This is a genomic window from Pseudonocardia sp. Ae717_Ps2, from assembly GCF_001932475.1.
In the GTDB taxonomy this organism is placed as follows: domain Bacteria; phylum Actinomycetota; class Actinomycetes; order Mycobacteriales; family Pseudonocardiaceae; genus Pseudonocardia.
Window position 1 is genome coordinate 4,592,260 of record NZ_MCIS01000001.1, and the last position, 57,671, is coordinate 4,649,930.

Consider the following 57,671-nt stretch of genomic DNA (forward strand, 5'->3'; position numbering starts at 1 on the left):
GCCCGGCCGGTTCAGCTCCAGGTCGACCCGGTACTCGAACCGGCCGCCGAGCAGCCGGACGGGATCACCGAGCTTCGTCTCGTGCTCGCGGGCGGCCAACGGGGCCTGACCGCCGCGGTTGCTGGTCGCGGCGCCCGCCGCACCCTCGGCGCGCGCGTCACCGCGGCTGCTGCCGACGTCACGGCCCTCGCCGATGACCGAGCCGACGACGTCACCGGAGTGGCTCTGCGACGAGGCGGTCTGGTTCCCGATGTGGAGGTTGGACTCGGCGCCGAGGGTCAGCGCAGCGGACACCCCGTCGGTGTGCAGGGACGACGGGGTCACCGAGATCCGCGGGGTCAGCGTCACCCCCACCTGCGTGGGGTGCACGACCGGCGGGAACGTCGCCGGGCCCTTCAGCATCGACGGGATCCAGGAGTCCAGGTGCTCGGGCGAGAACAGCACGTCGAGCTGGTGGCGGCCCGGTTCGCCGGGCCGGCGGAACGCGTCCGGCACGTCCACCGTCGCGAGGTGGTCCTGCACAGCGCGGCTGATCGCGACGCCGTCAGTGCGGACGGTGCCCATCGTCGTGTCCGGGTCGATCCGCGGCGCGTCACCGCCGGGGGCGGCGGGGCGGGTCTGGTCCGGCGGCGGCTGCGGAAGGTCCGGCAGCGAGGACAGGAAGGCCGCGGGTACGCGGTGCCGGAGCGTGAACGGCGCCGACGTCGGCCCGGGGATGGTCTCGCCGTCGCGGGCGACGGTCAGCGCGAGGCGACCGGTCTGCCCGATGATCGCGGTGGGCCCGTCGTAGCCGAGGAAGCGCCACCCGCGGACGGTGTCGGCCGTGGTGTCGGTGTGCGTGTCGGTCCGCGACGAGGACGCACCCAGCCCACCGGAGCCGCCGCCGTAGTACGGGTCCTCGCCCCCGCTGCCGCCGCGGCCGCCGAGTGCGCCGCCGACCTGCGCGACCGGTCCGGAGGTGTGCGCCGACGTCGACGACACCTGGTCGGCGAGGTACTGCTCGACCTTGGGCGCGTGTCCGTCGTGGACGACCTGCTCGACGCGGGTGGCGCCCGGCGCGGTGTCCGGCACGAACGACAGGTGCGCGGACAGGTCGTGGTGGACGAAGAAGCCCCGCCGGGAGGCGGCGAGCGGCACCCCGTCCCCGCCGAGGCTGCTGTGCAGCCCCTTCAGGTCGGCTGCGGAGACACCCCGCTGCGGATCGGTGAGGCGCTCGGCGATCAGCGCGACGTCCTCGGCGTCGAGCCGGCCCGCGAAGTGCCTCCGGAGCTGCCGCTCGATGTCCCCCAGGGGGGCACGCAGCCCGTCGTCGGTCGGCCAGCCCAGCCCGCCGACGGGGTCGTCACCGCGCAGCGTCGGCGGCACCTGCAGGTCCACCGGGGCCTGGTGCGGGCGGTTCTCCTCCGCCGGGAGCAGCCCCCACGCCCGCATCTGTTCCTCTCCGACGGAGAGGAACACGTGGTCGGGCAGGTCGACGTAGCGGGTCGCCGTCCGGCGGGTGGGGGTGTGCACGGTGTCGAGGAGCTGGTTGCTCTCCCAGGACGTCGCCCGATGGGTGACCACGCCACGGGCCTTCACGACGAACGACCTGCCGCCGGACCCGTCGTTGAACGTCTCCCGCGCGCCGAGGGTCGCCCGGGCCTCGGTCTCGCGGGCGCCGACCTGGTAGCCGCCGTAGATCCCGCCCGACCCCGTCGGGTACCGCGAGGACCGTTCCAGCTCCTGGGCGGTCAGCGACGAGTCGTTCACCTCGAATCCCCCGCGGGCCTGGGCGCCCCGGGCGTTCGAGGAGGAGCCGGAGGCCAGGTAGCCGCCGTAGACGACCTCGCTGCGGGCCCGCTCGGTGGACGGCGAGTGCCGCACGTCGACGACCCTCAGGTCGTAGAGGCCCAGCGTGGACACGACGGTGCCCCTCCGGTCCCGCCAGCGCCGCTTGTGCACCTGCTCGGGCGTGGCGATTCCGCGTTCGGTGACCCCGCGGTCGTTGGACACCCGCTGCGGGGCCAGGACGGCTTCCAGCGCGCGGCCGTCCTCCGTCCCGCGGCGGCCCAGCACCGCGTCGCCCCCGGCGGCGGCGGCCAGCGCGGCCTCGGCGGCGGTGCGGCGTTCCTTGACCCCGCCGATCCAGGTGAACGTGCTGTCGGCCAGCAGGGTCTGCGCGAAGTCCCGTTGCCGGGGGCCGACGGGACTGTCCATGGTGATCCGCGGGCGGCTCCGGATGCGCTGGGCCTCGGGCGGTGTGCCCGGCGTGAGCATCTCGTCGACCGGCACGTCCAGCGCGAAGGGCTCCCGGATCGGCGCGGCGTTGTCGGGCAGCGCCACCGGTGTCCTGGGGCTCACGTGCCGACCGGGTGCCCCGATGCCGGTGAGCCGCCCGAGCGCGTTGGTCTCGCTGAACCGCTCCGCGGTGATCGTGTAGACGTTCTGGCCGGTGACCCGGTGCGAGGGGCCGGCAGGACCGGCGACCGCGCGACGACCGGTGATGGTGCCGCCGGCACCGCTGTCGCTGTGGCCGAGGGCGGCCGAGGCCCGTCCTCCCAGGCCCGGGTAGGCCACGCCGGCCTCGAACCCCAGTCCGGCCCGCAGGCCCAGCGAGCCCTCGATCCCGGTTCCGGCGCCGCTGACGGACTCGGTGCGGTTGCCGGCGCTGGTCTTGACGCTGATCCCGGACAGCGGGCCCTCGTCGCCGACGTCGCGCATCTCGGCGCTGATCCTCAGGTGCAGGTACTCGGTGCGGCGGAAGCGGTCGCGCGCGAGCACGAGGTCGACGCCGCCGTCGTAGAGGGAGTCGGCGCTGCTTCCCAGCACTGTCTGGGTGGTGTTGTGGTCGAGCATCCGCCAGGTCTCACCGAGGTCGCGGACCGTCGAGCTGCTCGTCGACACACGGTGGCTGCCGTCGCCGTCGGCGAGGTCGGCGAACGGGCCGCCCACCGAGGCGATGATCTGGTCGATCCGCTCCCGCAGCCGGGTCGGTGCGTCGCCGAGGGAGTGCACGTGTGCCCGGCCGATGCCCAGGCCCGCGGCCAGGTAGGGCGGGAGGGTGTCGGTCCGGCGGTCGGTGTTGCGGGCGTCGCGGACGGCGTCGGTGACGGGCAGGCCGGCGTCGCGGGCGTTGTGCGGGGAGTCGGCGAGCACCAGCTCCACCGGTGTCCGGGCCGGTGGCGCGACGGCGCTGGTGGACCCCCACCGCACCCTGGTCTCGCGGACGAACTCGACGTCGTAGGCGCCCAGGGAGCTCTGGTCGACGTTGCGCCGGGAGGCTCCGATGTGGGTGGCCGCCCACCCACGGCTGCGCTGCCACCCCACCCCGAGGTACGGGCCCAGGTGCAGGAAGGCCAGCTTCGGGATGAACCGCCAGCCCCCGCGCAGCTCCCCGGACACGCCGAGCCGCGAGCTGCTGCTGCCTTCGACACCCCAGTCGATGCGCTGCTGCTTGGTGGTCTTGCCGTCGAGCTCGGCCAGCCACGACCCCTTCTTCGGCACCAGCCGGGACTCGACGTAGACCGGTGGTCCACCGGGGTTGCGCAGCTCGTCCGAGCGCACCCAGCCCGTGGTGAAGCGCTCGTAGTGGTGGGCCAGGTTGTTGTCGGAGAGGAAGTGCACCAGCCGGTTGCGGCCCGGCGAGTCGGGGCGCAGCAACCCGGGCGGGAGCTGGTCGGCCAATGCAGCGAGGACCGCGTCGGGGCCGGCCCCGCGGACGTCGAGGACGGCCGCGTTGGACAGCGCCGGGCCGGCGGCGGGACCGAGCTCGACGGCGGGGCGGGCGCCGGGGTTCGGTTTCGGTTCGTCGAACCACCCGGTGGCGGTGCCGTCCAGGGCACGCGGCCCGGGCCCGACGACGGCGCCGGACTCGTCGCGCACGGTGACCGTGAAGCGGACCGGGACGTCGGCGGCCGGGGTGTGCTTGGCGTCGTAGCCGACATCGTTGTTGACCGTCTTGCGGGTCCGGTGGCCGACGGTGTCGCCCCCGGACGCGGTGATCGCGGCGCCGCCGTACCCGGCGAGCGACCCACCGGAACCGGCGATCGGGACGGCCCGGCTGCTGTCGTCGTAGCGGCCCTCGACGAGGTTGTCGGTGCCGCGCCGGATCTGCTCGGTGCCGTCGGTCTTCGGCGCGGCGGGATCGGGCCCCTCGGCCCGCCGTCCGGGGACGTGGTCGATGGCGACGACGGCCTCGTAGCGGCGGCCGCCGATCTCGACGTCGAAGGGCAGCCCCTGGTGCAGCGCCGACGGCCGGTGGGTGAGCAGTGCGTCGAGCTGCGCGGACGTCGCCGTCCCCGACCGGCGTGCCGATGCACCCGGGACCATCGACGCGATGAGGTCCGCCACGGCCTGCCGCTGCTGTGGGCCCACCGACTGCACCCGCAGCATCGAGCGGGAGGCGGCGGCCGGGGCGGGCACGTCACGGCCGGTCCACGGCGACAGGACGTGGTCGTCGACCCGGAACCGGCCGGCGCCGAGGTCGGTGCGCAGGTCGGCCTCGGTGCCGCGGTCGGCCCGCGCCGTCAGGTCCACCGGGCGCCCGTCGAGGTGCTCCTGCAGGCGGCCGGTGAGGAACCCGTCCTCGCCGAGCCGGTCGGAGTTGAGCAGGGTCTGCAGCAACGCCGAGCCCGGAGGCGCGACGAACAGTCCGGTGCCGGGCCCCGCAAGGCCGTCGACATGGCCGGTGAGCAGCGGGAACAGCGGTTCCCCGTCGGTGACGCCGGCGGGCATGCGCGGCATCGTCGCCGGGAGCGGAGCGGGTGGGCCGTCGCCGGTGGCGCGCACGGCCGGGTCGGCCCAGATCCCACCCTCGGAGTGGATGACCGACAGCGCGACGTCCGTGCCGACACCGGTGAAGGACCCGGTGCGCACCCGGTGGTGGAGGATCCGGTCGGTGGCACGGGTGCCGGACGGGAGGTCGGTGGAGATGTCACGGACCGTGACCCCGAGCTCGGTCAGGCGGCGCCGGGCCATGTCCGAGAGGCCACCGGGACGACCGGGGGCGTCGGCCCACACATGTACTGCGGAGGGGTCGCCGGTCCTGGCGATCCACAGGTCCAGCGCGCGGCGGACGTCGGCGGTGAACCGGCCGCCCAGCAACGGGACGTGCACCCGGCGGGGCACGTCCTGCAGGTGACGGCCCTGCGGGTCGCCCATGACGGTGCGCGGCACCGGCGCGTCGACGTGCGCCTGCACGCCGCGGCTCGGCCGGGGCACGACACCGTCCGGTGCGTCGACCGCGGCGCGATGCACGATCCGCACCCCGGGGACATCGGCGAGCTGCCCGCGCAGGAACACGGCCGCGGCCAGTGCCCGCGCCCGGCCCGTCGCCAGCCGCTGGGCCACGTCGTTGCGGGGACGCCCGGCCCGGTCGGTGTCGGCCCGACCGACGAGGGACTCCGCACCGCCGCGGAGGCGGTCGGCGCGGTGGCCCATCCCGTCGCCGACCAGCTCCACCCGCGGCGGGGGCTCCCCGGCCTCGGCGGCCAGGCGGGCGCGTTCGCGGACCTCGCCGGCCAAGGTCGTGAGGTCACGGCGGGCATCGTCGCCGAGGCGGGTGACGTGGGAGTCGAAGGCGACGTCGTGCACCGAGTCGGTGCGGGTGACGTCGTCGGCGCGCTGCTCGATGACGGCGACGCGGCGCTGCTCGGCGGGCGCGTCCGGGGTGGGCGGGAGCGCGCTGCCGGCGGACACGATGCGGAAGTCCTCGCGGGTGAGACCACCGGGCCGGTCGGTGCGCAGCCGCTCGGCCAGGCGCTGCTCGACGACGTCGTGCACCGAGCGGGCCCGGTCACGGCCGGTGACCTCGGCGCCGGTGCGGTCGGCCCACGGCCGCACGACCTCACGTGACCCGTTGCCGTGCCCGGTGACCACCAGCGCGGGCGTCGGGCCCCCTGCCCTGCGGGCGGCGACGACGTCGGCGATCCACGCATCGGTGGCACGGTCGACCGCCGCGCGGTGGCTGTGGGCGATCCGGTGGGAGCCCTCGGCGAACGGGATGTGGACGGGCGCGGCGGCGAGGGCGGCGTCGCTCAGGGCGGCATCGCTCAGGTCACTGTCGCTCCGCCCGCTGTCGCTCCGCCCACTGTCGCTCCCGTCGCCGTCGCGGGCGCTGTCCCGTTCGACGTCACGGAGCCCGTCACGAAGCCCGTCACGGTCGCGCGGGGGCGCGAGGTCCTCGCCGGGATCGCGGCGTCCGAGCGTCTCGGGCCGGCGCGCCGCGTCCTGCTCGACGACGGCCCGCACCGTCCGCGACGGCTCCGGGACCGAGCCGTCCGGGGTGTCGACGGCGGCCCGGGTCGCGATGTGGACGCGGTCGGCCTGCGGGCCGAGCAGCTCGCGGAGCCGCTCGGCGACGTTGCCGGCCCGCTCCCGGCCGGCGACACGCCGTTGCTCCAGGAGCGCCTCGGGCCCGGGCGACGGCGGCCGGACCACCCACCGGCTGGGGGGACGGGGGTCGTCGGCGGGGTGGCTGACCAGGTCGCGGGCCCACTTCTCGGCACTGCCGAGCCGGGTCTTGGCCACCCGGCCGGACGACTCGATCAGTGCCCCGCCGTGGTGCGCCAGCCGCTGCGCCGGACGGCCGGTGCCGTCACCGATGATCTCCGCCCGGACCGAGCCGCCGCCGCGGAGGCGTTCGCGGATCTGTCCCGCGAGCGCGACGATGTCGGCGTCGGCCCCCGGATCGGGGCGGTGCTGGCCGGAGCCGAACGTCACCGTGCTCTCCGACCGGGTGCCGGCGACGTCGTCGGTGGTGTAGTCGATGATCGCGACCCGGTTCGTGTCGCGCAGCGCCCCGGACGTGAGCGGCGTCGCGTCCGCTCGTACCAGGACGCGGAACTCGGAGGGCTCCCGGCCGCCCAGGCCACCCTCCCTCGCGAGCTCGTCGAGCCGCTCCAGGACGACCGCCCGCACGGCCTCGGCGCGGGCCCGTCCGGTGGAGGTGCCGTCGACCGACCAGGGCATGCGGCGCATCGACCCGTTGCCGTGGCCGGTGATCGTCATGGCACGGGCCGGGCGGTCCGGGGGTGTGGTCAGGACGTCGCGGACGAACGCGTCGGTGGCGTCACGGATCGGGCCGCGGGCGTCCTCACCGACCGCGCTGCTGAACTCACGGAAGCCGACCGGCGTGACCGGCGCGCCGTGCTCCGGGCGTAGCGATGCGGACCGTCCCCCGTCGTCGCCGCTGCGTGGGGCGGGCGGACCGACGTCGGCGGGATGGGGGGCCGGCACCGGCAGGACGACCGCGGAGTCCTCCTCGTCGCGGGTGCGCGTGCGGCCGGCCGACGTCGCCGGGCGCGACTCGGTGCCGCGGGACTCCCCGTCCGGGGTACGGGAGGTGGTCGTGCGGTGCTCGCCGGACGAGGGATCTCCCGTCCGCGCCGTGGTGTCCGTGCCGGTGCGTACCGCGGCCGGCGGGGCGCCGTCGGTGCGGGTCGCGGTGGACGTCGTGGCCGGACCGGCCGTCGTGGCCGGGGTGGCCGAGGACGCTGCAGACACCGGTGCGGGCGGGGCCGGTGTCGCCCCGGACGGGACCGGGGTGGGGACCCGAGGGGGCGTGCTGCTCGTCGGGGGGACGCTGCTCGTCGCCGGCGGCGTGCTGCCGGCCGCGGCCGGCGTGCTGGTCGTCGGGGGTGTGCCGCTGGTCGGCGTGTGCGACACGGTCGCCGGCAGGACCGGGGACTCACCGCGCTCGACGAGCGGGGACACGTCGTCGGTGGCGAAGGGGGATCCCGAGGTCTCCCACGTGGCCCGGTCCCCGTCGACCGGGCCGACCGGGGACACCTCGTCCCGGGGGCCGTCCCCGGCACGGGACCCGTCGGCGGTGACGGGATCGCCGCCGCGGCCGCCACTCGTCGGTGTGGGGGCGGTGGACCCGCCCCCGACGGTGCGCCCGTCCCCGGCCGCGGTCTCGACCGACAGCCCCGGACGACCGGAACGGGAGGTGCCCGCCCCGGACCCGGTGCCGGTCGCAGTGGTGTCGGTGCGTCCCCCGCCGGACGACGACGCGGTGTCCCTCCCGCCACCGGACGACGTCGTGGCGTCCCGGCCGCCACCGGACGGCGCGACGGCGTCGCGGCCGCCGCCCGACGTCGTGGGCTGCGGCGTCACCGCCGTGACGGACGTCGGCGCGGACAGGACGGAGCCGTCCACCGCACGGCCCCCGCTGTCGTCGGCGCTCCGGGGCGGAGACGCCTCGGGGCCGCTCGGGGCCGCGGTGCCTCCGGAGTCCCCCCTCGTGGTCTGCGCACCAGGGACCGGCTCCCGGGACACACCACCGGGGGAGTCGGTCGTCGTGTCGCGGGTGGCCGGCGTGGGCTCGGTCGGGCGGGTCGTGTCGACGTCCCGGGCGATGCCGGGGGTGGGCGGACCGTCGCCGGTGGAGACCGCGCCCGGCGTGGCACCACCATCCGGCCGCACCGTTCCGACGGCGCCGGGCGTCTCGGCACCGCGGCCGGAACCCTCACCCTCGACGACGGCGTCCCGGGGGGAGGTGCTCTCCCCACGGCCCTCGCTGACCGACGCGGGGGTCGGGGTCTCCGCGGAACCTCCGACCGCCGTTTCAGGGGTCGTCCCGTGGGCGTTCGAGCTGCTCCCGGGCGGGGTGTTGCCCGCCGCCCCGCCGCCCGTGGAGCTCCCGTTCGCCGTGGTGGCGCCGGGCGTGGCGGAGCCCGCCGCGCTTCCGCCGGGCGTGGCAGAACCCGCCGCGCTCCCGCCGGACGCGGCAGAGCTCGCTGTGGTGCCGCCGGGCGTGGCGACACCCGCCACGATCCCGCCGGGCGTGGCGGAGCCCGCCACACTGCCGCCGGGGGTGGCGGAGCCCGCCACACTGCCGCCGGGGGTGGCGGAGCTCGCCACACTGCCGCCGGGCGTGGCGGAGCTCGCCGCATCTCCGCCGGAGGTACTGCCGAACTCCGCGTTGCCGCCGGGGGTGCTGCCGAGCTCCGTGGTGGAGCCGTGCGCACCGCCGAGCCCGGTGTCGCCGAGACCGGGCTCGGCGCCGAGCACGCCGCCACCGGCCGCGTCGCCTCCGGACGTCCCGCCGGCCGTCACGTCGGCCCGGGGAATCGCCCCGCCCGTCGTGTCGCTGCCGCGGGTGCCGTTCCCGGCTGCCGCGTCGGTACCCGTGTCGGGGCCACTCGTGGAGGCGCCGCCCGTCCGATCGCCACCCGTCGGGTTCCCGGCCGCTGCGCTGCCCGCAGCGGTGCCACCGGCCGAGTCGATCCCCGCGGCACCACGGCCCGCCGGATCGCCGCCGGCCGCGCTGCCCGTCGCGTTCCCGGCGGCATCGTTCCCGGCGGCGCTGTTCCCCGCGGCGCTGTTCCCCGCGGCGCTGTTCTCAGCCGCAGTGCTGCCCGCGGCGCTGCTCCCCGCCGCGCTGCTCCCGGCCGCACTGCTCCCGGCCGGGGACGACGCGTCGGGGTCGACCACGGACGACGCAGAGGACGGCGCAGGGGACGGCGGAGCGGACGAGAACACCGGTTCCGGTCGGGCACCCGCGGCCGAGCTCCACGGCTGGGAGGACGCCGCGGACGATCCGGTGACGGCCCCCGGGGACGAGGACTCCGGCACCGCGGAGAGGGGGGTCCCCACCGTCGGCGCCGACGGGATCACCAGCGGCGGACGGTCCCCCACCCCCTGCTCCGGGGACCGCGTCGACGGCGAGGAGTCCCCGTCGTCGCCGCGGGTCGTCGTCCCGTCGTCGGCGAGCTGGGGCCCGGTCGGCGGCCCCCCTCCGTCGAACGTCGTGGGGGTGGTGACGCCGGCTCCCGGGCCACCGGAGGCCATCCAGGGCGGCGGGGTCGCGGAGGGCCCCAGCCCCTCCTTCTTCATGTGGTCCAGCAGCGAGGTCGGGCTCAGTGCGGGGAACTTGCTCGCGGCGATCCCGAAGTCGCCACCGGGCCGGCTGCGCATTCCGCCGAGCGCGCCGATGGCGCCGAAGAACGGGTTGGAGTCCTCCCCGAACACCGCGTTGATGACCGCACCGGACGCAGGCGCCGTCATGATCTGTGCGCCGGCGTAGCCGAGGATGCCGAACGCGCGGACGTGGCGGGCGAGCTGCAGGGGCGGGGTTTCCGGCCGGCGCGCCCGGTTGAGGTTGCGCATCGCGCTGTTGCTCCAGCTGCGGACGCCGCCGGCCGCCGCGCGCGCGAGCCCGGCGCCGGCCCCGCCGATCGCACCACCGATCGCGCTGTGCCCGATGGAGTCGAGGTCGTAGCCCTCGCGGCCACCCGCGCTGTTCTGCCCGACCTGGATGAGACCGTCGAGGCCGGCCATGAGCCCGGCGCCGCCCGCCCCGTAGAGCGCCGCCCGCTTGGTCGCCTCGGCGAGCGCCTTCGAGATCCCCCGCAGCAACGTCTGGGCGGACGCCTTGTTCAACCCCAGCCGCGCGACCGCCTGGATCATCTGCTTGACCATCTGCCGCAGCAGCGCCCACAAAGTGACCCGGGCCGCGGCGAGGACGGCCGGGACGAAGATCGCCCCGAACAGCGACACGAGCAGTTCGATGACGGCCGCGAGGGTCATCGCGGCCATCACGACCAGCATGATCTTGCCCTTTTGGATGTCCGCGGCGGCGTTCTTCGTCGCCTTCCGGAACTCGTCGGCGCCGTTGGCCAGCTCGGTGAGGCTGGCGGCGTAGTCCTCGCCGATGAGCTTCGCGTTCGCGGCGCCGGTGTCACCGCGCAGGACGTCGTCGAGCGCGTCACCGGACCGCCGCGCATCGAGCGCGGCCCGCTCGAGCGCGGCCGCGAGGTCGGCCCATGCTGCGCTCAGCTCTCGGAGGTTGCCCTCGTTGCCCTCCGGCCACTCCATCCCGAGGGTGACCTTGAAGAACTTCTGGAGGGAGTCGGGCAGCTCGGTCGATCCGCCTTGTCCTGCCATCGCAGGGATCCCTCCTTCCTCGTTCCGGGTGGTGCGATGCCCCGGCGCTGCCGCCGGGCGGGGTCGGGTCGGGCCGCCTCCGGGCCGGCGGACGGGTCCGCTGCGGGCTCCTCGGCGCCGGTGGGCACTACGCGGGCGTCCACGCCCCACCCGCAGGTGCGGGCCCGCACGGGTCGGTGCGGGTGGTCATCTCGCGTCGGGCATCGGCGGGACGTGCGAGCCGTTGTCCTCGTCGAGCCGCGTCAGGTTCTCCGCCGAGATCTCGAGGTTGTCGGCGTAGAGGTCGAGCCCCTCGGTCGTCTCGCCGACGCCGGCGCGGGCCTCGGTCGAGTCCGGCGAGTACTTCTCCCCGAAGGCCTTGCCGATGTCGTCGCTGCCCCAGCAGCCCTCGTACTGCGCGCTGAGTGCGTTCAGACGCTCCAACGGGCCCGCCAGGTCGCTGCGGATGCGACGCACCCCGTCGGCGTTGCGCCGGACGCCGGGGAGGTCGACGTAGGTCTCATCGGCCACGACGCTCACCCCGGGTCGGGTCCTCGACGCCCATCTCGGCGAACATCGAACCCATCAGGGACTCGATCATCTCGGCGGGGTCGACCTTGCCGGTCGCGAGTCCGACCAGGTCCAGCCCGTCCGCGCCGCCGCCCTCCTGGACGATCGCCGCGGTGCGCTCCAGGGCCTGCAACCGCCCGGACTGCAGCGTCGCGACGATCAGGTGCGCGAGCTCGGTGGGTGCCAGCGAGCGGTACCGGGTGCCGTGGAAGCTGAGGTCGGTGAGGTCACCACGGCCGTCGAAGGTCATGGTGAACGACCGGTCCTTGGCGACGACCGTCGTCTGCTCCTCCTTCCACACCCGGCTGACCTCGCCGACCCGCGCACGTTCCTGCTCGAGCTGGTCGAAGGACTCGTCGAGCCGCCTGGCGTAGTAGGCCTCGTGGTCGGTGGCGTCGCTCATGGGTGTCTCCTCCTCGTGTGGTCGGGCGGGTGCGGGACTCAGGTTCGGCCCAGCACGCCCGGTACGCCGTCGTCGCGCCAGTTGCTGGGATCAGCGGTCAGCGAGGTCTCGCGGGTGCGGTCGTCGTTCTGGTTCATCCCGCCGGCCATCCCGGCACCCATCGGCATGAACGGGGCCCCCGTCGGCCCGGCGCCGGGCGTTCCCACGTCGGCGCCGGCCGGGCCGAGGGGGAGGCGACCGCCGCTGCGGGGGTCCGGGGTGGGGGTGGTGACCGGCAGCGTCGCGATGGCCGCCGTGTCGCCGGTGACCGGAAGGGTCGGCATCCGGGTCGCCGCTCCCCCGGACGACGCGGGAAGCGAGGACGACGGAGCCGGCGCCGACGGCACCGGGCCCAGGTCCGGACGGACCCGCTCCGGGGTCGTGGAGGAGGCGGACACCCCCGCGGTCCGCGGTGCCTCGAGCTGCGGCACCGCCACGGCATCGACCGTCTCCGCGCCGGTCGCGCGCTCCGACCCGCGACGGGTCGCGTCGGTCCGCTCCACCGCCGGGGACGGAGCCGTCCCGGCCGGGGTCCGGCCTTCGGTCCCGCCGCGTCCGAGCACCCCGCCGGTGGCCATCCCGACGACGCCGCCCGGCATCGCGGCGTCGCTCTGGGCGGACGAGCCCGGGACGACGGCCCCGAGCGACCGCACGGGCGCGACGGGCTCCTGCGTGGCCGGAGCCGTCCGGGTGCCGTCCGGCACGGTGACCGTCGCCGGCGTGACCGCCCGGCCGGTCTCGGTCGGGCGTCCCAGCACCCCCGACGGGGCCACGGTCGGGGCCCGCGCGGCGAGCACCGGAGCGGACTGCAGCGTGCCGCTGGGAACCGCCGCGGCCGGAGCGGCGGCCGGGGCACCGAGCGCCTGACCACCGAGTGCGAACGCCGCCGGAGCGAACGCCACCTCGCCCGGCGCCGCGGGCGTGCCCTCCGGTACCGCGCCGACGGTCGCCGGGGTCGGGGTCGCCTGAACCGAGGCCGCACGGACGCCGGCCGCCTCCGGGCCGGGTGCGGTCAGCCCCGGGATCCCGGCCGTGGGGGCCGGCGAGGTCTGCTGCATCGCGGTGACCACCGTCGGCTGTGGCGGTGCGGTGGCCGACGTCGGCGTCGCCGTGGTGCCGCCGGCGGGCACCGATCCCGGCACCGCCGCGATCGGCTGCTGTGTGCCGCCGGCGGCGCCGAGCACGGTCTCCACGCGGGCCAGCTCGGCCCGGGCCGCCGCGGCGAAGGTCTCCTCGACCTCGGCTGCCTGCGGGTGCCCGGCCCAGGCGGCGCGCTGTTCACGCAACGACTGCGCCGCGCTGCGGGCACGGGCGAGCTCGTCGGCCGCGCGGCGCAGCGCGGGCGACCAGCTCCGGACGGCGTCCAGTGACCGTTCCATCGCGGCCGCCTTCGCCGCGGACTCGGCGACGAACCCGTCGGCGGTCGCGCCGAGCATCACCTCCTGGACGCGGTGGGTCTCGCGGCGCAGGCCGTCGCGGGCCGTCTCCAGCTCGGCGACGACCGCGTCGACCGCGGCCGCCCGCCGATACAGCACGTCCGGGTCGGCCGCGAGCAGCTGGGCGACGACCGCGTCGAAACCGGCGTCCACCGGTGGGACGGGGGCGGTCACGGTCAGGTCCGTCCGATCACACCGGGCGCGAGGTGGTCGGTGTCCTCGTCCCAGATCCCGCCCTCGGCCTGCAGCCAGGTGTGCGGCTCGCGCTCGCGCTCCTGTCCCATGCCCTGCGGCGACATCCCGGCGCCACCCATGGGCATGCCACCCATCGGCATGCCGCCACCCATCGGACCGGCGGCACCGCCGTTGGCGGCGGGCAGGACCTGCCCGTTCGGGATCCCACCGGGTGGGGTGCTGAAGCCACGTTCGGACGCGACGTCGGTGTCGAACTGTGCGTGGCTCGGGTCGAGGGAACCCGGGCCGCCACCTGCACCACCGCCGAGACCACCCCCGGCACCACCGGCGCCGTCGCCCGAGCCGCCGCCCGCGCCACCGCCGGTACCGTCCTCGCCCATCAGCTCCGACGCCGACGGCAGATCCGGCGGCGTCACCGAGCTGCCACTGCCGGAGCCGCCTCCCGGGCCACTCCCGGCACCGTCGCCGGAACCGTCGCCCGCACCACCGCCGCTGCCGTCCTCGCCCATCAGCTCCGACGCCGACGGCAGATCCGGCGGCGTCACCGAGCTGCCACTGCCGGAGCCGCCGCCCTCGCTCGCCGTGCTGCCCCCGGCGTCGCCGCCGAGGCCGGTCTTGTCGGCCGCGTCCTGACCGAGCGCCTCGAACGCCTTGTCCATCGCGTCCGAGGTCCGGCCGTGCGGATCGTCGCCCAGGGCGTCGGTCGCCGTGTCCTTCAGCTCGTCCAGGACGGCCTGGCGGTGCGGGTCGCCGGTGGGGTTGCCCAGGTCGTCGATCGCCTTCTCGACGGCCGCCCGCCGCTCCTCCGGCGTGGCGTCCGCTCCCAGCTCGGCGAGTGCCTTGTTGGCCGCCCCGTGTGCCTGGTCGAGCAGGCCGCGGTCGCCGGGGTTCAGCGCCGTGTCGCCCTCGCGGCCCATGTCGTCGATGGCCTTGTTCGCGGCCTCCTTGGCCTGGTCGAGTGCCTCGTTGCGGGCCGGGTCGTCGGTACGCAGCTCGTCGATCGCCTTCTGGGCGGCCGACTTCGCGTCCTCCATCGCCTGGTCGCGCGTGGGATCGCTGCTCGCCCCGCCGGAACCGCTCCCCGTGTCGGAGCCGCTCCCCGTGTCAGAACCGCTCCCCGTGTCCGAGCCGCTCCCGTCGCCGGAGCCGCCCTCGGACACCGGATTCTGCAGATCGTCGATGGCCTCGTTCGCGGCCTTCTTCGCGTCCTCCAGGGCCTGGTCGCGCTTGGCTGCCTCCGCCCCGGACCCGCTGCCGCCGCCCGACGACGGTGACTTCGCCCCGCCGCCCGTCCCCGATCCGGGCGTGCCACCACCCGATCCCGGCAGGCCACCGCCCGATCCCGGCAGGCCACCGCCGGACGAACCGTCGCCGGGGCCACCGGCGCCGCCCGCCAGGTCGTCGATCGCACGGTTCGCGGCGTTCTTCGCGTCCTCGAGAGCCGAGTCCCGGGTCGGGTCGGAGCCCCCGCCGCGGAGGTCGTCGATCGCCTCTCCGGCTGCCTTCTTCGCCTGGTCGAGCGCGGCCTGACGCTGCGGGTCCGTGCCACCGCCGCCGGTCCCGCCGCCGGTCCCGCCCCCGGTGCCGTCCGCGGCGCCGCCGCCCGGCGACTCGGTGGACAGATCCGGGATCTCGGGGGCCGGGACGCCTCCGCCGGAGCCGCCCTTCTCCCCGGAGCCGGAACCGGGGCCCCCACCGGTACCACTGCCCGGCCCCCCCCGCCGGTGGCGCCACCACCGGCCAGATCGTCGATCGCCTTGCCGGCCGCGTTCTTGGCGTCGTTCAGGGCCTTGTCGCGGGCGGAGTCGCCGCCTCCGCTCCCACCGCCGGAGCCCGTGCCACCGCCCGTGCCCCCGCCGGTACCGGAGCCCTCACCAGAGCCAGAGCCAGAGCCGTCGCCGAGGTCGTCGCCCAAGCCACCGGTGCCCTCGCCGCCGGACTCCAGTTTCTCGACCCGCTCCTCCAGCTCGTCGACGCGTTCCTCCAGCTCCTCGACGGCCGGAGACTTCTCCCCGTCCGTGCCGCCGTCCTTGCCCTCGTCGTCCTCGTCCTTGTACTTGTCGTCGTGCCTGTCCCTTTCGACCTCATCGTCGTCCTTGTCCTTGTCCTTGTCGCCGTCCTTCTTGTCGTCGTCCTTGTCGAGCTTGGCGACGGCCGACTTCGACCCCTGCGCCTTCTCGCCACGCACGATGTCCAGCGAAGCCATGTCCTTGGCCGCCGTCGAGTAGTCGTCCGCCAGCCCGCCCAGCTGCTTCTGGAGCTCCTTGACGAGCTTGTCCTCGTACTCGTTCTCGATGCGGCGGACCACGTTCTTGTACGTCTGCACGACATCGGCGATCAGGGACGTGTCCCCCACCGCCGCGGCGAGCGTCACGGCCGAGATGGCCTTCGCCCGCACCTTGTCCTGGGCCGCGCGACGGTCCTTCCAACTCTGCTGGACCGTCTCCCACCACTTGTCGCGGAACGCGGCGATGTCGGTGCCGATGCCGCGGACGGTGTCGGCGTACTTCTTGTCCGCCAGGACCGCGGCGAAGGCCTTGCTCTCCTTCAGCACGCCGTTCGCGTAGTCCTGGAAGGCCGATCCGGCCTGCCCCTCCAGCGCCTCGTCGACCTGCTTGACCAGCTTCGCGACGTCGTCGTTGATCGACTGGAGACGCTCGGTGGCGGTCTGGAACTGGTCGCCGAACTTCTTCCACGCCGCCGGGGCGGGCGACTGACCCTCCTGGGGCGCGATGCCCTCGACCTGGAACTGCAACGTCGTCCAGGTCTTGAAGTCCGCGGCGTCGAACGCCGGCGGGGGTGCGGTGTCCTGTCCGGCGAGACCGAACGCGTCCGGGTCGTCGGCGTCAGGCATCGACGACCTCGTCACCGGGCAGGTCGGTCACCCGCGTACCGGAGACGACGTCGGTCTCGACCAGGTTGCGGGCGGTGTCGGCGAGGGCGCCGCCGAACTCCCCGAGCTCGGTGCGGAGAGCGGTGACGTGGTCGAGCAGCTCCCGGGTGCGCGCATCGGTCACCGCGTCGAGCTGCTGCGCCGCCGCGAACGGCCCCGAGGGCGACCAGTCCGCGCCGAGCCGGTCCCGGGAGGCCGAGCTCGGGGGCAGCAGAGCACCGACCGCGTCGGCAGATGCGGTGACGGCGCCGACGTCGACGCGTGTCTGATCGACCATGGTCCTGGGTGTCCTCTCGGGAATGCGGTGACAGCGCGGCGGAGACCGGGATCAGGAGCCGGGTTTGTCCTTCTTGTACTCGTCCAGGAACTCCTCATCAGTGGTGTCCTGGTCGGTGTCCTCGGTCTGGCTCGGGGCGTTGAGCACCTCGTCCTTCGGGACGCTGCCCACGCCCTCCTCGCCCTTGGGCACACCGGTGATGATCTGGCCCTGGGTGTCGTCGTAGCCGTCGCCGTCGGAGGTGTTGCTCGCCTCCGACTCGTCGCCGGTGGTGAAGTTGTGCTGCTCGTGCTCGATCTCGTTGGCGCGGTCGACGATCTGCTTGTCCGCGTCGGCGCGAAGCTGGTCGATGCGCTTGCCGACCGCGGCGGCGCTGTCGGAGTCGACCTCCGTGAGCAGCTTCGACACGTCCTTCAGCGAGGGCTCCATCGCGTCCAGGATCGTCTTCAGCCGCTTCGCGTGGTCGATCACGGCGTTGCGCCGGTCGTCGACCCGCCGCTCGACGTACTGGGCCACGGAGAACTTGCCCGCGTCCGGCCAGTGCGGGTCGAGATCGGTGAACGCCTTCATGTCGTCCATCAGCTTGCCGAGCTTGCCCGCGGCATCCTCGATGGCCGTCCGGTCGACCTTCGTGTCCTCAGCCATCTCTGCTCCGTTCCTCGCAGCGGAGACCGGCCGGTGTCACCCCGGTCCGGGGTGACACCGGCCGAGTCGTCAGAACCTGCCCGCGCCCGCACGGTCCTGGAGCTGCACGTCCTCGGCGCCCTGCTGGACCATCCGGTGGAGCTCGTTCAGGTGCTCGATCTTGGCCTGCAGCTGCCGCGAGAGCTCCACGGCCTTGCCGTCGTAGGCGGAGGCCGACTGACCGGTGTAGTCGTCCGGGGCCCCGACGAGCTGGTTCACCTCGCGCTTGAGCGACTCGGTCTCCTCCAGCATCGCCCCAGCGGTCCGCTTCATCTCGGACACCGCCTCGCTGATGTTCTCGTACTCGTACTTGATGTGGTCCACGACGGATCTCCTTCGACGGTGACGACGAACGGTGACGTGCTCAGATCAGTTGGTGCCCTGCGGAATGCCCTGGGCGCCGGCCTCGTCCTGAGCGATGTTCTCGCGGGCGGTCTCCCGCATACCGGTGGCGAGATGCTGCAGCTCCTGCTGGTTGCGCTGGGCGAAGGTCACCAGGTCGTCCCACGCCTGGTTCGTCGCCACACCGAGCGCGCTGTTCTTGGTACCTAGCAGACCCTCAACGGTGCCGGCCGAGCGACTGACGAGACTCATGAGCGTCGAGCCGGTCTGCTCGTGCCGGGCCGCGACCTGCTCGATGACTGCCGCATTGGCCTTCGTGTTCTGCTGGGCCATTTCCGTCCTCCGGATTCCCGGCCCACCGCATCGGGGCGTGGGCGATGGTCCTTACACATGTCGATGGTCGGACGTTCTCCGATGCTGCAGATGCTGGTGGCCCCGCGTGAACACTCCGTTATCACCACCCCGGACGGGTGGATATCAGGGGATATCCCCCGCGGGTCGCTCGCGCAGGGTCATCGCCCTGCCCGGGACTGCGGTGACCTGGTCTGCAGCGCCGGTTCCCGGTCGAGCACCGGACCGGTGGGGAGCAGCTCCAGCAGCTGCTCGGGCACCGCGACCGCGCTGCTGCCCTGCATGCCCAGCGCGGACAGGGCGTCGTCGTCGGCGACCGGGAACCGCACCCCGATGTCGGTGACGAGGAACGCCGCTCCGGGCGCGGCCCCGGGCGCGGACGCCACCCGCGCGAGCACTCCGGACGCGGCGGGGATCCCGATCCGGTCGGCCTGCACCCCCGGCGTGTGCGTCCCGGCCGGGACGGTGGCCGCCGCGACCGCGGTGGCCGGCAGGGTCCCGATCCGCACCGGGGCGGCTGCGTCGGCGACGTCGACCCGGACACAGGGGACGTCCTCCTGGTGGGTCACCACCAACCGGGGCGGCACCGGGGGCAGGTCATGACCGAGCTCCACACCGGCCGCCCGTGGCACCGTCGCGATGTCCGCGGGGCCCACCCGGACCGTGCTCCCGCCGCTCGACATCGCCAGTGCGGCCATCGTCCGGGTGAGCGGGACGACGCCGTCGGCGCGCACCAGGTAGAGATCGTCCGAGGCGAGCGCGGGGTTGCTGACCTGGTACACCTGCCCGACCCGGCTGGGCCGCCCGGCGATGGTGGGCCCCGGGGCGCCGGGGGTGCTCACCGCCGGCGCGACGAGGTCCGGACCGGCCGGCACCGCCGACAGCCAGCCGGGTTGCACCGGTGCCGGGGCGACGTCGTCGTAGCCCAGCGCGGCGGCCACACGGGGTCCACCGATCCGGTGCCGACGGCCCTGCCAGACCAGGCTCTCCTGGCCGTCGGGGGTGGCGACGAGCAGTCCCTCGTCGTCCGCCGGCTCGGGACCGGCGGGGGCGCCGAGCAGCAGCGACAGGGTGGGCGGCCCGACGCTGCCCGCGGTGGGCGGGCTCGCACACACCGTCCAGGGGGCCCGGTTCAGCGAGGTGGCGCTGGGGAGGGAGTCCGGCGCGTCCGGGATGCCGATCGGTGCCCCCACCGGGGTGCCGGCCAGCGACGCGGCCGACACCGACGTCGGCGCCGCGGCCGAGCCGCTCGCCAGCCGGGCCGAGGCGAGGTTGAGCACCGGGTGCAGCGTCCCGTTCAGGTACACGAACCGGGCCCCGGAGGTCTTCTCGGTGACGAGCGCGCCCGCCGTGCGCCACGAGGTGTTCCCACCCGGCTGGAACAACCCGTACACGCCGAACCCCGCGCAGAGGACCGCCGCGATCAGCACGCCGATGGCGAGCCCGGTGCTGAGCCGGCGCCCCGGCGGACGGACGACGTCCGGCCGGCCGTGGGTGACCGCGGAGGTCATCCGCCCGACGACGTAGAAGTAGGCCTGGACCTGGTCCCGACGCGACTGCACCTGCTCAGCCCGCCAGTCCGCGCATCCAGGCGAACACGCCCAGCACCTGCAACAGCAGCGGCAGCACCGCGACCGCCGTGAGCGACTCGACGATCTCGACGGCCCGTCCCCAGTACGGCCGCAGCCGCTGGCCGGGCAGCCGCTCGGCCGCCACGGCGAGCATCGCGCCCGCCGCGAGCACCGGCAGCCACAGCCCCAGCACCCGGGCGGTCGGCGACAGCACCGGGGCGACCCCGACCGCGCACGCCACGAGCGCGGTGAGCACCGGCGCGAGCGCCGCCCACCGGGCCACCACCGAGTCCAGGTGCCGGGCACGCAGCGCCATCAGCGCCGCCACGACGAGCACGAACACCACCGCCCAGACGGTGCCCTCGACGAGCACCACGGGCAGCAGCACGAGCTGTGCCGCCCCGAGCCCGACGTGCAGGGCCGCGGTGTACCCGACCGTCGCCGTCCCCCGCTCCACGACGAGCGCGTAGGGCACCGGCTCGACGTCGTCGGAGAGCTGCTCGGGCTCCCCCGGCAGCAGCGGGAGCTGCAGGCCGGACAGCCGGAAGGCCATGGAGGGAACGAAGACCCCGGCCACCAGCGACAGCACCACCGCGATCGCCGCGGCCCTCGGCGCCGACACCCCGCCCAGCGCTCCGGCCAGGCCGGCGGCGGCCGTGACCAGGCCCGCCGTCGCGGCCCCGACGAACAGCAGCGCGCCGTCGGCGACCAGCGCGGTCCCGACGGCGAGTGCCATCAGGCCCAGGGCCGCGGCGCAGGCGACCACCGTCATCACCGGGGCGGCCGGCTCGATGAGCCGGATCAGCAGCGCACCACCGGTGGTGGCGTAGCAGACGGCGACACCGGCCAGCCCGGCCGCGGGCACCGTCCCGGCGCCGCTGCGCGCGACCAGCCCCGCCGCTCCCAGAAGGACCACCGCCGTGGCCCCGGCCAGCGCGAGCGCCAGCGCCGGCACGGTGACCTGGAGGACCAGCGGGACACCGGTCAGCAGCGCGAGCGCCGCCAGGAGTCGCAGCATGGCCCGGGTCCGGCCGTCGGTCCACGACCAGGGATGGTTGCGGACCTGCTCCCCCACACCGTCCACGACGTCGTCGTAGTCGATCGGGGCCAGCCCGTCGGCCCGTGGCCGGACGTGCACCACCTCGCCGTCGCGCAGGCCCAGCTCGCCGGTCGTGCGTTCCTCGTCGAACGGCGGGTCGCCCAGCCGTTGCAGCACCCAGCCCTCGTGCTCGGCACCCTGCTCGATCACGTCCCCGCCGAAGTGCGGCAGCACCGCCGGCAGCAGGTCGGCGAGCGGCACCTCGGCCGGCACGGTGATGTCCGCGGACTTCTCACCGAGGACGAAACGTAGCCGGGCCGAGCTGCGTGTGCGATGCTGGATCTGCTCTTGCGTCACGGTTCCTCGGGTCCTCTCCTGCCAGGGTGTCGACCACCGCGAACCGCCCGGAACGCTAGGTCCGCCCCCGCGTACGCACGCGGCGCCGCGGCCCCGCCCGGGCTTTCCAGGGGAGATCACCCACGAAGGGGAAGCGCGTGAGCACCGAACTGTTCGCCCGCCGGGCGCGCCGTCAGAAGCCCCCGGTGCCCGACGAGACCGTCGAGATCCAGGAGCCGCCCGCGGTCCCCGAGGAGACGGGCGGCGGCATGAGCTCGGCACTCATGTACGCGCCGATGGGCCTCGGATCGCTGGCCATGGTCATGATGTTCGTCCGGCCCGGCGGCGGACCGCTGATCTACGTCGGCGGCGGTCTGATGGTGCTCTCCGCCATGGGCATGATGCTGGTCGGGCTGCTGCGCAACTCCGTCAACCACAAGCAGAAGCTGCACGGGCTGCGCCGCGACTACGTCCGCTATCTCACCCAGCTGCGCGGTCGTGTCCGCCGCTCGCTGGCCGCCCAGCAGACGGCCGCGAAGTGGCTGCACCCGGATCCGCGCTCGCTCTGGTCGATCGCCCTGGGCTACCGGTTGTGGGAACGCCGTCCCTCGCACGACGACTTCGGCGAGATCCGGATCGGGCTGGGGACCCGGCGGTCGTCGCTGGCGCTCACGCCGCCGGAGACCAAGCCCGTGGAGGACCTGGAACCGCTGTCGGCACATGCGCTCCGCCGCTTCCTGCGCGCCTACTCGACCGTCCCCAACGCCCCGATCGCGGTCTACGTCCGCGGGTTCGCCCAGATCCAGATGAGCGGCGACGACGAGGCGGTCCTCGGGCTGGCCCGCGCCATGCTGGCCCAGCTGGTCACCGCGCACGGCCCCGCCGACCTGCGGGTCGCGGTGGCCTGCAGCGACGAGAACCGGCACCGCTGGGACTGGTGCAAGTGGCTGCCGCACGGCCAGGACCCCGACTCCCCCGACGCCGCAGGCGCGCGGCGGATCGTGACCGACAGCCTGGCCGAGGCGGAGGACCTGCTCGGTGGCCCGGCGTTCGCCGGACGCCCGCGGTTCGAGGCGGGCTCCCCGGTCACCGCGACCGAGCCGCTGGTCGTGCTGGTCCTCGACGGGGTCGGCGTGCACCCGGAGCACCGCTGTGTGCTGGAGGGCTACCGCAACACGGTGATCCTGGACGTCGGCGGGTCGCTGCCGTGGACCCAGCGGGCCGACGCGCTGTTCCTGGAGGTCGACCCGGACGAGGTCCGCACCGTGGTCTTCGACCGGCTGGGCCGCCCGCGACCGCGACCGCTCTGCCGCCCGGACAGGCTGGGGCCGGCCGCGGCCGCGGCGCTGGCACGCACCGTGGCCCGCTTCCGGATCGGGACCGCGACCGGGACGGCCGAGGAGCCGCTGGCCGCGGACTACGACCTAGCCGCGCTGCTCGGGCTCGGCGACGTACGGACCTTCGACCCGGTCCGCTACCGCAGCGGCCGGGCCGGCGCCCAGCGACGGCTGCGGGTGCCGATCGGCATCTCCGCCGCCGGTGCGCCGCTCGAGCTGGACCTCAAGGAGTCCGCCGAGGACGGCATGGGCCCGCACGGCATGTGCATCGGCGCGACCGGGTCGGGCAAGTCCGAGCTGCTGCGGACGCTGGTGCTCGCGCTGGCGACGACGCACACCTCCGAGGACCTCAACTTCGTGCTCGTCGACTTCAAGGGTGGTGCCGCGTTCCTCGGGTTCGACTCGCTGCCCCACACCTCCGCGGTCATCACGAACCTGGAGGACGAGCTGGAGCTCGTCGACCGGATGCAGGACGCGCTGACCGGTGAGCTGAACCGACGCCAGGAGCACCTGCGCCGGTTCGAGCACGCCTCGCGTCGGGACTACGAGGCCGCCCGCGCCGCCGGGGCGCCGCTGGAACCGATGCCCGCCCTGCTCGTCGTCGTCGACGAGTTCAGCGAGATGCTGGCCTCCAAGCCGGAGTTCGTCGACGTGTTCGCCATGATCGGCCGGTTGGGCCGCAGCCTCGGGGTGCACCTGCTGCTCGCCAGCCAGCGCCTCGACGAGGGCAGGATCTCCAAGGTCGAGACCCACCTGTCCTACCGGATCGGGCTGCGCACCTTCTCCGCCGGGGACAGCCGCAGCATCATCGGCGTCCCGGACGCCTACGAGCTGCCCTCCGCCCCGGGCAACGGCTACCTCCGTCCGGACACCCAGACCCTGCTGCGGTTCAAGGGCGCCTACTCCTCGGCCACCTACCGCCCGGCCCGGCGGCGCCGGCGCCGCGACGACGTCGAGCAGCAGGTGGTGGCGTTCGGGACCGAGTACCTCCCGCCACCCGTCCTCCCGGAGGCCGAGGAGCCGGAGCCCGAGGAGCCGACCGAGACCCGCACGATGATCGACGTGCTGCTGGGGCGGCTGACCGGGATCGGGCCGCGGGCCCACCAGGTGTGGCTGCCGCCGCTCGTCGTCCCGGCCGCGCTGGACCAGCTGCTCCCCCCGTTGGTCGACGACCCGGAGCTGGGGCTGCGTGCCGTCGGCGCCCTGGACTCGGGCACCCTGCGCGCCCCGGTCGGGCTGATCGACCTGCCGGCCCAGCAGCGACGCGAGCTGCTGACCGCCGACCTGTCCGGGGCCGGCGGCAACGTCGGCGTCGTCGGCGGGCCGCAGACCGGCAAGTCCACCCTGCTGCGCACGGTCATCGCGTCGCTGGCGCTGACCCACTCCGCCGCGCAGGTGCAGTTCTACTGCCTCGACTTCGGCGGCACGCTGTCGTCGCTGTCCGGGCTGCCGCACGTGGGCTCGGTGGCGAACCGGCTCGACCGGGACCGGGTGACCCGCACGGTGCTGGAGGTGACCAACCTGCTGGCGAGGCGGGAGGCCCTGTTCGCCGAACACAACATCGACTCCATGGCGACCTACCGGCGCGCCCGCCGCGACGGCCGCTTCCTCGACGTCGACCCCTACGGCGACGTGATGCTCGTCGTCGACGGCTGGTACACGGTCCGGCAGGACTACGAGGAGCTGGAGGAACGGTTCCAGGAGCTGGCCGCGCGCGGACTCGGCTTCGGCATCCACCTGATCATCGCCTCCAACCGCTGGGCGGAGATGCGCCCCTGGCTGCGCGACGTCCTCGGCACCCGCTTCGAGCTGCGGCTCGGTGACCCGGTGGACTCGGAGGTGGGGAGCCGGGTGGCGGCGACCGTGCCGGAGGGGCGACCCGGCCGCGGTCTCACCCGGGACAAGCTGCACTTCCTGGCCGCGCTGCCGCGCATCGACGGTTCCGGCGCCACCGACGACCTGTCCGAGGCGACCGTCGAGCTCACCGAGGCCCTGACCACGCCACGGGCACCGGTCGCCCCTCCGGTACGGCTGCTGCCCGGGCGGCTCTCGCCCGCGGACCTGCCCGCGCCGACGGCGGCGAGCGCGACCGCGGAGATGCGGATGGCGCTGGGTGTCGAGGAGACCCGGCTCGGTGTGCAGTGGTGGGATCTCGACGCCAGCCCGCACCTGCTGGTGTACGGCGACACCGAGACCGGCAAGACGGGTCTGCTGCGCCACGTCGCGCGCAGCGTCGCCGCCCACCACACCCCCGACGAGGTCCGGATCGTGTTCGGCGACGTGCGCCGCGAGCTCTACGACGCGGTCGGCCAGGAGTACCAGCAGGACTACTCCGTCGGCGTCGACGCACTGACGACGGCACTGCGGACGGTCGGGGAGACGCTGCGCGCCCGGGTTCCCGGACCGGACATCACCCCGGACCGGCTGCCGCGCCGGGACTGGTGGACCGGCCCGCGCTACTACGTGCTCGTCGACGACTTCGAGCTGATGGAGGGCGGGATGGGCGCCGGCGCGCTCGAACCGCTGGTGCCGCTGCTCGCCCAGGGCGCCGACATCGGCCTGCACCTGGTGATCGCCCGCAGCACCGGTGGCGCCTCGCGGTCGATGATGAACGCCGGGATCCGGCGGATGTGGGAGCTCGGCACCCCCGCGCTGCTGCTGTCCTGCCCGCGCGAGGAGGGTCGCTTCCTCGGGACGGTGCGGCCGCGCACGCTGCCGCCAGGGCGCGGCCAGTTCGTCGACCGCAGGCGGTCGGTGCGCCTGGTGCAGACACCCCGCACCGACGACGGCGGGTGACCGGCGCGGTGCCGGCGCGGCGGGTACCGCGCCGGCACCGGGTCAGCCGAGCTGGTTGGTCGCGAACAGCTCCGTGATGTGCCCGCCGAGCCGCTCCCAGTGCTGCCCCGACGAGGCCGCGGCGGCCGCGCCGTCGCCGGTGGCGCAGAGGTCCACGAACGCGTCGTGGTGCTCGATCGTGTTGCGACCGCCCAGCAGCGTGGAGAACTTGCGGTAGAGGATCCGGTGGATCTGCGGGTGCAGCTGCTCGACGATCCGGGTCAGCGTCGGGTTGTCGGCGACGCGCAGCGGCACGCCGTGGAAGCGGTCGTCGGCCTCCAGGGCGGCGTCGGTGTCGTCGGAGACCACCGCACGCTCGAAGTCGCGGTTGGCCGCGCGCATCTCCTCCAGGTCGGCCGCGGTCATCCGGGGCACCGCGGTGCCGACGGCGAGGGTGTCCAGCGCCCGCAGCACCGCCAGCGCGCGCTCGGCATCGGTCCGGTCCAGCGGGGTGATCCGGGTGTAGACACCGGGCTTGGCCTCGACCAGCCCGGTGTCCGCCAACCGGTTGAGCGCCTCCCGCACCGGGGTCCGGCTCAGGCCGAACCGCTCCGCGAGCTCGGTGTCACGGACCTTCTCCCCCGGCAGCAGCTCGAACCGGACGATGGCGTCGCGCAGACGCGCGAACACCTCGTCACTGAGCAGGCGGCGCGGGACGGGAGCGATCTGCATGCAGCACACGATATATCAACGACACGTTAAATCGGTGCGGTCAACGCGACCATCGCCCGGGCCAGGATCCGTGCCGGGTCCAGCAGCGGCACCGTGACATCGGTCGTGGCCAGGCACAACGGGATCTCCGTGCACCCGGCCACGACCGCCTCCGCACCGGCCCGGGCGAGCCGGTCGGCGACCGCGGCCAGGACCGCGGTCTCGGTCGCACCGCGACGACCGGCCTTGATCGACAGGATCGCTGTCATCACGGCCTGCTGGTCGCGGGCGTCGGGCACGATCACCTCGACCCCCCTGCGGTGCAACCAGTCCTGGTAGAGCCCGGTGCCGACGGTCCCGTCGGTCGCGAGCAGGCCCGCGCACCGGACCGGCGGCGCCGCGCCGGCGAGGTGTCGGGCGACCTCGTCGATCATGTGCACGACCGGGACGTCGACGTAGCGCAGCAGCTCCGGAACGAACGCGTGGGCGGTGTTGCAGGGGATGGCGATGTGCGTCGCCCCGGCCTCCTGCAGCTTCTCCGCGCCCGCGCGCAGCCAGGGCAGGGGGTCCGGCCCGCGCCCCTGCAGGCTCTCGGTGCGGTCGGGCACCGTCGGGTCGGACCAGATGACGACCCGGCGGTGCTCCTGGTCCCGGACCGCGGGGGTCGCGTCCACGAGCTTGGCGTAGAAGTCCGCGGTGGCCGCGGGGCCCATGCCGCCCAGGATCCCGATCACCGGGGCATCCGGTGCGACGGGCCCGGTCGGGACCCGCGCCGCGACCGGCCCGGTCGCGTGCGGGGTGCGTTCCGGCGCGATCATCAGCCCTGCGATCCCTGCGTGGCGTCGACCCTCTCGTCCGGGGCGGGCGCCCCGGTACGGTCCGCGGTGACCGGCGCGGTGCGCACCGGACGCCCGTCCCCGGCACCCGCGGCCGCCTCGGTCCCGGCACCGCCGGCGTGGTCGGCGGGGTCGGCAGCAGCAGCGGCGTCGGCGGCAGCGGCCGCGTCGAGGTCGGCGGGCAGCGGCTCACCGCGCCGCCGGGCCCCCCGGATCTCCGACCGGTCGATGACCGCCGCCGCCAGCGAGTTGCCGACGACGTTCACCCCGGTACGGGCCATGTCGACGATGAAGTCGACGCCGAGCAGGAGCGCCACGCCCTCGGGCGGCAGCCCGATCGTCGTGCTCGCGGCGAGCAGCACGACCACCGACGCCGAGGCGACCCCGGCCATGCCCTTGGACAGCACGACGAGCACCCCGACCATCAGCAGCAGGCTGCCCCAGGAGGTGTCGAGACCGAAGGCGTTGGCGATGAACACGAGGGCGACGGCCTGGTAGAGCACCGAGTCGTCGGTGTTGAAGGAGTAGCCCAGGGGGACCACGAACGACGAGGTCGAGCGGCTCACGCCGAACTGCTCGAGACGACCCAGCAGCGGGGCCAGGACCGCCTCCGAGCTGCGGGTGACGAACGCCAGCCCGGCCAGGTCGCCGATCGAGCGCAGCATCGCGACGTAGCGCACGCCGTAGATCGCCGCGATGATCGGGAAGATCACGCCGAGGACGAGGATCAGCCCCAGGTAGACCACTCCGACGAAGCCGAGCAGGCTCACCAGGTTGCCGAAGCCGTAGTGCGCGACGTCGTAGGCGATGAACCCGAGCACGCCCAGCGGGGCGAACGCGATGACGTAGCCGACGACCTTGAACATGGCGCCGGCGAAGGAGTCGAGGACGTCGTTGACCGGGCGGGCCTTCTCCCCGAGCGCGGCCAGGGCGATGCCCACCAGCGTCGCGAACACGATGACGCCGAGCAGGTTGCCCTCCGCGAACGCCTGGAACACGTTCTTCGGGATCGCGTGCAGCAGCAGCTCGTGGAAGTCCACGCCCTGCTGAAGGTCGCCCACCGCGGCCGCGTCGCCACCCGAGGTCGGGGCGCCGACGCCGAGGTCGAACGCCTTCGCCAGGCCGACGGCCAGCAGCAGGATGACCGTGGTGACGATCTCGAAGTAGAGGATCGACTTGCCGGCGATGCGGCCGACCTTCTTGACCGACTCCATCCGGGAGATGCCCAGCACGATCAGCGGGAACACCAGGGGGACGACGACCATCTGGACCGCGTTCAGGAACGCGTCACCGAGGATCTTCAGACCCTCGCCGACCGCGGGGAACGCCCAGCCGACCGCCGCACCGAGGGCGACCGCGATCAGCGACTGGACACCGATCGGGTAGCGCCAGAAACGCCAGTGCACGCGTGCGGCCACGGAGCCGCGGCCGGCTCGTGGCGGCGGTGGCTCCTGGGGCGTCGACGGCGTCGGGGACACGGCCATTGTGACTCCTAGCTGCTGCTCGCGTGCAATATATTGCACTCTGGGCTTTGCACTTCGCGTCCAACATTGAGTAGTCTGGCAGTCGTTGTCAAGAGTGGGGAGCAGCCATGAACGCGATGACGCGTACGGAGGGGGATTCCCTCGGCACGGTCGAGGTGCCCGCGGACCGGTACTGGGGGGTGCACACGGCACGGGCCGTCGCCAACTTCGCGGTGACCGGCGAGACGATCGGGGGTTTCCCGCGGCTGGTGCAGGCACTGGCCGCGGTGAAGGAGGCGGCCGCCCTGGCCAACCGGGACCTCGGGCGGCTGGACGGGCGCCGGGCCGACGCGATCGTCGCGGCCTGCCGGGAGCTGCGCGCGGGCGAGCTGGCCGACCAGTTCCCCCTCGACCCGATCCAGGGTGGCGCGGGGACCTCGACCAACATGAACGCGAACGAGGTCGTCGCGAACAGGGCCCTGGAGCTGCTCGGACACCGACGGGGTGACTACGCGGAGCTGGACCCGCTGACGCACGTCAACCTGGGCCAGTCGACCAACGACGTGTACCCGACGGCGATCCGGCTCGCCATCGGGTCCCACCTGCACGAGCTGATGGCCGCCCTGCAGCACCTGGCGGCCGCGTTCGCGCGCAAGTCCGCGGAGTTCCACGACATCGTCAAGATGGGGCGGACCCAGCTGCAGGACGCGGTCCCGATGACGCTGGGCCAGGAGTTCGGCACCTACACCACCATGCTGGGCGAGGACTGCCTCCGGCTGCGCGAGGCCGCCGAGCTGCTGCTCGAGAGCAACCTCGGTGGCACGGCGATCGGGACCGGGATCAACGGGCACCCGGACTACGCACGGCTGGCCTGCGCGCACCTGCGCGACATCACCGGCAAGGAGGTCGTCCCGGCGGGCGACCCGATCGAGGCCACCCAGGACTGCGGGGCGTTCGTCCAGGTCTCCGGGGTCCTGAAGCGGGTCGCGGTGAAGCTCTCGAAGGTGTGCAACGACCTGCGCCTGACGTCGTCGGGCCCGTCGGTGGGCCTGTCCGAGATCAACCTGCCTCCGGCCCAGGCCGGATCGTCGATCATGCCGGGGAAGGTCAACCCGGTCATTCCCGAGATGGTCAACCAGGTGGCGTTCGAGGTCATCGGCAACGACCTCACCGTCACCATGGCCGCCGAGGGCGGGCAGCTGCAGCTCAACGCCTTCGAGCCGATCATCGTCTACGGGCTGATCCGGTCGGCCTCGCACCTGGAGGCCGCGGCGCGGACGCTGGCGGACCGGTGCGTCGACGGGATCACCGCGAACCGTGAGCACCTGGAGGAGGGGGTGCGCGGGTCGGTCGGGATCGTCACCGCGCTCTCGCCCGCGCTCGGCTACGCGACCAGCGCGGAGATCGCCAAGGAGTCCCTGGCCACCGGCCGTCCGGTCGGCGACATCGCGGTGGCCCGGGGGCTGCTCGACCCCGACGAGGTCGGCGAGCTGCTCTCCCCCGCCGCGCTGACGGGCCTGGCCGCTCCGGCCCGGCCGCTGCCGCGCGACCTGGACGCCGCCCTGCACTGACCGCCGCCGCGGCACGGGCCCCGGTGCGCGGTCGACGACCGCGCACCGGGGCCCCCGTCGTCCCGGGACGACCCGGGACCCGCTCATCCGGCCCGGATGCCGGCGGGCCGCTCCGGCACACCGCCGTCGTCCGCCGGACCGCCCGCGCCACCGTCGGCCGGAGCGGGTCCACGGATCTCGACGCGCCGGGGCGGGGCCCACCGACGACGGCGCGCGGCAGGGCCCAGCCGGACCAGCAGCACGACCACCGCGGCCGTACCGGCGGCGGCGAGCACACTGAGCAGCGCCGTCAGCGGCCCCCACGACGGGGCGACCGGCTCGGGTGCGCGGACCGGTGGAGCCACGACGGCGGCCTCCCGCCCCGTTCCCTCCTCGGGCAGCACGGCCGTGACGGCATCGACCGGGTTCACCGTGCCCCAGCCGAGTGCCGGGTCGGGGAGCGGGACCGCGGGGTGCGTCGCGGTCGTCTCCAACCGGTGTTTGACCTGGTCGGCACGCAGGTCGGGCCGGTAGGCGCGGACGAGGGCCGCGGTGCCCGCCACGAACGGCGCCGCGTAGCTGGTGCCGCTGCCCTGCCAGTGGCCGGGCCCACCCGGTCCGATGCTGACGACGTCGCTGCCGGGGCCGACCAGGGACAGGTACGGGCCGGTCTGGGAGAAGTCGGCGCGCCCGCCCTCGGCGTCGACGGCACCGACCGCGATCACCGTCGGGTACGAGGCCGGGTAGGTGACGGGATCGCCCGTGCGTGCCCCGTTGGCGGCCGAGGCGACCACGACGACGTCGCGGGCGGCGGCGTGGGCCACCGCCGCGGCGAGCCCGGCGTCCGGGATGCTGGTGCTGGCCGACACGTTGATCACGCGGGCGCCCTCGTCCACGGCCCGGCGGATGCCCGCGGCCAGGGACGCGGCGGTCACTCGGCCGGCGTCGCCGTCCGGGCCCGGGACCGTGACCCGGATCGGCAGCAGCGTCGCGTCGGGGGCGATCCCGGCGAACCCGCTGCCCGCGACCGGCTGCGCGGCGATGATGCCGCCGACGAAGGTCCCGTGGCCGTAGCAGTCGTCGTCGGCGGGGCCGTCGGACACGACGTCGGCACCCGGGAGGACGTGTGCGCCCGCGAGCTGCGGGGTCCGGGCGTCGACCCCGGTGTCGACGACGGCGACGACCACTCCGGCACCCCGGGTCACCGGCCACACCCGCTGCGGCGCGAGCTGGCGCTGGGCCCAGGGCAGGGTCGGCTCGGTCACCGTGGGCGGGGGCAGGCAGCCCGGCCGTACCGCCGGGGCGGCGAGGGCCGGTGGCGCGGCGAGGGCCGGTGGGGCGGTCAGCGCCGTGACGAGCACGGCCGCACCGAGCGCCACGGCCCGGCCGACCGCGCGGGACCTCGCCGACCTCACGACGCGGCGGCCGAGTCGCCGGTCGCGCCCGCGTCGACCGTGAGGAGCGGGACGGTGAGGCGTCGGACCAGATCCGGGTCCTCCACCGTCCGCAGCACCATCCGGCGGCGACGCTCCAGGGCCCGCTCCAGTCGGGTCAGCGCCGCCTGGTCGCGCTCGCCGATCCGGGTCTCCTCGGTGCCACCGGTGCCCTCGCCCTCGTCCGCGCCGAGCTCTCGGACGAGAAGGGCGAGGCGCGGGGCCACCGGCCCGCCGTCGACGTCCTGGGGTGCGGGCGCATCCCGCACGCCGATGGTCCGGAACCGCGTACCGGCCGGGAAGACGACCTCGGCGACGGGGCGGCCCGCGACGAGCTCGCTCGTGCGGCGCGCCGTGGTCGGCCAGATGAGGACGTCGTACCCGGCGTCGGGGACGGTCACGTCGAGCTCGCCGGTGGCACTGAGGAAACCCGGTTCGGCGAGCGTCCCGCCCACCACGGTGTGGTCCGACGGCGGTTGCGGCGCCTGCCCCTGGCGCAGCACCGGGCGCCGGTGCGTCGGGAGGCGACGCAGCCCGGAGACCAGGCAGGCCAGCTGCCCCTCCGGCAGGTCGCGGCGGCCGGCGCGGACGCCCTCGTTGACGGCGCCTCCGCCACGGTCGCCGTCGCCGAGGTGCAGGCACACCGCGGCCAGGTCGGTCTTGACACCGGACGCGTCCCCGGTGCGCAGCGACGGCCAGGACGCCAGCGCAGCGTTGACCGTCGCCAGGGCCTCGGTGTACTGGTCCCCGGCGGCGGCGACGAACCGTTCGCGTTCCTTGCCCGTGCTGGGCCGGTCCTCGACGACGAGCGGTGGCAGCTCGGGTGGCCCGGCCCGGTCGGCGGGCCCGGTCGTGGCCGCGGGGGCCGTGTCCCCGGCACCGGGACCGTCGGCGGCGTGGTTCCCGGTGACGGGGCCGGTCGGCCCGACGTCGGCGGCGGGTCCCGTGGGCACGACGTCGTCGGCCGGGGGCGGGGCCGCACCGCCGGTCGCGCCGTCGCCGGCCTCCGACGGCTGCGGTGTGTCACCGAGGGTCGGGTGGCCGCCGGGGGTGGACGGTTCCGCGACGGCCGGGACGGGCATCGGGCGGCCGGCCGACTCGACCCGCAGGTCGGGCACGGTGGTGTCCCAGCTCGCCGGGGCCGGCCGGGGCAGCAGGCCGAGGGAGACGGCGCGGTCGGCGTCCTCCGGGGTGGCCCAGACCCCGCGGAGCCGGACCCGGTGGCGGGCGCGGCGCTCGTCGTCGAGGGAGTCGACGAGCGACCGAGCGGCGGCGAGGAGCTCCGCCCCGACGGGCTCGCCGTCGTGGCCGAGGTGGAGGGTCCAGACCGTCGGGTCGTGGGGATCGGCCGGCGCCGGCCCGGCGTCCCCGGCACCGAGGACCAGGCCCGAGGGGACGACCGTGGCGACGGCGTCGCCACGGACGTAGCCGCAGCCCCGCGCGGTCCACCCGGCGGGTGGGAGGCCGACCGACAGCACCTCCTGCCCCCCGTCGAGGCGTTGGCGCAGCACCGTCGGGAAGGGACGCATCCGGGTCTCCCGCCCGGGTTCGACGGCGAAGGTCTCCACCCCCGACGACGTCCGCAGCGCGACACCGGTACCCAGGGCGAAGTCGGTGCCGAGCGCCTCCCCCAGGGCCGCCGGGAACCCGTCGGTGAGCGCTGCGGGGGTGAGCGGCGCGACCAGGACGGGGCCGTCGGAGGTGATCGTCCGCGCGGCGGCGGCGACCGCCTCCGGCGACGGGACGGCACCGGCGCCGCCGACGAGCAGCTGCACGAAACGTCGGTCGAGAACGGCACGCAGCGCCACGTCGTCGTCCCCGGGGCCCTCCTCCGGCGCGGGGAGGCCGCGGACCGCGAGGCCGGCGGGCACCGGCTCGACGGCCGCGCCCTCGACGACCGTGGGCTCGTCGGGCAGCGCGCCCTCCCAGTCCGGGCGCGGGAAGCGGGTGCCGTGCGCCTGCGGGGCCACCCCCGGTGCGAAACGCACCCATCCCGCGCCGCCGACCGTGGGGCCGGTGAGGATGCCGGACCCGACGGAGAAACGCATGGCCCCCGACGGGGCGACGAGCGCGACACCGGTGGCGTCGACGACCTGTTGCAGCCTGGCACCCAGGGCGGCGATGTCGGTGACCGCGAGCCACAGCTCGCCGTCGGCACCCGCGGGGCCGGACATCACCTCGCGCAGCAGCCCGAGGAGCTCCGCCGCGAGGCCCGACCGGCGGTAGGCCGTCCCGACCAGCATGACGAGCGGCGGCCCCGACGGGCCCAGGCCGGACAGGAACCCGCGCTCCCGGGACGCCTCGGTCCCGTCGGCGATCAGGACGTGCGGCCCGACCAGGGTTGCGACCAGGGGGTCCACGACGGACTCGGCCCGGGCGTCGGTCACCGGTCCCACCTCGCTCTCCTCGGGCACGCGCGCACCGCCCCCGGCGGGACGGACCCGATCCACCGTCGATCATGGCCAGGCCGGTCCCGCGGTGTGCCTCCGTGCGTCGCGCGGCCACCGAACACAGGGGTTTCCCCCGTCGACGGCCGGTGCTCAGCCCTCGAAACCGTCGGTGATCCGGGCGGCGAGCAGGAGGACCGCGTCGACGGTGGCCGGCGCCAGCCGGGCCAGGTCGATCCGGCCACCGTGCGCGAGGTGCTGGTCGAACGGCAGCTCCACGACGGCGCGGACACGCGACTCGAAGTGCCTGCGGACCACGTCCCGGTCGATCTCCCGGCTCCACCGGTCCTGGGAGAGCACGACGACCGCCTGCTCGGCGAGCGCGGAGAACCCGTGCCCGTGGAGCCAGTCCAGGGTCCTCGACGCCCGCGTCGCCCCGTCCACGGTCGGGGTCCCCACGACGACGAGCGCGTCGGCCAGCGTCAGCGTCCCCTCCATCGCCGAGTGCACCAGCCCGGTGCCCGAGTCGGTGACGAGCACGTTGGCGAACCGGCCGATCAGCCCGCAGACCGCCTCGTACTCCTCCCGGCTGAACGACTCCCCCGCCGCCGGATCCTGCTCCGAGGCGATGACCCGCAGGCGTCCGGCCAGGCTGCTGAAGCGGTCGAGATCGTGGACCGACGACGCGTGCGCGGCGCCCGCGAGCAGCTCCCGGACCGTCGCGGAGGTGTCGCCGGTGAGCCGGTCCGCCAGGGTGCCCGCGTCGGGGTTGGCGTCGAGGGCGACGATCCGGTCGCCGCGGTTCTCCGCCAGCACCAGCCCCAGCAACGCCGAGACGGTCGTCTTGCCGACGCCGCCCTTGATCGAGGCGACCGCGATCCTGCGGACCCCGGCCAGCGGTCGACGGATCTGCTGGATGAGGTCCTGCCGGGCGAGCTGCGCCGGGGACGGCCCGGGGTTGTAGCGGCCCGCGGTGACGGCGTAGACGCCGCGACGCCAGCCGTGCATCGGCTGGTCCCCGGCGTAGCGGATCGGGGCGTTCGGCGCGACGGGCCGGACCGGACCGGCGTGCTCGACCGGCAGCGGGACCGGTGCGGGCCTCGTCCCGGCGGGCGGCGCGGGCCGTCGCGGCCGCGGCGGCGTGTCCGGGTGCTGCGGGACCGAGCGCGGCCGCCTCGGGCCGGGCGGCGGTCCGTCCGTCGACGCGGCGGTCGGCCGGGACGACGGATGCGCCCGACCGCGTGGCGGTGTCCGCCGGTCGGCCCCGTCACGGGGCACCGGACCGGTCGCGGAGCCGGTCCCCACCGGTGGGGTGGTGCTCCCGCCGGAGGGGGTGGTGGGGCCGGTGACCACCGGGATCGCCGTCGTCGCGGGGGTCGCGGGGGTCGCGGGGGTCGCGGGGGTCGCGGTCTCCCCGGTCGCACTTCCCGTCCGCTCGGGGGACCTCGGCGGAGCCGCCTGCGGCGTCACCCGCAGGGCACGGGTCTCCGGATCGGCCGCGTCCCCGGCTCCCGCCTGCGGCCCGGGGGACCCGGCCGTCGTCGTGGTGTCCCGGACCGGCGCACCGATGTCGGCAGAGTCGCGGACCGGCGCACCGATGTCGGCGGAATCGCGGCCCGGGGGCGGGAGGAGGTCCGGCGCCGACGACGGGGCAGGGGGTGGCTGGACCGGCGGATCCGTCTCCGGACCGGCCCCGGGAGCCGGGCCGGAGACCTGTCCGGCTCCTCCGGTGGACCCGCTCGGGCGCCCCGCGTCCCAGGTCACCGTCCAGTCGACGGGCACCCACTCGTCGGTGGCATCGCCCGTCGCCGGGTCCTGCGCCGTCCGGTCCTGCACAGTCCGGCCTCCGTCCTCAGCCGACCGACACCTCGGTCGACCTCACCGACGAGGGGTCGACCGGCTCGTCCAGGGACACGGTCACCGAGGAACCGCTGATCGTCTTCGTCGCGGACGTGCCGCCGTCGTCGGTGCTCACGGTGACGTGAGCGGTACGGCCCGAGCAGTGCTCGTCGAATCCGGAGATGCGGACGGCCGTCACCTTGCCCTCGTCGTTCTGCTTCACCGAGACCGACAGCGACGACGCGTCGGTGGAGCACTGCTCCGAGGCCTGCTGCTCCTCGGCCTGCTGCCGCGCGGCACGCTCCTCGGCCGCCTGCCGTTCGGCTGCCCGCTGCTCGGCTGCCCGCTGCTCGGCTGCCCGCTGCTCGGCCGCCTCCTGCGCGGCGGCCCTGCGCTCCGCGGCCTTCCGCTCGGCGGCCTTCTGCTCGGCGGCCTTCTGCTCAGCGGCCTTCTGCTCAGCGGCCTTCTGCTCGGCCGCCTTCTGCTCGGCCGCCTTCTGCTCGGCCGCCTTCTGCTCGGCTGCCTCTCGCTCGGCGGCCTGCTGCTGGGCGGCCTGCTGCTGGGCGGCCTGCTGCTGGGCGGCCTGCTGCTGGGCGGCCTGCTGCTGGGCGGCCTGCTGCTGGGCCAGCATGAACTCGACCGCCTGCTGCTCGATAGCGCGGTCGGTCCCCTCCCCGGCACGCGGGAGGGCGACCCCGGCCGGGCCGGCCGCGTCCTGGGTGGCCACCTCCGCGGCGGTCCGGGTCGGCGTCGCGTCGTCCGCGGCGGAGCCGGTGGGGGTCCGGGCGGACGCGCCGTCGACACCGGGCGCGCGCTCCGACCGACCGGCGACGGCGGCCCCGCGGGACGGCGCCTGCGCGACCAGCTCGGACAACCGCCCGCGCTCGGTCGCCCCGGCCGACATCCGCGCGATCCACTGGTCGGCGAGCGAGAGCGCCTCCCGCTCCGAGACCTCCTCGGGTGCGGCGGCCACCGGAGCGGACTGCGGCGTGCCCTCCGCGGCGGGTGTCCCCTCCTCCGGCGCGGGATCGCTCGACGACGGTGCGGGCTGCGCGAGAACGGGCTGTTCCGGAGCGGATTGCGCCGGTGCGGGCTGTGCCGGTGCAGGCTGTGCCGGTGCAGGCTGTGACGGTGCAGGCTGTGACGGTGCGGGCTGCTCGGGAGCGGGCTGTGCCGGGTCGGACTGGACCGGTGCGGCCTGCTGTGTGCCCTCGGCCACGGGCTCCTCCGTCTGCTGCGGCGAGCCGCTCTCCGCCGGGGCAGCGGGCTCGGGCAGCACGCCCAACGCGGTGAGGGCCTCGGCGACCTCCGCCTGCCGGGCGGAACCGGTCGGCACGTCCGCGGCCCCCTCGGACGTCGCGGAACCGGACGCCTCGGACGGCCGCTCAGCGGCGACGAGGGACGTGACGGGGGTGGCGGCGGAGTCCACGGACTCCACGGGCCGGTCGAGCGTCGTCGCGACGGCCCCGCCCACGGTGTCGGTGGCGTCTCCGGCGGACGCGGCCACGGTGTCGGTGGCCTCTCCGGCCGACTCGGCCACCGGCGTCACGACCTCGCGCACGGGTGCTGCCGGCGCTGGCAGCGAGACCGGAGCCGACGCCACGGGGACCGGCAGCGCGACGGGCGCGGCGGCCACCGGTGCGGACGCCACGACCGGGCCGAGCACGGACGGCGCCGACGGCACCGCGGGCAGCAGCGTCTCGGGGGCCACGACCTCCGGCTCGTCGACACCGACGCCGTCGAGCGAGGGCAGCTTCGGCTCCGCCGCGGCCGACGGGGTCGGAGCGGGCTCCGGCGCGGACTCCGGAGCGGCATCGCGCGACGCCCGGATCTCCGCGTCGTCCGGCTGCAGCGCCTCGTTCCGCTGTCCCGCTGCCCAGGCGGCCCACTCCTCGGTGGAGTCGCCGGTCTCCCCGGCCGGTGCACCGGCGACGGCCGCCCCGAACACCCCGACGGCGGTGAGCGCGGTCAGTCCCACGACCAGTGACTGCCGAGGGGCCGCAGTGCGGCGCTGGGGCCGCGTGGGGTCGTCGCGTCGGGGAGCCGACATCGGTGCACCTTCCGTCCGGTCGTCGTGCCGGCCGGGTTCTCCGGCCCGCAGCTGACCACGACCATCGCGCGCGACCGGCCCGGAGGTACCTCGGGAAGACGCCGAACGGCCCATCCCGAGGAAGATCCCTCGCCAACCGGCGCCTCCCCCACTGCCCGCGTCGCGGGGGGTCAGTCGCGCCGGTAGGCGGTGAACCGTCCGTTGCCACGACGCTCGACGGTCAGCGGCAGCCCGAACGTCTCCGACAGCGGCTCGGAGGTCATGACCTCGTCCAGGAGCCCCGCGGCGACGACACGCCCCTCGCGCAGCAGCAGACCGTGGCTGTAGTTCGGCGGGATCTCCTCGACGTGGTGGGTGACCAGCACCGACGCCGGGGCGTACGGGTCGTCGGCGAGATCGGCGAGCCGGGTGACGAGGTCCTCGCGGCCCCCGAGGTCCAGCCCGGCGGCGGGCTCGTCGAGCAGCAGCAGCTCCGGGTCGGTCATCAGCGCGCGGGCGATCAGGGTGCGCTTGCGCTCGCCCTCGGACAGCGTGCCGTAGGCGCGCCCGGCCAGCGGGCCCATCCCGAGCTGGTCCAGCAGCTGCCGGGCCCGGCCGGTGTCGTCGTTCTCGTACTCCTCGCGCCAGCGACCGAGCACGCCGTACCCGGCGGAGACGACGACGTCGGAGACGATCTCGTCGCCCGGGATGCGCACACCCAGGTTGGCCGAGGTGAGGCCGATCCGGGTGCGGAGCTCGAACACGTTGACCCGGCCCATCCGCTCGCCGAGCACGAAGACGGTGCCCGAGGTCGGGTGCAGCTCGGCACCGGCCAGGCGCAGCAGGGTGGTCTTGCCGGCGCCGTTGGGGCCGAGCACGACCCAGCGCTCGTCGAGCTCGACCCGCCAGTCGACGGCGTCGAGGAGCACGGTGTCACCACGACGGACGGTGGCGGCGTCCATACCGACGACCAGATCCTCGTCGTCGATCTCTGTGACACCGGGCGCGGCGGGGGTTCGGGGCGAAGTCACCCCCCTATCCTGGCCGATCGTGCCTGTCTTCCCCCTCGGTGCCCACCCCGACGACCACGGGACCCGCTTCGCGGTCGCCACCACCAGCGCCGAGACCGTCGAGGTCTGCCTGGTCGACGGCTCCGACACCGACGGCGAGGAGCTCACCGAGCGCCGGGTGGAGCTGCGCGAGCACACCTTCGGCGTGTGGCACGGCCACGTCCCCGGTGTGCGCCCCGGCCAGCGCTACGGCTACCGGGTGCACGGTGAGTACCGGCCGTTCCACGGTCTGCGTGCGAACCCGAACAAGATCCTCGTCGACCCCTATGCGGCGCGGATCACCGGCACCGTCACCGACCTCGTCGCCGCCCGCGGGTGGGACGGCGACCCGATGTCGGGGCGGCCCAGCACCGTCGACTCGCTCGGCTCGGTGCCGCTGTCGGTCGTCACCTCGACCGACCTCGCGCCGCGCCCGTCCCGGCCGGACGTGCCGTGGTCGGAGACGGTGATCTCGGAGATCCACGTGCGCGGCTGGACCCGGCTGCACCCGGAGGTGCCCGAGGCCCACCGTGGCACCTACCTCGGCCTGGCGCACCCCGCGGTGATCGCGCAGCTGCAGCGGACCGGGGTGACGGCCGTCGAGCTGCTGCCGGTGCAGGCGAACGCGCCGGAACCGTCGCTGCTGGAGCGGGGCGCGTCGAACTACTGGGGCTACGCGACGCTCGGGTTCCTCGCCCCGCACGCGGGCTATGCCAGCGACCCCGGCAACGAGGTCGCGGAGTTCCGCTACCTCGTCGACACCCTGCACGCGGCCGGGATCGAGGTCATCCTCGACGTCGTCCCCAACCACACCTGCGAGGGCGGGGTCGGCGGCACCACGCTGTCCTACCGCGGCCTCGACGCGCCGGCCTACTACTCGCTCGGCGGGTCCGGGCACGACGCCGACATCACCGGCACCGGCAACACCCTCGACGCCGGCTCCCCCACGGTGATCCGGCTCGTCTGCGACGCCATGCGGCACTGGGTGCACGCCTACGGCGTCGACGGGTTCCGGATCGACCTCGCCTCGGTGCTCGGCCGGCCGCGGTCGGGGCCGTTCTCCCCGGACTCGGCGCTGCTCACCGCGATCGCGCAGGACCCGACGCTGTCGACGACCAAGCTGATCGCCGAGCCGTGGGACGCCACCGGCGAGGGCTACCGGGTCGGCGGGTTCGGCGTCGCCTGGTCGGAGTGGAACGGCCGCTACCGCGACGCGGTGCGCGACTTCTGGCGCGGCCACGGCGGCGTCGCCGAGCTGGCGTCGCGGCTGACCGGCAGCTCCGACATCTACCAGCTGTCCGGACGCCGCCCGTGGGCCTCGGTGAACTTCGTGACCGCGCACGACGGCTTCACCCTGCGCGACCTCGTCTCCTACGAGCGCAAGCACAACGAGGGCAACGGCGAGGACAACCGCGACGGCACCGACGACAACCGCTCGCAGAACCACGGCGTCGAGGGCGAGACCGACGACGCGGGCGTCCGCGCCGCCCGCATCGCCACCGCCCGGGCGATGATGGCGACGCTGCTGCTGTCGATCGGCACGCCGATGATCACCGGCGGCGACGAGCGCTGGCGGACCCAGGGCGGCAACAACAACGCCTACTGCCGCGACGACGAGACGTCCTGGGTCGACTGGACCACCACCGACGAGACCACCGCGATGGAGGCGTTCACCGGACGCGTCGCCGCGCTGCGCCGGGAGTCGCCGGTGCTGCACCGCGACCAGTTCTACGTCGACGGCGAGGTCCTCTGGTGGGACCCGTCCGGGCGCCCGATGGAGCCCGGAGACTGGCACGACGGGGGCCGCCGCACTCTGGTCGTACTGCTGGCCGACTACTGGCTGCTGGCCCTGCACGCCGGGGAGGAGCCCGTCGACTGCGTGCTGCCCGCCGAACACGGCTTCGACCCGGTACTGGACTCCACGACGCCCGACGGCACCCCCGCCGACACCGCGCCGGTCGACGCGGGCGCGACGATCGTCCTGCCGCCCCGCTCGGTGCGCCTGCTGCGGAGCCGCTGACCACCGCACCCTCACCGCGAGGGCTGGGAGCGGCGCGGCCCGCGGCGTAGGCTCCGCGCATGCCGCGCTACGAGTTCCGCTGCCGCGAGTGCAGCACGACGTTCGAGGTCGAACGGCCGATGGCCGCGTCGTCGGACCCGGCGGACTGCCCGCACGGGCACGCGGACACCGTGAAGCTGCTGTCGACGATCGCGCTCGGCGGCCGGTCCGGTGCCGCGCCCCGGCCCGCGATGGCGCCGGCCGGTGGCGGCGGGGGCTGCTGCGGCAGCGGGTGCTGCGGCGGCTGAGGTGTACGTCCCGCGGCACGGCGAGGTGGCGGGCGCTCATCCCCCACTCGACGTCTGTGGTTCCTGAGCACGACCGCCCTCGACACGACCGGACGACCTCCGCCCGCTGAGCGGGTCCGCCGCCGGGGACGGACCCGCCGGGCTCAGCCCGCCAGGACGATCCGCCCCAGCTCGACCGACGACGCCAGGTGCGCGTGGTGCGGCAGCACCCGCACCGTGTACCCGGTGAGCCCCGCGTGCGGCAGCGGCACGGCGACCTCCCAGGACCCGTCACCGCGGTGCTGCATCGCGACGGTCACCGGGTCCGCCAGCTCGTCGGAGGTGTCGACCCGCCCGACGACGGCCTCGACCGTCACGTCCGACGGGTCCAGCCCGGCCAGGTCCACCCCCGCCCGGACCGTCATCGGCGACCCGACGACCGGGGTGTCGGGCAGCCCGGACGCGTCGACGCCGGTGATCCGGACGTGGTTCCACGCCTTGTCCAGCCGGGCCCGGAACAGCGCGATGTCGCGGGCGACGGCGTAGTCCGACGCGGCCGCGTCGGCAGCGGCGCGGGCGGCCGGGGTGTACCAGTCCTGCACGTACTCCCGCACCATCCGGGTGGCCTGCACCTTCGGCCGCAGGGTGGTGAGGGTGTGGCGGACCATCTCGACCCAGCGGTGCGGGACGCCGTCGACGCGGTCGTAGAACGCCGGGCCGACCTGGGTGGCGATGAGCTCGTAGAGTGCGTTCGCCTCGAGGTCGTCGCGCCGGGTCGGGTCCTCGACGCCGTCCGCGGTGGGGATCGCCCAGCCGTTGGCGCCGTCGTAGAACTCGTCCCACCAGCCGTCGCGGATGGACAGGTTCAGCCCGCCGTTGAGCGCGGACTTCATGCCCGAGGTGCCGCAGGCCTCCAGCGGGCGCAGCGGGTTGTTCAGCCAGACGTCGCAGCCCCAGTAGAGGTAGCGCGCCATCGACATGTCGTAGTCGGGCAGGAACACGATGCGGTGGCGCACGCCGGCGTCGTCGGCGAAGCGCACGATCTGCTGGATGAGCGCCTTGCCGCCGTCGTCGGCGGGGTGCGACTTCCCCGCGACGACGAGCTGCACCGGCTGCTGCGGGTCGAGCAGCAGGCTGCGGAGCCGGTCGGCGTCGCGCAGCATCAGGGTGAGCCGCTTGTAGGTGGGGACCCGGCGGGCGAAGCCGACGGTGAGCACGTCGCGGTCGAAAACGTGGTCGGTCCAGCCCAGCTCCGGCTCGGAGGCGCCCCGCTCCAGCCAGGCGGCGCGGACCCGGCGACGGACCTCGTCGACCAGCCGGGACCGCAGCGTGTTGCGCAGCCCCCAGACCTCGGCGTCGGACACGTCGGCGGCGCTGCTGCCCGGCTCGCCGAGCATCTCGGTGACCTGGTGGGCCTCCCAGGTGGGACCGTGCACGCCGTTGGTGACCGAGCCGATCGGCACTTCGTCGCGGTCGAACCCGGCCCACAGCCCGCCGAACATCTCCCGGGAGACGCTGCCGTGCAGCCGCGAGACGCCGTTCGCCCGCTGGGCCAGGCGCAGGCCCATGTGCGCCATGTTGAACGTCTCGGGATCCTCCTCGGCGCCCAGCGCGAGGAGCCGGTCGGTCGGCAGGCCCGGCAGCAGCCGGTCGGTGAGGTAGTGCCGCACGAGGTCCAGGCCGAACCTGTCGATGCCCGCGGGCACCGGGGTGTGGGTGGTGAACACCGTGCCCGCACGGACGGCGGCGAGCGCCTCGTCGAAGTCCAGCCCGCCGGACGACGCCGACGCCGTCGCGGGGCCCGCGCCGTTCGACGTCACGGCCGAGCCGGTGCACAGCTCGCGGATCCGCTCACAGCCGAGGAACCCGGCGTGCCCCTCGTTGGTGTGGAACACCTCCGGCGTCGGGTGCCCGGTGAGCCGGCAGAACGCGCGGACCGCACGGACCCCGCCGACGCCGATCAGGATCTCCTGCTGGATGCGGTGGTTCTGGTCGCCGCCGTAGAGCCGGTCGGTCACCCCGCGCAGGTCCGCCCCGCCACCGGCGTCGGAGCTCTCCGCGGCGTTCTCGGCGATGTCGGTGTCGAGCAGCAGCAGCGGGACCCGCCCGACCGCGGCCTGCCAGATCCGCGCGTGCAGCGTGCGGTCCCCCGGCATCGCGACCTCGACGAGCTCCGGCGCGCCGGAGGGGTCGGTGAGCAGCTGCAGCGGCAGCCCCTGCGGGTCGATCGCCGGATAGTGCTCGAGCTGCCAGCCGTCGAGCGACAGCGACTGGCGGAAGTACCCCGACCGGTACAGCAGCCCCACCGCGACGAGCGGGACGCCCAGGTCGGAGGCGGCCTTGAGGTGGTCACCGGCGAGCACGCCGAGCCCGCCGGAGTAGTTCGGCAGCACCTCCGAGACGCCGAACTCCATCGAGAAGTACGCGACCGCCGACGGCCTGTCCGCGCCGGCCTCGGCGTACCAGCGCGGCTCGGACAGGTAGGTCTCCAGCTCCGCGGCCCGCTCGGCGACCTCGGCGGCGACCGCCTCGTCCGCGGCGAGCTCGGCCAGCCGCGCGGTGGGGATCTCACCCAGCAGGCGGACCGGGTCGTGGCCGCAGGCGTCCCACGCGTCGGGGTCGAGGGAGGCGAACAGGTCCCGGGTCGGCGCGTGCCAGGTCCACCGCAGGTTCGTCGCCAGTGTCTGCAGCGGCGCGAGCGGAGCGGGGAGCTGGGCACGGACGGTGAAACGGCGGAGGGCTCTCACGGCCGCGAGGGTAGCCGGGAACACCGACACGCACGCGGCGTCCCGCCCGGCCGGGACGGGGTCTCACCGGTAGGGTCGCACTGCCGCGGGATCGGTGGGTCCGTGCACGTCGAATCGGTTCCGTCCACATCCGTTCCGATCCGTTCACGCCGATGGTCCCGCGGGTGTGGCGACAGGTGACGTGGCGGCGTCAGACTGGCCGTCTCGACTCTGGTGGGGACTTCTACCGACGGTGACAATTTCCTGGGGGTGCAGCCGATGACCGGTCGGCTCGGAATCGACGACGTGACCCCGTTCGTGCAGAGCGGAGACCCGGCGAAGGCCGTGGTCGGTGAGGTCGTCCCGATCCGGGCGACCGTGTGGCGGGAGGGACACGACGCCGTCGCGGCGAACGTCGTGTTCACCCCGCTGTCGGCCGACGGGACGCCGGGGGACGCGCAGTACGTGCGGATGCAGCCCGACGGGGTGGGCACCGACCGCTTCGTGGCCTGGGTCCGCCCCGACGCCGAGGGTCGCTGGACCTTCCGCGTCGACGCGTGGAGCGACCCGTGGGCGACCTGGCGCTCGGCGGTGGAGAAGAAGATCGCCGCGGGCCAGACGGCCGAGGAGCTGGCCAACGACCTCGAGATCGGCGCGCGGCTGCTCGCCAGGGTCGGGCGTCGCCCGGCCGAGTCCGAGAACCGCGACCTGCTGCTCGGCGCCGCGAACACGCTGCGGGACACCGCGCTGCCGCTGCGCGCGCGGGTCGCCCCGGCCCTGTTCGACGCCGTCGTCGCGATCATGACCGAGCGCCCCGTCCGGGAGCTCATCACCCGCGGCCCGGAGCGGACGATCTTCGTCGACCGGCCCCGTGCGCTGTACGGGTCCTGGTACGAGTTCTTCCCCCGCTCCACCGGCGGCCGCGACGAGACCGGCCGCCCGGTGCACGGCACGTTCGCGACGTCGTCGAAGGAGCTCGACCGCGTCGCGCGGATGGGCTTCGACGTCGTCTACCTGCCGCCGATCCACCCGGTCGGCACGGTGCACCGCAAGGGCCGCAACAACTCCACCCACGCCGAGCCGGGCGACGTCGGCTCCCCGTGGGCGATCGGCTCGGCCGCGGGCGGGCACGACGCGATCGACCCGGAGCTGGGCGACTTCGACGACTTCGACGCGTTCGTCGCGCGGGCGAACGAGCTCGGCATGGAGGTCGCGCTCGACCTGGCGCTGCAGTGCGCGCCCGACCACCCCTGGGTCACCGAGCACCCGGAGTGGTTCACCGTGCGCCCGGACGGGACGATCGCCTACGCGGAGAACCCGCCGAAGCGCTACCAGGACATCTATCCGCTCAACTTCGACCGCGACCCGGCCGGCATCTACGCCGAGTGCCTGCGCGTGGTGCTGAAGTGGGTCGAGCACGGGGTGAAGATCTTCCGGGTCGACAACCCGCACACCAAGCCGCCGAACTTCTGGCACTGGCTGATCTGGGAGGTCAAGCGGACCCACCCGGAGGTGCTGTTCCTGGCCGAGGCGTTCACCCGCCCGGCCCGGCTGTTCGGGCTGGCGCGGCTGGGCTTCACCCAGTCCTACACGTACTTCACGTGGCGGACCGAGGCCGAGGAGCTCGCCGACTTCGCGACGATGCACGCCGAGCACGCCGACGAGTGCCGCCCCAACCTGTTCACCAACACCCCGGACATCCTCCACGAGTCGCTGCAGACCGGTGGCCCGGCGATGTTCGCGATCCGGGCGACCCTGGCCGCGACGATGGCGCCCACCTGGGGCGTCTACTCCGGCTTCGAGCTGTACGAGGGCACCCCGGTCAAGCCGGGCAGCGAGGAGTACCTGGACTCGGAGAAGTACGAGCTGCGTCCGCGGGACTTCGAGTCCGCCCTGAACCAGGGCCGCTCGCTGGAGCCGTACCTGACCCGGCTCAACGAGATCCGCCGCGCCCACCCGGCGCTCCAGCAGCTGCGCGAGATCCACTTCCACGAGGTGGACAACACCAACATCATCGCGTTCTCCAAGCTGGACCCGTCCACCGGCGACCAGGTGCTGGTGGTGTGCACGCTGGACTCGCACGCGCCGCAGCAGGGCACCCTGAAGCTGGACATGCCGGCGCTGGGGCTGCGCTACACCGACGTCGTCGAGGTGCACGACGAGGTGTCGGGCGAGACCTACCGCTGGGGCGAGTACAACTTCGTGCGGCTGGTCCCGACCGACCACGTCGCGCACGTGATCGCGCTGCCGGCGCAGGCCCCGCTGCTCTGAGCCCCAACCCCTCGTCGCGTGAACGGGCCCCTCGTACGAGGGGCCCGTTCATGCGGTAGGGCTCAGGCGGCTCCCGCGTCCTCGGCCGGGGGCTCCAGGACGACGGCGGTCGCCCGGAACGGCGACATCCCGATCCGGAACCCGTTCAGGTCGTCGACGACCCCCAGGTCCTCGCCGGAGAACAGGTCGGTGACCGTCGCGCCCGGCGCCAGGTGCTCGGACCGGACGAACGCGTCCACCTGCTCGTCGGCGAAGTTCAGGACGGTCACGCTGGTCCGGTCGTCGTCGAGCAGGTGCACCATCACCAGCAGGCCGCGGTGCGACACGTCCGGCACGTCGACCTGGCGGGCCGTCGCCACCCCGGAGCGCTTGCGCACGGCCAGGATGGCCTGCATCTGGCGGACGAAGCTCGTCTCGTCGGCCAGCTGGTCGGGCAGCGACCCGTAGAGGCTGCGCCCGCGGGGCATGCCCGACGAGGACCGCTCGGCACCCGGCCGGCGTCCCATCAGGTCGTGCGCGGGCCGCGAGATCCACCGGGTGTCCCCGGAGTTCAGCAGGTCCGAGACCGACTCCGGCGGCAGCGTCAGCATCCCGAGCAGGTCCCAGCCCGACAGCGCGAAGACCCCGGGCTGGAAGGCGTTGAACATGACCAGCAGCAGGTGCACCCGCCGGATGCGCTCGACGTCGTCGGGCCCGATGTCGTCGAGCGCGGAGATGCCGAGCGACGCGGCGATGACGGTCGCGGTGGTGCAGGCGATCCCGTTGGTCGTGAAGATCAGGTTGTAGGGCGCGTCCGGCCCGGTGAGCACGTCGCACAGGTCGCGGCGGATCGTGTCGGCCAGGTCCCCGCCGCGCATCTCCTCACCGCGGAAGTGGAACAGCTCCTCGGTGTGCCCCGCGGTCCAGTGCACGAGCTCGTAGGTCAGCTCGTCGTGGTTCTGCAGCGCGTGCACCAGCGACGCCGGGTCGACGCCCAGGTCCAGCGCGGTGCGCAGGGTCAGCCGCAGGAACTCGGTGTCCGAGGTCGCGAGCGCGTGGTGGTAGGCGGGGCGGTTGATGAAGTCGTAGGACAGGTCCGCGCCCGCCTCGGAGGTGACCTTGATGTCGTCGACGGTCAGGTTCAGCTCCTGGAAGGTGAACCCGCCGACCTTGCGGACCATGCTCGCGATGAGGTGGTTCGCGGCCTCGGACAGCGGGTGGCCCTCGGACCAGCCGGGGTTGCCGGAGCCCGCCTTCTCCACGCCGAGGAAGCCGTTCGCGTCCAGGCGCAGCGCACCCGACCCGAGGTCGGCCAGCGAGTGCAGGGCGTCGCCGATGACCATCCGCATGCCCGCGAAGGTCGGGTCCAGCCAGTTGACCGACGGCTGGCCGTCCTTGAAGTAGTGCAGGTACACCCAGCGCCGTACGACGCCGTCGACGCCGGTGACCTCACCGGTCGCCGACCAGTTGGTCTCCTTCACGCCCTCGCGGTAGAAGATGACCCGCTGCAGCCGGCCGACGATGTAACCGGCCTTCTCCAGCGCCTCCTCGGTCGCGGCGTCGAGGTTGGCCGAGTCCTTCCCCGGCGGCACGTCGGGCAGCATCCCCCAGTCGGACGGTTCGATCTCGACCATGTGGTAGATGCCCGGGTAGTCGCCGTAGGCGAGCTCGGCGAGCCGGAAGTCCGGGCCCTTGCCGGTGTGGCCGGGGACGATGTCGTCGATGATCGTGCCGCCGTGCCAGGTGGCGGTCGCGCACATCGCGCGGAACTCCTCCTCGGTGCCGAAAGCCGGGTCGAGCTCGTTGGAGATGCGGTCGAAGTGGCCGTCGACGCTCGGGGTGGGCTGCCAGCCCGAGAGCCCGCCCGCCTTCTTCACCGGCCCGGTGTGGACGCCCTCGATGCCGATCGTCTCGAACGCCTGCCACAGCTCCTCGTCGCCGAGGGCGGCCAGGAACGACTCGCCTGAGGCGGTGATCAGCGAGATCGGGTAGGCGGTGAACCACACCGACGCCGTCTCGACCGCGTGTCGCGGCCCGGGGCTGGCGTAGGGGTTCTGCCACATCGAGCCCTGCCCGGAGAACTGGCGGGCCAGCTCGTCGGCGTGGCCGAGCATCGACTGGGACAGCAGCCACGACACGTAGACCGGGTTCTCCCCCGACGCCGGCCCGTCCTGGGCCACCGAGCGGCGCCGCACCGTGGACCGCACCCGGGCCCGGTGACGCAGCGTGCGCGGGCGTGCTTCGTGGTAGTACTCGACGAAGTTCACGTCCGGTGGCTCCGGGACGTGTTCGGCCTCGGCGGGCACCGGTTCGACGGCGGCGAGCGGATCGGCCGGGGTGATCCGGGCCTGGGTCTCCGGGATCGTCGGGGGGATGTCGGCCTTCGACTCTCGCTCGGTCACGCCGCCGGTCCTCCGGTCGCTCTGGGGGCAGGTCAGGGCAGGTACTGGGCACGTCGGGCCCACGGTGCGCCCTGCGACGGAGATCCGCACGCGGGCGCGTGCGCACCGTCGCGGGGTACCCGCGGGCACCACGTCCAGTATGGGTTTCCGGGCACGGGGATGCCGGACGGAAGCGCGATCACCGCCCGTGACCAACGGGTGGTCGATCCGACACGGACAGTACCGCCCACCCGACGTCCTGACCCGGCCGGGTCGGCCTGTCCCGGTTAGGGTTTTCACCTGCGGGCCCGGGGGGCTCCGCCCGGTGCTCCGACGTGGTGCGGGCGGTCCCCCGAGACGTCCGCGGTGGGTGTCACACGCCGGGCGGACGGCCCGGCAGGAGGGGGACGACGCGTGCGGCCGAGCGAAGCATCCGAGGACCTGACGACGCTCCCGGGGCTGTTGCGCGACTGGCTGCCCGGGCGTCGCTGGTTCGCCGAGAAGGGGCGCCCGCTGACCGGCGTCGCCGTCGCGGCACGGCACCCGCTGCCCACCGCGGAGGGCGTCACCCGGCTCGAGGTGCTGGTCCTCGCCGTGTCCTTCGCCGACGGCCCGGACCGGCACTACCAGCTGCTGCTGGCCCGTGCCCCGCACGCCCCGGTGGGGGCCGCACCGATCGGCGACCACGACGGGCAGGTCCTCTACGACGGCCTGCACGACCCGGCCGTCACCGCGCTGCTGCTGCGGCTGGTCGCCGAGGGCGCGACCGTCGGCGACCTGTCGTTCGTCCCCGAGCCGGGCGCCGTCCTGCCGCTGTCCGAGACCGGCCGCGTCGTCGACGCCGAGCAGTCCAACACCTCGGTCCGCTGGGGCGAGCGCTCCATCCTCAAGGTCTACCGGCGCCTGTCGCCGGGCCTGAACCCCGACCTGGAGCTGCACCGGGCGCTGCGCGCGGCCGGGTCGACCTCGGTCGCGGCGCTGCAGGGCGGGATCGAGGGCGTCCTCGACGGGGCGCCCGCCACCTTCGCGCTGCTGCAGGAGTTCGCCGCCGGCTCCCACGACGGGTGGGAACGGGCCACCGCGGCCGTGCGCGACCGGGTCGACTTCACCGGCGAGGCCCGCGCGCTCGGCGAGGCACTCGCCGACGTGCACGTCGCGCTGCGGGCCGAGCTCGGGACCAGCGAGGCCGACCCGCGTGAGCTGGCGGCGTACTGGACCCGGCGGTGCACCGAGATCGCCGACCAGGTGCCCGTGCTCGCCCCGCACGTGCCCGCCATCCGCGCCGTCTACGACGAGGTGGCCGCGCTGGGCGCGCCCGTCGTCGTGCAGCGGGTGCACGGCGACCTGCACCTCGGCCAGACCCTGCGCCGCCCGGACGGCCGCTGGCTGATCATCGACTTCGAGGGCGAGCCCGCCGCCTCCCCGCAGGAGCGGCGCGCGCCGGACTCCGCGGTGCGCGACGTCGTCGGGATGCTGTTCTCCTTCGACTACGCAGCCTTCCACCACCTGCTGACCCGGTCCGACACGCCCGAGGCAGGTCTCGGTTCGGACACCGCCGAGGCGCGCCTGGCTCACGACTGGTCGGCCGCGAACCGCGACGCGTTCTGCGCGGGCTACGCCGCCCGCGCCGGTGAGGACCCGCGCGCGCACGCCGCGCTGCTGCGGGCCTACGAGCTGGACAAGGCCGTCTACCAGGTGCTCTACGAGACCCGTAGCCGTCCGACCTGGCTGCCCATCCCGCTCGCCGCGATCGAGCGGGACACCACCGCGTAGCAACTCCGGGCCGCCGGCGACACCCGGTGGTCACCGGAGCTTCCGCGCCACGACGCCGGGGCGACGCCCGACTCCCCGGGCGGCCCGGCACGGGATCGTGGAATCCTCCCCGACCAGGAGGACATCCACCGTGAGACGACCACCCACCACACGGCCCGGGGACCTGTCGTGACCCCGGCCGGTCTGCTCGGTGTGGACGGTCTGGACGGCGTCCTGGGCCTGGTCCAGCGGCCCGACGGGCCCACGCTCGGCGTGACGCTCGCTGTGCTCTTCCTCGGTGTGCTGGTGGAGGGCCCGGTGGTCAGCGTCGTCGCGGGCTCGCTCGCCGGGGCCGGGCTGCTCGACTGGTGGGCGGTGTGGCTGGTGGCCTTCGCCGCCGACGTCGTCGCCGACACCGTCTTCTACGTCCTCGGCCGCGGCGGGCGCCGCCCGGGCATCGCTCCGCTGCTGGTCCGGCTGGGTCTGACCGCGGGTCGCCGGGAGGTGCTGCGCGCAAAGGTGGGGGGCCGTCCGGGCAGGGTGGTGCTGGGCGCGAAACTGGTGGACGTCGGCGCGATCCCCGCGTTCCTGGCCATCGGCCTGGCCGGGGTGTCGTACCGGCGGTTCGTGGCCTGGGTGGTCCCGCTGACGGCGGTGCGTTCGGCGCTGCTGGTCGGGATCGGCTGGGTGGTCGGGGGCCGGTTCGCCGCGGAGCTGGCCGACCGGCCGTGGATCATCGTGGCGGTGGGGCTGGGCGTGGGCCTGGTGCTCGTGGCCGGGCGCGCGCTGTGGGTGCGTGCCACGACCTCGCGGAAGGAGAACGCGTGCGCGTCCTGATCGGGGCCGACACCTGGGCACCGGACGTCAACGGGGCCAGCTACGCCGGCCAGCGGCTGGCGGCCGAGCTCGCCGCCCGCGGGCACGAGGTGCACGTGGTCGCGCCCTCGCGCGGCCTGCGCAGCAGGCCGCCGTGCCGGGTCGGGCCGGTGATCGAACACCGGGTCCGCTCCTGCCGCGTCCCCAAGCCGCCGGGCTTCCGGCTCTGCCCGCCGCCCGGGCTGCGCCAGACCTGCCGCGCGATCCTGCGCCGGGTCCGGCCCGACGTCGTGCACGTGCAGAGCCACATGGTGCTGGGCCGGATGCTGCTCACCGCGGCCGCCGACCTCGGCGTCCCGTCGATGGCGACCACGCACATGATCCCGGAGAACATCATCCCGGCGATCAGCTTCCTGCACCTGCCGGAGTCCGGGCTCAAGAAGCTGTTCTGGTGGGACGCGGTGCGCGTGCTCAGCCGGGCGGGGCTGGTCACCGCGCCGACCCCGCTGGCCGCGTCGATGGCCGAGCAGGGCGGTGTCCCCGGCCCGGTGCTGCCGGTGTCCAACGGTCTGGACCTCGGCCGCTTCCGGCCCGACACCACCGGTCGCGGGCCCGCGTTCCGGGCCCGGCACGGCATTCCCGCCGACGTGCCGCTGGTCGGCTTCGTCGGGCGGCTGGACCGGGAGAAGCACGTCGACGAGCTGGTCCGCGCCACCGCGCTGCTGCGCGCCGGTGCGGTGCCCGACGCGCAGCTGGTCGTCGTCGGCGACGGCGAGGAGCGGGCCCGGCTGGGCGCGCTGGTCCGCGCCCAGCACCTGGAGCACGCGGTCACCTTCACCGGCCGGCTCACCGACGACGAGATCCCCGACGTCTACCCGGCCCTGGACGTGTTCTGCAACGCCGGCACCGCCGAGCTGCAGAGCCTGGTCACGCTGGAGGCGATGGCGACCGGGAAGCCGGTCGTCGCCGTCGACGCGGGTGCGCTGCCGCACCTGGCCCGCCCCGGCGAGAACGGCTGGCGCTACCCGCACGGCGACGTCACCGCGCTCGCCGACCGGCTGGCCCGGGTGCTCGGTGACCCCGACGGCGCCGCCGTGCTGGGGGCGGCCAGCCTGCGGATCGCGTCCGAGCACTCGCTGGCGGCCACGGTGGACACCTTCGAGGAGCTGTACCGGACGAAGGCCCGCCCGGTCGTCCCGGTGCGTGCGTTCCGCTCGGGGCGCCGCGCCCGCCGGCACGCGGACACCCGGCGGTGACCGCCACGCTCACGCCCGCCCTCGAGCGCCCGGTCGACGGTGCCCGCACCGTCGTGCACACCTTCGGCGACCCGGACGGGGCGCCGGTGCTGGCGCTGCACGGACTGCGCGGCAGCCACCACGGGCTCGCGCCGCTGGCGTCGCGGCTGACCGGGTATCGGGTCGTCGTGCCGGACCTGCCCGGGTTCGGGGCGTCACCACCGTTCACCGACCGCACCCACGACGTCGACGGTTACGCCCGATGGGCCTCGGCGCTGCTCGCCGACCTCGGCCCGGACACGGTGCTGCTGGGGCACTCGTTCGGGTCGATCGTCGCCGCGGCCGTCTGCGCCGCGGCCGCGACCACCCCCCGGGCCCTGGTGCTGGTCAACCCGATCGCCGAGCCCGCCTCGGGTGCCGGCGGCATCACCGGCCTCGGGACGGCGGCCACCGCGCTGCTCCACGAGGGAGCCGCCCGGCTCGGCCTCGACGGCGTGCTGCGCCACCGGCTGCTCGCCGACGCCGCGACCGTCTCGATGACCACCACCCGCGACCCGCTGCTGCGGCACTGGATCTCCGACGAGCACCGTGCCCACTTCGGCACCTTCGCCACGACGGCGTCGCTGCTCGAGTGCTTCCGCGCCGCCGGTTCCGGCTCGGTGCGGCCGTGGGCACCCCGCATCACGGTGCCGACGCTGCTGCTGGCCGGGGCCCGCGACCGGGTCGCCCCACCGGCCGGGCAGCACGCGCTCGCCGCCGCCTTCGCCGACGCCCGGCTGGTCCTGCTGCCCCGCACCGGCCATCTCGTGCACTACGAGGCCCCGGCGTGGGCGGCCCGGGAGATACGGGGTTTCCTGCAGCGGTGAGGGTGCTCGTCGACTGCCGCTACATCCGTCCCGGACGCCCGGACGGCATCGGCCGCTACACCACCGGACTGGTCCGCGCGCTGGACCGGATCACCCCGGTGGAGCTGCTGGTGTCCGACCCGCGCCAGCGCGACGGGCTGCCCGACCGGCCCGCGCACACCCTGCCGTCGCCGACCGGGGCCGGGGAGCCGCTGGTCGCGCGGCGGGTGAACCGGATCCTCGCCGGGACGTCCGGCACCCACGGCACCGCCGGGACGTCCGGCACCGACGGCACCGACGGGTCACCCGATGCGGTCGTCTTCAGTCCGATGCAGACGATGGGCACGCTGGGCCGCCGCTACGCGGTCGTGCTGACCGTGCACGACCTCATCTACTACCGGCACCCGGCGCCGCCGCCGTGGCTGCCCGCCCCGGTGCGGGCGGTGTGGCGGGCCTACCACCTGTCGTGGTGGCCGCAGCGGCTGCTGCTGGCCGGCGCCGACGCCGTCGCGTGCGTGTCCGCCGCGACCGCGGCCCTGGTCGCGGGGCACCGGCTGTCGCGCCGGGAGGTCTCCGTCGTGCCGGACGCCACCGACTTCCACCTGCCGCCCGGCACGCCGACGCGGTCCCGCCCGTCGGGGAACCGGATCGTCTACGCCGGGTCGTTCATGCCCTACAAGGACGTCGCGACGCTGGCCAGGGCCGCGGCCCGGCTGCCGGACCACGAGCTCCACCTGGTCTCCCCCGTCCCGCCGGGGGTGCGCACGGAGCTGGAGCTGCTCGCCGCGCCGGCCCGGCCGGTGTTCCACGACGGCGTCGACGACGACGACGGCTACCGCGCCCTGCTCGACGGCGCCACCGCGCTGGTCTCCGCCTCCCGCGACGAGGGTTTCGGGCTCCCGATGCTGGAGGCCATGGCGCGGGGCTGCCCGGTCGTGGTCACCGACATCCCGGCCTTCCGCGAGGTCGCGGGCGACGCCGGGGTGTTCGTCGCACCGGGTGACGACGCCGGGTTCGCCGCCGCCGTGCGCGGGCTGGACACGACGTGGACGCAGCGCTCCGACGCGGTGCGCGCCCGCGCCGCCGAGCAGACCTGGGACGACGCCGCCGTCGCGCTGCAGGCGGTCCTCGAACGGGCACTGCGGCGCCACCGGCGACGGCGCGGGCGGGGCTGACCCGGCTCCGCTCACGCTCGACTGCGATCCGGCAACACTGTGCGACCGCACGCGGCGAGCATCCGTCACTCGCAGTACGGTTCCGCCGTGACCTCCGAGGAGACCCGAGCGACCCGCTCCGAGACCGATGCGTACGCACCGGACCCGGCGACGACCGACCGGCTCCTGGGCGGTGCCCACCACGACCCCCACTCGGTCCTCGGCGCGCATCCGCACGTCGACGGCACCGTGGTCCGTGTCCTGCGGCCGCACGCCGTCTCGGTGGCGGTGCTGCCGAACGGTGACCGCGCGCAGGCCTGCGAGCTGACGAGGGTGCACGACGCCGGACTGTTCTCCGGCCTCGTCCCCGGCTCCGGCGGCGACTACCGGCTGCTCGTGACCTACGGCGACGGCGCCGGCGGCACGACCGAGCAGACGGTCGACGACCCGTACCGCTGGCTGCCGACGCTCGGCGACATGGACCTGCACCTCATCGGCGAGGGACGGCACGAACGACTGTGGGACGTCCTCGGCGCACACGTCCGGGACTACGAGACCCCGTCCGGCCCGGTCGCCGGGACCAGCTTCGCCGTCTGGGCCCCGAACGCCCGCGGTGTGCGGGTCACCGGTGACTTCGACGGCTGGGCAGGCTGGGCGCTGCCGATGCGCTCACTGGGCAGCTCCGGGGTCTGGGAGCTGTTCCTGCCCGGCGTCGGTGTCGGCGACCGCTACAAGTTCCGCATCCTGGGCCCCGACGGCCGGTGGCGTGACAAGGCCGACCCGATGGCCTTCGCCACCGAGATCCCGCCGCAGACGGCGTCGGTCGTGACCCGCGACGTCCACGAGTGGGGCGACGACGCGTGGATGACCGCCCGCGCGCAGGTCCGCCCGCACGAGGAGCCGATGAGCATCTACGAGATGCACCTCGGCTCCTGGGTGCCGGGCCTGGACTACCGCGAGATCGCCGAGCGGCTGGTGGCCTACCTGGACACCACCGGGTTCACCCACGTCGAGCTGCTGCCCGTGGCCGAGCACCCGTTCGGCGGGTCCTGGGGCTACCAGGTGACGTCGTACTTCGCCCCGACCTCGCGGTTCGGCACGCCCGACGACTTCCGGTACTTCGTCGACCGGCTGCACCAGGCGGGCTACGGCGTGATCGTCGACTGGGTTCCCGCGCACTTCCCGCGCGACGAGTGGGCGCTGGCCCGGTTCGACGGCACCGCCTGCTACGAGCACGCCGACCCGCGCCGCGGCGAGCAGCCCGACTGGGGCACGCTCGTGTTCGACTTCGGCCGCAACGAGGTGCGCAACTTCCTCGTCGCGAACGCGCTGTACTGGCTGGAGTCCTTCCACATCGACGGCCTGCGGGTCGACGCGGTCGCCTCGATGCTCTACCTGGACTACTCCCGTGCCGACGGCCAGTGGCTGCCGAACGTCCACGGTGGCCGGGAGAACCTCGACGCGGTCGCGTTCCTGCAGGAGATGAACGCGACCGTCTACCGGGAGCACCCGGGCGTCGTGACGATCGCCGAGGAGTCCACCGCCTGGCCGGGCGTCACCCGGCCCACCTACATGGGCGGTCTCGGGTTCGGGCTCAAGTGGAACATGGGCTGGATGCACGACACGCTCGACTACACCGGGCGCGACCCCATCCACCGCAGCTACCACCACAACCAGATGACGTTCTCGCTGATGTACGCGTTCAGCGAGAACTACGTGCTGCCGATCAGCCACGACGAGGTCGTGCACGGCAAGGGGTCGCTGTGGACCCGGATGCCCGGCGACGACTGGAACAAGGCCGCCGGGGTCCGTGCGCTGCTGGCCTACATGTGGGCGCACCCCGGCAAGCAGCTGCTGTTCATGGGCGGTGAGTTCGGGCAGCCGCGCGAGTGGTCCGAGCAGCGGTCGCTGGACTGGCACCTGCAGAGCGACGACCCGCTGCACGGCGGGATCACCACGCTCGTCGCGGACCTGAACCGGACCTACCGCGCGCAGTCCGCACTGTGGTCGCGGGACACCACCCCGGACGGTTTCGCCTGGATCGACGCCAACGACGCGCAGGGCAACGTGTTCTCGTTCCTGCGCCACGGCGTCGACGCCGAGGGCCGTGCCACCGTGCTGGCCTGCGTCGCGAACTTCTCCGGTGCCCCGCGTGAGGACTACCGGGTGGGGCTGCCGTTCGCCGGGAACTGGACCGAGGTCGTCAACACCGACGCGTCGGCCTACGGCGGGTCCGGGGTGGGCAACCTGGGCCGGGTGCGCGCCGAGCAGGTCATGTGGCACGGCCAGCCCGCGTCGGCGGTGCTGCGGCTGCCGCCGTCGGGGGTGCTGTGGCTGGTGCCGGAGGACACCGGCGGCCCGGTGCTGTCCGTCCCGGCACAGGAGGCCGCCCCGGCCGCGACGGTCCCGCCGCCGCTGCCGGCCGCCGCGCTGCCCGACGAGCCGGAGGACACCGACGTCGAGGCACCGGCGACCCCGGACGACGACCTGCAGGTCGTCGTCACGCCCGCCGACCTCGTCGACCCGGGGCCGGACGACGCCGAGGACGCCCCGGACCCCGGTCCGGTCTCCACCTCGGTCGCGCCCGCACCCGGCACCGTCGGTGTCCGGGCGGTGCGCACCGGCTCGTTCGTCGACGGGAGCTCCGGCACGGGCGCCTCGGACACGGGGACCACCGCGGGCGACTGATCCCGTGGGGCCCGGACCGTCAGGCCGGTGCGCGGGACGGCTCGTCCGCAGTGCGGACGGGACCGCCGGGCACCGGCCCGACGGCCGGGCGCAGCAGGGACCACCAGGTCGCCAGGAGCACCGCCGTGTAGAGCGCCCGTCCGAGCGGGGTCGCCCAGCCGCCGTCGGCCCACAGGTCGGACCAGCTCACCGGGACGACGGCGACACACCCGATCGCGACGACGACCCGGCGGCGCGTGTCCCCCCGCCCGCCCGGACGCGGCGAGCGCCAGCAGCCCCGGCAGGAGCAGCAGCAGGTAGTTGTGCCAGGCGATCGGCGCCGCCAGCAGACCGGTGGCGAGCACGGCGAACAGCGCCGTCCCACCCGGGTCGGTGCCCGCGGCCGGGTCGGGGCCGTACCGGCGGGTGCGCCGCCCGAGGTGGACGAGCGTGCCGACCACGATCGCCGCGCCCACCAGGGTGCCGACGACGGTCGGGACCCCCCAGCGGAGCGCCTGGCCCGGCAGGGACGCGTTGTCCGGGGTGGGGCCGACCGGCTCGGCCAGCGCCATCGTCAGCCACTGGAACGCCGTCGGCCACCCGGCGACGGCGACGCCGACCAGCGTCGCGACCGCCGCGGCGGCGATCCCGGCCAGGAACGGCCGCCGACGGGCCTGCACCGCGGGGAGCAGCAGCACCGGCGCGAGCGAGGGCTTGAGGGCGACCGTCACGCCGTAGCAGACGGCGGCCAGCAGTGGATGCCCGCGCCGTTCGGCGACCCAGCCCGCGGTCAGCCCGGCCAGCAGCAGCGGGTAGATCTGGCCCAGCAGCAGCGTGCCGTGCAGCGGCGACGACGCCAGCACCACCACGAGCGCACCGGTCGTCCACCGACGGCCGAGCCGCAGCTCCCGGCAGACCAGCAGCACCGACCCGACGACGAGCAGCACCGACAGCGCCGTCAGCAGCCGGTAGCCGGTGACCGGGTCGAGCAGGGCCAGCGGCGCGAGCAGCACCGACAGCAGCGGCGGGTTGAGGTTGTGCAGCCGGGCGCCGGTGTCGTAGATCGCGGCGCTGCCCGGACCGTGCTGGAGCAGCGCGTACGCCGAGGCCCGGAAGGTGTCGAAGTCGACGTGCATCCGCGCGATGTCGGTCGCCGGGATCCAGCGCAG

General features: G+C 74.8%; 32 protein-coding genes and 1 pseudogene (1 of these 33 running past the window's edge). 11 read left to right on the forward strand and 22 right to left on the reverse strand.

All coding sequences use genetic code 11. From position 1 onward, the window contains the following. From Ae717Ps2_RS21035 to eccD, 11 genes are all read right to left on the reverse strand, one after another. Positions 1-10,866, reverse strand: the beginning of a protein-coding gene (locus tag Ae717Ps2_RS21035; protein WP_075333804.1) for a toxin glutamine deamidase domain-containing protein. It extends 18,927 nt beyond the left edge of the window; 10,866 of the gene's 29,793 nt are visible here — the first part of the coding sequence; the start codon lies at positions 10,864-10,866; its stop codon lies beyond the left edge, outside the window. A gap of 186 nt (positions 10,867-11,052) precedes the next feature. Further along, positions 11,053-11,376: a hypothetical protein gene (locus Ae717Ps2_RS21040; RefSeq protein WP_139320109.1), complete on the reverse strand. Its 324-nt coding sequence runs from the start codon at positions 11,374-11,376 to the stop codon at positions 11,053-11,055. Further along, entirely contained in the window at positions 11,366-11,818 is a 453-nt protein-coding gene (locus tag Ae717Ps2_RS21045; protein ID WP_020625943.1) for a hypothetical protein, read from the reverse strand. Before Ae717Ps2_RS21045 ends, Ae717Ps2_RS21040 begins: the two co-directional genes overlap by 11 nt. A 38-nt stretch (positions 11,819-11,856) precedes the next feature. Then, complete coding sequence (locus tag Ae717Ps2_RS21050) at positions 11,857-13,467, reverse strand: hypothetical protein (protein ID WP_075333806.1); 1,611 nt, start codon at positions 13,465-13,467, stop codon at positions 11,857-11,859. Positions 13,468-14,377: 910 nt separating this feature from the next. Next, a complete protein-coding gene (locus Ae717Ps2_RS21055) occupies positions 14,378-16,342 on the reverse strand; it encodes a hypothetical protein (RefSeq protein WP_075333807.1) in 1,965 nt (654 codons plus the stop codon). After that, a complete protein-coding gene (locus tag Ae717Ps2_RS21060; protein ID WP_075310575.1) occupies positions 16,335-16,658 on the reverse strand; it encodes a hypothetical protein in 324 nt (107 codons plus the stop codon). The genes Ae717Ps2_RS21055 and Ae717Ps2_RS21060 overlap by 8 nt, the downstream gene beginning before the upstream one ends. 51 nt (positions 16,659-16,709) lie before the next feature. Then, the gene (locus Ae717Ps2_RS21065; RefSeq protein WP_075310573.1) at positions 16,710-17,303 is read right to left on the reverse strand and encodes a hypothetical protein; all 594 of its coding nucleotides are present in this window, start codon (positions 17,301-17,303) and stop codon (positions 16,710-16,712) included. A gap of 69 nt (positions 17,304-17,372) precedes the next feature. Then, entirely contained in the window at positions 17,373-17,666 is a 294-nt protein-coding gene (locus Ae717Ps2_RS21070) for a WXG100 family type VII secretion target (RefSeq protein ID WP_075333808.1), read from the reverse strand. Positions 17,667-17,711: 45 nt separating this feature from the next. Further along, the gene (locus Ae717Ps2_RS21075; RefSeq protein ID WP_075310569.1) at positions 17,712-18,017 is read right to left on the reverse strand and encodes a hypothetical protein; all 306 of its coding nucleotides are present in this window, start codon (positions 18,015-18,017) and stop codon (positions 17,712-17,714) included. 179 nt (positions 18,018-18,196) lie between these two features. Further along, positions 18,197-19,597 carry a type VII secretion protein EccB gene (gene eccB, locus Ae717Ps2_RS21080; protein ID WP_075333809.1) on the reverse strand — a complete coding sequence of 467 codons (1,401 nt, stop codon included), beginning with the start codon at positions 19,595-19,597 and terminating at the stop codon, positions 18,197-18,199. A 4-nt stretch (positions 19,598-19,601) separates the two neighbouring features. Next, on the reverse strand, positions 19,602-21,002 hold the full coding sequence (gene eccD, locus Ae717Ps2_RS21085; protein ID WP_075310565.1) for a type VII secretion integral membrane protein EccD: 1,401 nt from the start codon (positions 21,000-21,002) through the stop codon (positions 19,602-19,604). A 137-nt stretch (positions 21,003-21,139) separates the two neighbouring features. Between eccD and eccCa the strand changes: the two genes are divergently transcribed. Further along, positions 21,140-25,114, forward strand: a complete 3,975-nt coding sequence (eccCa, locus tag Ae717Ps2_RS21090; RefSeq protein WP_075333810.1) for a type VII secretion protein EccCa — start codon at positions 21,140-21,142, stop codon at positions 25,112-25,114. Positions 25,115-25,156: 42 nt separating this feature from the next. Here eccCa and Ae717Ps2_RS21095 read toward each other — a convergent pair whose 3' ends face one another. Genes Ae717Ps2_RS21095 through Ae717Ps2_RS21105 form a run of 3 tightly spaced genes read right to left on the reverse strand, consistent with a single transcriptional unit; the run spans position 25,157 to position 28,124 of the window. Continuing rightward, positions 25,157-25,825 (reverse strand): GntR family transcriptional regulator, encoded by a 669-nt coding sequence (locus tag Ae717Ps2_RS21095; protein WP_020624679.1) that lies wholly within the window; start codon positions 25,823-25,825, stop codon positions 25,157-25,159. Between the two features lie 26 nt (positions 25,826-25,851). Next, complete coding sequence (locus Ae717Ps2_RS21100; RefSeq protein WP_075333811.1) at positions 25,852-26,622, reverse strand: aspartate/glutamate racemase family protein; 771 nt, start codon at positions 26,620-26,622, stop codon at positions 25,852-25,854. Continuing rightward, entirely contained in the window at positions 26,622-28,124 is a 1,503-nt protein-coding gene (locus Ae717Ps2_RS21105) for a dicarboxylate/amino acid:cation symporter (protein ID WP_083702454.1), read from the reverse strand. The genes Ae717Ps2_RS21100 and Ae717Ps2_RS21105 overlap by 1 nt, the downstream gene beginning before the upstream one ends. 116 nt (positions 28,125-28,240) lie before the next feature. Here Ae717Ps2_RS21105 and Ae717Ps2_RS21110 point away from each other — a divergent pair, with 116 nt between their 5' ends. Next, the gene (locus Ae717Ps2_RS21110; RefSeq protein ID WP_198932337.1) at positions 28,241-29,674 is read left to right on the forward strand and encodes an aspartate ammonia-lyase; all 1,434 of its coding nucleotides are present in this window, start codon (positions 28,241-28,243) and stop codon (positions 29,672-29,674) included. Positions 29,675-29,757: 83 nt separating this feature from the next. On the opposite strand, the gene mycP is transcribed toward Ae717Ps2_RS21110, so the two are convergent. The 5 genes from mycP to Ae717Ps2_RS21135 form a co-directional block, all read right to left on the reverse strand. Next, positions 29,758-31,032 (reverse strand): type VII secretion-associated serine protease mycosin, encoded by a 1,275-nt coding sequence (gene mycP / locus Ae717Ps2_RS21115; protein ID WP_075310557.1) that lies wholly within the window; start codon positions 31,030-31,032, stop codon positions 29,758-29,760. A gap of 32 nt (positions 31,033-31,064) precedes the next feature. Further along, positions 31,065-33,473 carry a hypothetical protein gene (locus Ae717Ps2_RS21120; RefSeq protein ID WP_143510426.1) on the reverse strand — a complete coding sequence of 803 codons (2,409 nt, stop codon included), beginning with the start codon at positions 33,471-33,473 and terminating at the stop codon, positions 31,065-31,067. 153 nt (positions 33,474-33,626) lie between these two features. Then, complete coding sequence (locus Ae717Ps2_RS39260; RefSeq protein WP_233147644.1) at positions 33,627-35,309, reverse strand: MinD/ParA family protein; 1,683 nt, start codon at positions 35,307-35,309, stop codon at positions 33,627-33,629. Between the two features lie 16 nt (positions 35,310-35,325). Beyond that, positions 35,326-37,362 carry a hypothetical protein gene (locus Ae717Ps2_RS35375; protein WP_143510429.1) on the reverse strand — a complete coding sequence of 679 codons (2,037 nt, stop codon included), beginning with the start codon at positions 37,360-37,362 and terminating at the stop codon, positions 35,326-35,328. A 170-nt stretch (positions 37,363-37,532) separates the two neighbouring features. Beyond that, a complete protein-coding gene (locus Ae717Ps2_RS21135; protein WP_083695224.1) occupies positions 37,533-38,303 on the reverse strand; it encodes an ABC transporter ATP-binding protein in 771 nt (256 codons plus the stop codon). 88 nt (positions 38,304-38,391) lie between these two features. Between Ae717Ps2_RS21135 and glgX the strand changes: the two genes are divergently transcribed. Both glgX and Ae717Ps2_RS21145 read left to right on the forward strand, forming a co-directional pair. Further along, positions 38,392-40,410 (forward strand): glycogen debranching protein GlgX, encoded by a 2,019-nt coding sequence (gene glgX, locus Ae717Ps2_RS21140; protein WP_075310551.1) that lies wholly within the window; start codon positions 38,392-38,394, stop codon positions 40,408-40,410. A gap of 59 nt (positions 40,411-40,469) precedes the next feature. Next, positions 40,470-40,697 carry a zinc ribbon domain-containing protein gene (locus tag Ae717Ps2_RS21145; protein ID WP_075333814.1) on the forward strand — a complete coding sequence of 76 codons (228 nt, stop codon included), beginning with the start codon at positions 40,470-40,472 and terminating at the stop codon, positions 40,695-40,697. A 143-nt stretch (positions 40,698-40,840) separates the two neighbouring features. Here Ae717Ps2_RS21145 and glgP read toward each other — a convergent pair whose 3' ends face one another. Next, on the reverse strand, positions 40,841-43,423 hold the full coding sequence (gene glgP / locus Ae717Ps2_RS21150; protein WP_075334337.1) for an alpha-glucan family phosphorylase: 2,583 nt from the start codon (positions 43,421-43,423) through the stop codon (positions 40,841-40,843). A 258-nt stretch (positions 43,424-43,681) separates the two neighbouring features. Between glgP and Ae717Ps2_RS21155 the strand changes: the two genes are divergently transcribed. Further along, positions 43,682-45,673 carry an alpha-1,4-glucan--maltose-1-phosphate maltosyltransferase gene (locus Ae717Ps2_RS21155; RefSeq protein WP_075312885.1) on the forward strand — a complete coding sequence of 664 codons (1,992 nt, stop codon included), beginning with the start codon at positions 43,682-43,684 and terminating at the stop codon, positions 45,671-45,673. A gap of 62 nt (positions 45,674-45,735) precedes the next feature. Here the strand turns inward: Ae717Ps2_RS21155 and treS are convergent, their stop codons facing one another. Continuing rightward, a complete protein-coding gene (gene treS / locus Ae717Ps2_RS21160) occupies positions 45,736-48,054 on the reverse strand; it encodes a maltose alpha-D-glucosyltransferase (protein ID WP_020627696.1) in 2,319 nt (772 codons plus the stop codon). Between the two features lie 393 nt (positions 48,055-48,447). On the opposite strand from treS, the gene Ae717Ps2_RS21165 reads away from it, so the two are divergent. From Ae717Ps2_RS21165 to glgB, 6 genes are all read left to right on the forward strand, one after another. Beyond that, a complete protein-coding gene (locus Ae717Ps2_RS21165) occupies positions 48,448-49,806 on the forward strand; it encodes an aminoglycoside phosphotransferase (protein ID WP_198932220.1) in 1,359 nt (452 codons plus the stop codon). A gap of 168 nt (positions 49,807-49,974) precedes the next feature. Continuing rightward, on the forward strand, positions 49,975-50,622 hold the full coding sequence (locus tag Ae717Ps2_RS21170) for a DedA family protein (protein WP_075310547.1): 648 nt from the start codon (positions 49,975-49,977) through the stop codon (positions 50,620-50,622). Beyond that, complete coding sequence (locus tag Ae717Ps2_RS21175) at positions 50,610-51,857, forward strand: glycosyltransferase (protein ID WP_158071528.1); 1,248 nt, start codon at positions 50,610-50,612, stop codon at positions 51,855-51,857. Before Ae717Ps2_RS21170 ends, Ae717Ps2_RS21175 begins: the two co-directional genes overlap by 13 nt. After that, positions 51,854-52,702, forward strand: coding sequence for an alpha/beta fold hydrolase (locus Ae717Ps2_RS21180; RefSeq protein ID WP_075310543.1), 849 nt, complete (start codon positions 51,854-51,856; stop codon positions 52,700-52,702). The genes Ae717Ps2_RS21175 and Ae717Ps2_RS21180 overlap by 4 nt, the downstream gene beginning before the upstream one ends. Then, on the forward strand, positions 52,699-53,856 hold the full coding sequence (locus Ae717Ps2_RS21185; protein WP_075333815.1) for a glycosyltransferase family 1 protein: 1,158 nt from the start codon (positions 52,699-52,701) through the stop codon (positions 53,854-53,856). The genes Ae717Ps2_RS21180 and Ae717Ps2_RS21185 overlap by 4 nt, the downstream gene beginning before the upstream one ends. 165 nt (positions 53,857-54,021) lie before the next feature. Beyond that, a complete protein-coding gene (glgB, locus tag Ae717Ps2_RS21190; RefSeq protein WP_337819579.1) occupies positions 54,022-56,523 on the forward strand; it encodes a 1,4-alpha-glucan branching protein GlgB in 2,502 nt (833 codons plus the stop codon). A 386-nt stretch (positions 56,524-56,909) separates the two neighbouring features. Here the strand turns inward: glgB and Ae717Ps2_RS39265 are convergent. Then, positions 56,910-57,638, reverse strand: a pseudogene (locus Ae717Ps2_RS39265) (glycosyltransferase family 87 protein); the annotation flags it as partial. Between the last annotated feature and the right edge of the window lie 33 nt (positions 57,639-57,671).

Bases quoted from the DNA above. Each gene is read 5' to 3' on its own strand.
- Ae717Ps2_RS21065 (WP_075310573.1), bottom strand. From the start codon at position 17,303: ATGGCTGAGGACACGAAGGTCGACCGGACGGCCATCGAGGATGCCGCG.
- Ae717Ps2_RS21100 (WP_075333811.1), bottom strand. From the start codon at position 26,622: ATGATCGCGCCGGAACGCACCCCGCACGCGACCGGGCCGGTCGCGGCG.
- Ae717Ps2_RS21055 (WP_075333807.1), bottom strand. From the start codon at position 16,342: ATGCCTGACGCCGACGACCCGGACGCGTTCGGTCTCGCCGGACAGGAC.
- Ae717Ps2_RS21045 (WP_020625943.1), bottom strand. From the start codon at position 11,818: ATGAGCGACGCCACCGACCACGAGGCCTACTACGCCAGGCGGCTCGAC.
- Ae717Ps2_RS21135 (WP_083695224.1), bottom strand. From the start codon at position 38,303: ATGGACGCCGCCACCGTCCGTCGTGGTGACACCGTGCTCCTCGACGCC.
- Ae717Ps2_RS21145 (WP_075333814.1), top strand. From the start codon at position 40,470: ATGCCGCGCTACGAGTTCCGCTGCCGCGAGTGCAGCACGACGTTCGAG.
- Ae717Ps2_RS21110 (WP_198932337.1), top strand. From the start codon at position 28,241: ATGACGCGTACGGAGGGGGATTCCCTCGGCACGGTCGAGGTGCCCGCG.
- Ae717Ps2_RS21105 (WP_083702454.1), bottom strand. From the start codon at position 28,124: ATGGCCGTGTCCCCGACGCCGTCGACGCCCCAGGAGCCACCGCCGCCA.
- Ae717Ps2_RS21095 (WP_020624679.1), bottom strand. From the start codon at position 25,825: ATGCAGATCGCTCCCGTCCCGCGCCGCCTGCTCAGTGACGAGGTGTTC.
- Ae717Ps2_RS21075 (WP_075310569.1), bottom strand. From the start codon at position 18,017: ATGGCCCAGCAGAACACGAAGGCCAATGCGGCAGTCATCGAGCAGGTC.
- Ae717Ps2_RS21060 (WP_075310575.1), bottom strand. From the start codon at position 16,658: ATGGTCGATCAGACACGCGTCGACGTCGGCGCCGTCACCGCATCTGCC.
- Ae717Ps2_RS35375 (WP_143510429.1), bottom strand. From the start codon at position 37,362: ATGTCGGCTCCCCGACGCGACGACCCCACGCGGCCCCAGCGCCGCACT.
- Ae717Ps2_RS21155 (WP_075312885.1), top strand. From the start codon at position 43,682: ATGACCGGTCGGCTCGGAATCGACGACGTGACCCCGTTCGTGCAGAGC.